This window comes from Pseudomonas sp. UBA5706 (assembly GCF_002419965.1).
Taxonomy (GTDB): Bacteria; Pseudomonadota; Gammaproteobacteria; order Pseudomonadales; family Pseudomonadaceae; genus Aquipseudomonas.
The window spans coordinates 491-57,740 of the sequence record NZ_DIHC01000011.1 but is presented as its reverse complement, the minus strand read 5'-3'; the positions used below and the strand labels follow the sequence as shown (position 1 = coordinate 57,740).

Sequence of the window (57,250 nt, the reverse complement as noted above, 5' to 3'; positions counted from 1 at the left end):
CGCGGCCGTCATCGCGCTGATCAACTCGGTCGGCAACCTGGGCGGCTTCGTCGCTCCAACCGCGTTCGGCTTTCTCGAACAGACCACAGGCTCGATACAGGGTGGCCTGTATGGCCTGGCCATCACTTCGTTGGTGGCCGCCGTGGTGATCTTCTTCGCACGCACTACGCCCAAGGGTGAGTCGCGCAACACCACCGGAAGCGATAGCCGCCGTCCGCCCGTTGAAAAGCCGGTCTCGCTGCGTATCGCCACCGCTTTGAATTCCACTGCCAGCCCCAAACCCTGACTGACCGGGAGAAGTCGTTTGAAAATCACGCGTGTCACCGTCACCCCCATCGCCTTTCGTGATCCGCCCTTGCTCAATGCCAGCGGCATTCATGAGCCCTTTGCCCTGCGTTCGATTATCGAGATTGAAAGCGACAACGGTTATATCGGCCTGGGCGAGAGCTACGGCGATGCCCCGGCGCTGGCCATCCAGCAACAGGTGCAAAGCCAGTTGATCGGGCTGGACCCTTTCAATCTCAACCATTTGCGCCAGGTAGTGAAAGCCACGGTCGCGGCACATAAGCCGGCCAGCATCGCCGGTGCCGAACTGGCGCCTGGCTCGCACGCCAGCAAGGCGGTGAGCAATGCCTATTCGGCGTTTGAAGTGGCGTTTCTCGATTTGCAGGCGCGCTCGATGAACCTGCCGCTGGTGGACCTGCTCGGCGGCGCGGTTCGCGATCAGGTGCCGTTTAGCGCCTATCTGTTCTTCAAATACGCCCAGCACGCCGATTCGCCTTACGCGCCGGACAGCTGGGGCGAGGCATTGAGCGAGCAGCAGATCGTTGCCCAGGCCCGGCGCATGATCGAGGCCTATGGCTTCAAAAGCATCAAGCTCAAGGCCGGCGCACTGGATCCACAGCACGAAGTGTCGTGCATCAAAGCGCTGAAAAAGGCCTTTCCCGGTTATCCGCTGCGTATCGACCCTAACGGCAACTGGTCGCTGGAGACCGCGATTCGCATGGCCGAATTGCTGGGTGACGACCTGCAGTATTACGAAGACCCAACGCCCGGACTTCAAGGTATGTCCGAGCTGCACACACGCACCGGACTGCCACTGGCGACTAACATGGTGGTCACCGATTTCGACGAGTTCCGACGCAGCGTGGCACTGAACAGCGTGCAAATCGTGCTTGCCGATCATCATTATTGGGGCGGCCTGCGTGACACCCAGGCGCTGGCGAAAATGTGTGAAACCTTTGGCCTGGGTGTATCAATGCACTCCAATTCGCATCTGGGCATCAGCTTGATGGCGATGGCTCACGTGGCCGCCGCAGTGCCGAATCTGGATTTCGCCTGCGACACCCACTACCCGTGGCAGGAACCTGATGAAGAGGTCATCAAGGGCGGCAAAGTGCCTATCATTGACGGTTGCGTGAAAATCACTCGCGATCCTGGGCTCGGTCTGGAACTGGACTATGACCAGCTCGGCAAGCTTAACGATCAGTTCCTAAGCTGCGGTATCCGTTCCCGGGATGACGTGAAGCAGATGCGCAAGTACAAGCCGGACTGGAGCGCGCTTAAGCCACGGTATTGAAAGGGCAGGCTGACCACCGTTGCATGAATGCCGCGGATAAACATCAAGGGCCGTCAGAGCCTGCCTGAATGTATCGCTTTGGCGCAGGGCCTTAGCGTCTTCGGATGCTCCACCTCATAGCGAGCGACTGACTGGCCTTTGGGGCAGTACGTCGCCTACCGCCACCTGCAATTGCCACCGCATCTATTACGCCAAGACTGCCCGTCTTTGCAGCACTTGCAGATAAACGCGCCGTTCGTCAGAATTCCTGCACGTTCAACAAGTTAGCCAGTCAATTGCACGCTGGCTGAAAACTTGGAGTCCTATGCGAAGTACAAACTACGACCCACCCAATGCACTTGATCTGATCAATGAGCTTGATCGAGCGACTGAGGAGATGATGGCTCTGCACGTTGGGCAGGTGGGCGGGCAACGTTGGCAAGACGCGTGTGCGCGTCAGCAGCGAGCGTTCCGGGCCTGGCGCGATTACCTGTTTCTAAAGGCGGACGAAAAACCGCCCGTAAGGCGGTTAAGCATTGTGTGACGTCGCTGTTTGGCGCGCATGCGAGCCTGAGCGGTATGAGTGATAAGCTGTGCGCCTTATGTTGAGGAGCGGCTGCCTTGAAAACGTTCATGTTTCTTCGCGACCCTATGTTTTTAATGGGCGCACCTGTCCTGGCCTTTGCCCTCTTTTATGATCAGCCCGTATTGATGGGGCTCGGCATGTCCTTGGTTGCGTGCACGTTGATCGCCAGCTGAATCACCATTCGTCTATCTTGGGGCACTTGCCGCTGTTCTCGACATCCCAATTGCATGTGTGTGGATAACCCGCGCAATGTTGACGGAGAATCGAGATGGAAATGAATCCCGACGCACCAGGTAATATTTCGCAGAAAGGCGTAAGTGGCCAAGCGGACAATGAGACCGGTGTTGCAAACGACTCGGTGCGCAAGGATACCGGGGGCAAACCCATTGATGAGGAATTGGGTTTCGACACCGAGTCGCCGGATGTTTCGGATCCGGCCGTCGATCCTGTCAAACCCGCCCTCACCTGCAACGACCCGGTTCCTTCACGCAAACGCTGAGGCGATACGGATTGGGGCTGCGCAGGCTGCCGCGACGTCCGATAGCTTCGAGAGATTTCAAACCCGGCCACAGTGTCGGGTTTTTTTGCGACCGGTGTTTGGCGATTTATGACGGCCAGCGCTGGCCAACGGACTACAAAGCTTGCGCGTAGCGTCGTTGCAAATTCTTGAACGAATTGAAGACTGATTTGGTCAACCTCATTCAATATCCCCGAATTTTGGTAAGCCCATGAGCAAGACAATCGATAACATCACTGAAACGCTGACCAACGATCTCTACCGCAAGACTCGCCAGCAACTCAACACGTTCATCGATGAAACCAATGCCTTGCTGGCTGCCGGTGATGAATTGCATCAAGACCGCACCAGTCAGGCGCGCGAACGTTTGACGGCATTCTTGAAAGGCGCCGTATTGCGCAGCGCAGAGGCTGTGGTGGATGCGAGCGTCGAACAGCCGCCGTTGGGTCGGGCAATCGGCGATGCCAAGGCTTACGTCAAGAGCCACCCGTGGCTCGCGGTGGGCGCGGCGGCGGGCGTGGGTTTGATCGTCAGCGTATGGCTCAACCGCCGGCAGTCCTGAGGAGAGTATCGTGGTGCGTGGTCGCGGTATCGCAACGATGCGCAGGGGACCGGGAGGGCGGTTTTCGCTGTCTAACGCCTACAAACGGTGCGAAGGAGCGCAGGTGTTTTATCCCAGGTACTGGCTGCTTTACGGTTCGCCAAGCGTTGTGACAGCAGGTGGCCTCGGTGTCTATTTGACGCCGGGCGACGAATTACAGAAATATCTAAGGGGGCCTTGCATGGGTGTGGACGAAGAGGCTGTTCGTCAGTTGGCGCAGTTGATCTGGGAAACCGAAGGCAGGCCAGAAGGGCAGGAAGCCCGGCATTGGGAAATGGCCACCAAGCTTGCCGAGTCCGCCGCGATGGCGCCCGTGCGCACCACTAGCCGCCATCGGATCGACACCCTGTTCCCAAGGCCGGATGACGAATCCGAAGACAAATAGGCCGACGCCGCAATGTCAGGCTTGTTTGGACTTTAACTCGTCGAGCAGTGCGCGTGCGAAGCTTTCCGAAGCGATGAAGTCGAGCGCCTGACGCAGCTTTACCGTTTCATCGGCGCCAAAGGTCTTTTCGAACACGTGCGAGACACGTTTGGAGATCACCCGCGCCTGTGCGTGTTTAAGTTGGCCTGCCCGGGTGAGGGAAACCCTGCGGCTGCGGCGGTCGGCATCGTCGATTCGCAATTCCACCAGGCCATCGCGTATCAAGGGTTTGAGCGTATGGCCCAAGGCCGATAAGTCCATCACCAGTGCCTGAGCCAGCTCGCGCATCTTCGGTTCGCCGCTACGCGCAATCTGCGAAAGCAGGGAGTATTGCGTGGCTTTCAAGCCACATTCAGCGAAGGCTTCGTCGTAAATCTGTCCCAGGCGCCTGGACGCGCGGCGCACCGAGCCGTTGGCGCAGCTGCTGGCCGCTACAGGAACTGAGGAAGACGTCGCGCGTTTCAAATCCTTATTACTCTCGGGTGCCTATAGAGGGCTGATTATGCCTGCCCGCACACGGCGGACAAGGTTTTTTGCCTCCTGGCGAGGGTGACACGGTGACGCATGGGCGAGCGCTGGAGATCCTGGATCAGGCCTCCCCGGCCGCCCGCTGATCGAAACCCCGCTCTGCCCGACGAGCATCCGTTAACGCCCAGTACCACATTCCCAGCCCGCCGAGGGTCAGCGCTGCGGCTGCGTATCCCGTGGCGGGCAGGCCGAAGCCTGCGGAAATCACAATGCCGCCGACCCAGGGTCCGATGGCGTTCGCCAGATTGAATGCGCTCTGCACCAGCGCGCCGGCCAGCGATTGCGCGTGGGGCGCAACGTCCATCAAGCGGGTCTGCAGGATCGCTGCCAGCCCGACACCACAGCCGACAAAGAACACCAATGGAATCAGCAACCACAGATTGCCGGTTGCCGATGGATACAGGGTCAGCACCAGCGCGGTGAAACCCAGCGAAATCCCCGCCGAGCGCAGGGTTGCCCGATCCGCTGCCCATCCGCAGACCAGATTGCCCACCGTGGTGCCCAGGCCAAATACCGCCATGACCACCGGGATCATGAAATCCGAGGTGTGGGTGACCTCGATCAGCGTCGCCGCCAGATACGTGTAAACACAGAACACCCCGCCAAAGCCGATCCCGGCAATGCCCAGTGTCAGCCAGACCTGGCGCGAGCGCAGTGCGCCCAACTCACGCAACGGACTGGCGTCGGCTTGAGCGGGGGAGACCGGCGCCAGCACGCGGATCAGCAGCGCCGTGATAGCGGCCAACAGCGCGACAACCGCCAACCCCCAGCGCCAACCGACCGTCTGACCGATCCAGGTGGCGAACGGTACGCCGACGATGGTGGCGATGGTCAGCCCCAGGAACACCCGCGATACCGCCCGTGCCCGTTGGTTCTTCGGCACCAGTGAGGCAGCCAGCAGCATGGCCACCCCGAAATACGCACCGTGGGGAAAGCCGCTTAGAAAGCGAAAAAACACCAGCCACGGCAGCGAGGGGGCGACGGCGCTCAGGGCATTGGCGATGCCGATAAACGCCGCAAGCCCGACCAGCAGGGCCCGACGCGGCAGCTTCACGCCCAATACCATGATCACCGGCGAGCCCACCACCACCCCCAGTGCGTAGGCGCTGATGGCGTGTCCTGCCAGGGGTTGAGTGCTGTGGAAGTCGTTGGCGATGAACGGCAGCAGCGTCATTGAGGCGAATTCGGTCGTGCCGATGGCAAAGGCACCCATGGCCAGGGCAAAGATCAGCCAGCCCATGTGGAAGTCGTGGCGGGTATCGGAGGAGGTATTCATTTGGGAGTGAGCGCGACGCGTGTGGGGACAAGCGTTCCGTTATACCTGAAACCGGTTTCAGTTCAAGCTGAAACCGGCGTCCCGGTCCGTTGCGTCACTGCTTGGGTTTTGCGTCGGGAAGCGCTGCGCCCTTGGGCCACAGCATCCAGATTTGCCCCTGTTGTTTCATATTGCCCGCCAGTTCGCCTGCGCCGTCGCCGGTGCCCCAGAACATGTCGGCGCGCACCTCGCCCGCGATAGCGCCACCGGTGTCCTGGGCGGCCACAGGACGCACCAGCGGTGACCCATCTGGCCGCGTCGAGGACAGCCACAGCAGGCTGCCCAGCGGGATCACCTTGCGATCGATGGCCACGCTATAGCCTGCGGTCAATGGCACATTCAGCGAGCCTCGCGGGCCTTCGTCGCTGTCCGGTCGCAGGGTGAAGAACACGTAACTGGGGTTGCTGCCCAGCAACGCGTTGACCCGCTCGGGGTGAGCGATGGCCCAGTCGCGAATGCGGCCCATGGACACTTCGTCCTTGGTCAGTTGGCCCTGCTCGACCAGCCAGCGGCCCACTGGCTTGTAGGGGTGGCCGTTCTGGTCGGCATAAGCGATGCGCAACTGGCGACCGCTTTCAAGCTGAACGCGACCGGAGCCCTGAATCTGCAGAAATTGCAGATCGATGGGGTTTTCCAACCAGGCCAGTACCGGGGCGTTGACACCTTTTGCATTGATGGTGGCGGCGTCGTCGTAAGGGCGCAGCACGCGACCGTCGAGCCGGCCGCGCAGGCGCTTGCCTTTGAGTTCCGGGTAAATGCTGTCCAGGTTGACGATGATCAGATCGTCGGGCACGCCGTAGATGGCCACCGGGTGCTGATCGTTGTGTGCCTCGCTGCCTTTATAGACCGGTTCGTAATAGCCAGTGATCAGCCCGTTGGCGCCATGTTCGGAGGAGCGCAGGCTGTAGACTTGCAACTGATTTTTAAGGAAATCGCGAACAGCGGCGGGATCGTGGGGCACTTGCGCCGCTGCGGTGCAGGTGGAGCCCCACACCGGGTCTTTGGCCAGCCGCTTGCACGCCGAGAACCAACTGTCGTAGCCGGCCATCAGGTCGGCATCGTTAACCGCAGGCAGTGCATCCCACTCGACGTTCACATAAGTGGTGGCTTCGGAGGGTTTGGTCTTCGGGGCACCGCCGTCGCAGGCGGTGAGCAGGGCAATCAACGGAGCGAGGCAAAACAGAAAGCGGCGCCAGTGCAGGCTTGGGGTCATCACGCGAGGTGTTCCTGAAAGCAAGTGAAGGCGGCTAGCTTGGTGAAAGGCGAGGGCGGCGTCAAATCCGTGACCGGTTTGTGCACCCGCGAGCGCGGCCGGGCCAGAGGTGGACGCTCCGCTGTGCTGAAAAAAACCGCTCGCTTCGCGGCATCGCGGGCCACCTATTTCAACCGGTCGTCGCACTTTTACGCATTTTATCGCTCTATGCATGGCCGGGACGCCGCGATTCGCGCGGGGTCCAGATCGTTGAAGCTTCTGATAGATGGTTGCAGTGTCCACCTTTTTCTCGATGCGAGGTCGCATGCGGTCTTGGTTTTTGGCCTGCGTGGCTGCGCTCTGTGCGGCAGGCTGTACCCGCCAGGACGGACAGGATGTGGCCACTCAGTTCAGCGAAACCCGCCCCCAGGAGTTCTTCCAGACCAGCGTCGATCGCATGGCTACGCTGGCGATGCACGACAACCTGGAGAGTTTGTACCTGCTGATGGACAAGCTGTACCTGCGCAACCCGGCCGAGTGGCGCAAGTCTGGTTTCATCGATGCGAAGTCTGCCGAGCGCAACGTGCGCAACGCCATCGAGCAGCGCACTGCGCTGGCGCAACTTGGCAATCGACGGGATCTGGCGGCGCTGAGCTATTCGCTGAGTCCGGCGTTTTTGGGGGATCGGGTCGGCGCGTTCATTTACGCCATTGGCAGCATGCTGGTCACCGCCCACGGCGGTCGGCTGGAATTCTTCATGACCGACCAGATCAACCCGAAATTCGTCAGCAACGCCGCGCGCAATATCGAAAAGGCCACCTGGCTGCTAGGCCAGCGGCAGAACGCCAACGGCGAGTTGATGTTGTTTTCCAATGAGATTTCGGAGGAAGGCAGCAACCTGAGCTTTGCCACCGAATTCGGCAAGATCGTCGCGCGCCTGGACCTGCTCACGCAGATGCTCGATGAGCGCTACCGGCGCATTGGGCTCAATTATGCGCAGAGCCTGCTGTTTTTGAATTTCCTGCCGGTGCAGTAATCGCTCCGAAAAGCTAATTTTTTCATCTGCGCCGCTCATGATTCCCGGTATTGAGCCGATAACTCTTCTGGCAATTTGCAAAAAACAACAATAATTCCTCGCCATGGGAGTCAACAATGTTCAGAACAATCCAGGCGCGTTACACCGCAATTTCCTTCGGGCTCATTATTGCGATTGCAATCATTACCGAGCAGGGCATCGAGTATCTGGTTACACCCAAGGTTCGCGCTTCTCAGGAGCAAGTAGTGCTGAGTCACGTGGACCAGATCAGTAGCCGCATTCTGCTGGACCTGGCCCGGGTCGAAGCTCAATCCCGCGCCATCACGCAAACGGTACCATTGCTCGACAGCGACGGGATCGATAAGGCACTTCCAGGGCTTATTGACCAATACGGCGACGCCAGGGTGTTTGGCGGCGGCGTCTGGCCACTGCCGGAAAAACGCAGCCAGGGCCGCAACAAGCACAGCTCTTTTTTCCACCGCGATGGCAGCGGCCAGTTGGTGGTGAGCACCTATTGGAACTCTGACGCCGCGCCCGATTATTGGGACCAGCCTTGGCATCGCGCCGGGCAGAATGCGCCAAAAGGCCGATGCGCCTGGGCCCAGGCTTATCAGGATGAAGCCAGCCCGCAACCGCGCACCAACTGCGCCATGGGCATCTACAAGGACGGAGCGTTATATGGCGTCTCCACCATCGACGTCACCCTGGGCTTTTTCAACGGCCTGATTCAGGAGAAGGAAAAAGAGATACAGGGCCAGGTCATGATCGTCGAACACGACGGCAAGGTGCTGACCAACCAAGCCCACATCGACGGCGACATCATCCTCAAGAACATCTCTGCATTCAGCGGCCAATCAATGTTCGCCAAGGCCGTTGAGGACGGCCTGGCTCAGGTCTCCGGGGATGCCACGTATTCGCGCGAGTATAAGGATCCGCAGTTGGGCAATCTGACCTTCTTCCTGCGGCCGGTGGCGGGCACTCCCTGGTGGGTGGCGACGTCGCTTCCCACGGCAATGCTCACGGCCAGCAGCACGGATGTGCTGAAAACCCTGGGCTGGCTGCAGATTCCCACGGTCATCCTGCTGTTGCTCCTGCTCGGGTATGCCTTCAACCGCCTGATGCGCCGCTTGACCCTGCTGCGTGCCAACATCGATGCCCTGTCTTCGGGTGAAGCCGATCTGACGCGGCGCATCCCGATCAAAGGGCGAGACGAGCTGGATGCCGTGGGCGAATCGGTGAACAAGTTCATCGCCTTCCAGCAGGCCATGATCGTTGAGGTTCGCAGCGGAACCGAGCAGATTTGCGGCGGCCTTGCGCAGTTGCAGGAACAGTCGCGCCATATCAACCAGATCCTCGATCGCCATGCCTCGGAAACCGATCAGGCCGTCACCGCAATCAACGAAATGAGCGCCACGGCCGACAGCGTCGCCGAGAATGCCACGCAGACCGCTAACTTCACGCAATCGGCAAATGATGCCGCGCAATGTTCCCGTGACGTGGTGGAGCAGGCATCGGTCAGTGTGCTGGCGCTGGTGGCCGAAGTTGAAGACGCAACGCAACACGTGCAGGAAATGCAGGTCGACGCCAGGCGCATCACCGATGTACTAAGCGTCATTGGCGGTATCGCCCAGCAAACCAACCTTTTGGCACTCAACGCTGCGATCGAGGCCGCGCGCGCCGGCGAGCAAGGCCGTGGCTTTGCCGTGGTGGCCGACGAGGTACGGGCGCTGGCCGGTCGAACCCAGCAAAGCACCTCGGAAATCAACGATATGCTCGCGCGTCTGGAGGAGGGGGTAAGCACGGCGGTCGGCGCCATGGAAAAAACCAAGGTCAGCTGCCAGTCCACTGCCGATCGCACCTCCCAGGTCAACGAAGGACTCGATGGCATGGCCGGTTCGGTGGCACGCATTCATGACCTGAGCGCGCATATCGCAACCGCGGCCGAGCAGCAGAGCGCGGTGACCGAGGAGATCAATCAGAACATGATTGCGATCCGGCACATGGTTGCCGAACTGGTCGGCTGCGGTCAGCAGACCGACAGCAGTGTCGAGGCGTTGGTGCTGTCCAACCAGCGATTGGTCGCGATGATTGATCGGTTCAAGGTGCACTGAAGCCCGCAGCGAATGCGGAACAAACAAAGGCCGGTGCTTTCAGGGCACCGGCCTTGAGCCTAATAACTCTCGCCGCGAATGTATTTTTCCATCTGTGCGATCAGCCGCGCCTGTTCGGCAATCGCTTCCTTGACCAGATCGCCGATCGACAGCAATCCCACCAACTGGCCGTCGTCCACTACCGGTAAATGGCGCAGGCGGCGATCGGTCATGATGTTCATGCATTGATCCACAGTGTGGTTGGAATCGACGGTCCTGACCTCGTGGGTCATGATCTCGCTGACCGGCGTGCCTACCGACGCTCGTCCTTTGAGTTCCATTTTGCGCACATAGTCCCGCTCGCTGACGATGCCGACCACCTTGCCATCCTGTACGACCGGCACGGCACCGATGTTCTTCTCTGCCATCAGGGTGATCGCTTCGATGACCATCTGCTGCGGCCCGATGGTGTGCGGCGTACGATGTTGCTCGTCTTTCAACTTCAACAGTTCGGCTACTGTAGTCATATTGGCCTCTGCGGCGCGTACTTATCAGCCCGGCCTTGTCAATCGGGCCGTCCATACAGAATCGTAGAGAGTTGGCATTCCGGCAAGCCCTGAAAGCGCCGCGTTCAGGGCGAAAAACGTCATGGGCTGGACGGCGCCTGATCGGCACCGTCGAAGCCATTCCAGGCTAGAGGCTACGGCTTAAGGCGCCCAGGCTCGGTCGTGGCGCCGTGGGTTTGGGCATACCTGCGTGGCCCGTGCGCAGCAGGCCTGGCATCTCGCGGGTTTGCCGCACGAACCCCTGAACCCAGTGCACGAATTGCGTTTGGCCCATCTGCTGCAGCGACGTTTCGGCGCATAGCCGCACCTCGGAACGTTCGTCCAGTGCCAACCAGCAGCCGTGCATGACGCCGGTATCGAAGTTCAGGCGCAGCAGGCGCTCATACATGCCGGGGTCCGGGCGCACAAGCAGCTTGCAGTGCACGACGGCGACATCGCCCGCAGGCGATACTTCGATAATGGCGACTTCGCGGTCCTGGTCGAAGAGGGCACAGACGCCATTTTCCAGGGTCAGCGGGGTGTTCAGTTGCGTGCCCAACGCGGCGATCAATGTGTCAGCGTTCGTCATGAGCCTGTCCTTTGAATGAATGATCCGAATGAGTTGAATGCCGAGTACGGCCTAGCGCGTGCGGAATACCCCGCTCTCGTCGCTGCCCAGATCCCTGGCCGCCTGCCGCGCTGCCTGTTGTCCTGTCTCATCGGCCAGGTCGCCGTCGAGGGTGAATTTCTTCGGCGTGATTTGGTCCAGCCCATAGTCGAAGGTCACCTCACCGCGCAGCCGCTCGATGCTCAGGCTGCTGCCACTTTTGAAACTGACGTAGGGCAACGGCACTCCCAGCGAGTCTTCCTTGGCTGCGGTGCGAAACACGGCGATAGCTTTGATCCGCAGGTTAGTGCCTTTGGAAAGCTGGGCTTTCAACCCGGCGTCGGTCAGGGTGCCGTCGAGCGCACCGTCTTCGATGTCTTTCTTGACCTTGTCATTGACCTCCAGTCTGATTTCCGCGCGGGTGGTGCCCTTGGAGCTTTTCAGCTCGTCGAGCAGTGCCTTGAGCTGCGGATCCTCACTCATCAGTTTGTGGATGCGTTCGGCATTGCCCGGATGAACGTCCTTGCCGAGCATTTCCTTGACCACATCGATGCCCCGTTTGGTGGCGGCGGCCTGATCAATGCGGTTGACGTTGTTGTGCTTGACCGTCATGTCCATGAGTGTCATCAGACTCGAGCCCTGTGCAGCCGCCCGCTGCTGGCGCTGTGTTTGCCAGAGGGAGGTCAATGCCGCGTGCTGGGCGTCGTTTTCAGGAGGCTTGCTGGCGTAGCGGGCATTCAACGCGGTAAGGCGCTCGCTGATGGTCTTGTCGTCGACAGGGTCCTGTTCAAGTTCGGGAAAAGCCGATTTGAGGCTGCTCTCCAGACTTTTCATGTCGCTTGCCTGGACCGGCAGGGCGTCCTTGAAGCGCACGTCGTAGCTTTTGCCGGTCTTGCTGTCGAACGCCAGGCTGGCCATGACGCCGATTGGCGCACCGCCGGCCAGGAACAGATGCTGCGGACGCGAGGTAAAGATCGTGCTGAACATCCGCGCGAAGCTGCCCACCGAACCTTTCTCCAGAAAGCGTGGGCGGTTGTGGCTGTAGATGTCGGTCTTCAGGCCGTCGTTACCGTGGCCCTGCGTGCGTTCGCGCTCGGCGTTGAGCAACGCGAGGTTGGCCAGCAGGCCGACCCCGAAACGCATGAACCCGGCCACCGGTTCAGCGTCGGTTTGCCCGTCGTTGACCCGCGCCTCGATGTTGGCGTTGAACTCCAGATCGAAGTTGTGCTTGCCGCTGGTGCGCACTTCCTGCTCGACCCCGCGGTTCATAAGGTCCATGGGTTTGAGGTGATTTTGATCGGGGCTTTTGCTGCGGTTGAGCGGGGTCAGGAGCAGATTCTCCATGAAGCCTTCCAACTCGTCATCGCGCACGAAAAAGCTTAACGCCGTGTTGTCACTGTATTTGTGTTTGGCATCCAGGCTGCCGCCGAACCAGGCGCCGTTGGTCTGATGATTCTGGTGGCTGTCGCCTGGCGTGGTTTTGGTATCGCTCAAGCCGCCACCAAAGCCCAGGCTTGCGGTGCTGCTGACGGTGCCCTCGCGGTTGATCGACACTTTCAGGCCCCGATCGAAACGGGTGAAGCTCATGCCATAAGTACGATCGGGGTCGATCGCCCCGCGAAAACCCAGAAACGTATCGCCCACGGGGCCGGTGATCCCGCCTGTGATGCCGCCGCCATAGTTGCGATTGATCTTCAGGCTCTCCCGCGGTTCGAGGTCGCGCAGGGCTTTGGTCAGGTTCTGCTTGAGCTCCGTATCGTTGGTGGACCTCAGGCTCTCCAGCGCGTTGCGCTTGAGCGGATGGTTCTCCTTGCGCACATATTTGAGCAGGCTCTTGAGGCCGTCATAGCTGGCCTCCAGCGCCGCGTAGCTGCGAAAGCCTGCGTCGGTGTAGCGTTTGATCGGGTCCTGCGCATAGCCCTCGTTGTGCAACTGCGCCAGGTTGGCAGCCAGCGGAGTGAGCTGATCGCGCGAGCGGTTGGTATCGGCCATTAACGTATCGAGCTGCGCGCTGAGCTGTTTCATTACGTGGGCACTGGCGGCCAATCGCGCGCTCAGCAGCGATTGGGTGTCGCCGCGTTTGCGCGAATCGTCCAGCGCCGTCAGAGGGTTTCGGTGGGCGAGGGTGAAGCCGGCATCCTGGAGCGACTTGATCATCGCCCCCAAGGGAGCATCGTCCCTGGCGCCGGTGTTTCTCAGCACTTGCGCCACCTCTGCCAGCAGGTCGGTTTTGGGCGGCTTGCCGGGTTTATAGGCCAGGTTGACCTGGCCATTCTTGAGTAATGCGCCCTGACTTTCCGCCAGCTCGCGCAGGGTCCTTTGCATGTCAGCGGCAACGGTTTGATGAAACCACTGGAACAAGTCGGTCAGCTCGTTGACGTCCGCGCCTGGCCGTTGTTTCAGTGCCTGCAGGCGGGTTTCCATGGCCGCCGGAATCGCGGCTGGCCGTTCGGCCGCATCGTCACTCAAGCGTTGCAGCGTCTGCACTTCCTGGCGGTAGACCGGTTTGAGCCCCTCCCGACCTTGCCAGGCATGTTGCACGCTGTCTGCCGGAACCTTAAATGCCCCTGTGGACGCCAGGTGCGAGGTGACATAGTTCTGGGTCAGTGAATTCGGCGCGTAATTCTTGACCCTGGCGGTTTCCACGTTATTGCGTCCAAACACGTTGAAACTGGTTTTGATATTGCCGCGGCGGGTAAAGCCGGGCTCACCGTTGGCGAGGTCCTGGAAGTGTTGGTGCGGCACTGTGGCAGGCGCGGCGGCGGTCGGTGTCGCGGTTGCCCAGTTGCCGTCGTTGTCGCGGACGAAGTCCTGATCGAGACGGGCGTCTGCATCATCGGCGGTTGCAGCGGCAATGGACGCCTTAAGCACCAGACGTCCCTGATTGTCGGTGTGCAGACCGGTGGCGGTGGCCCCGTCCGGCAGGTCCGCAGTCTGCCATTGCCGGCGAATGGACGCGCTCTTGGGGTCGGCGTCGGCGCCTTGCATCTGATGAAGAACGCCATTCTTCAGGGCGAACCAGGACTTGCCGTGGCTGGCGATGCCAGTGATGTCGCCATCACCGGGAAGCGCCGGCAGTTTTGCCCGCTCACCGAATTGATCGTGCAGGCGCAACTCACCGCCGCTGAGGGTCATGTAGCGTTGGTCGTTCTGCACCGCGACGTTGTCCACGCTCAGGTGTTCGGCGCCGCGCAGGATCGTGCCCTTGGCTTCGGTGCCACGACCCGGAAGTGCGAGGTCAACGCCTTTGCCCAGGTCGTGAGCAGTCGCTTGTGGAGCGACTTTCAGTTGCTTGAGCTTGCCGTCCTTGTCGATCAGATATGCAAAGCCGTCCCGGGCGGCGATCAGCGCCTTGATCTCCTTTTCACTGGATTTCTTCCACTCGCCGGTGCGCGGGTCCTGGGTCAGCACGTCATCGCCATGCCGTGCGATTCGCCCGCGCGGCAACTGGATTTGCTGGTCGTCGTCGGGCATCAAGGGAGGCAGGCCTTTTTGCCGGTCGAGCACCAACGCCTGGCTTAAGTTCCAGCCCGGTTTGAAACGGTTGTGTTCTGTGTCCCAGGTCGCGCTGTGTTCATTGCCGTGCTTGTCCTTGACCTTTGCGGACAAGCGGTCGGCGTTGTCGGTGAACAAGTTGTCATAGGTATGTGGGCCCAGTGCGGTCTTGAGGACGTCCGAGGTAAGCGCCGTCCCCAGCCTCAGCGGATCGAGGGTGTAAGGACCGTCGCCTTCGGACAGGTCGGCAAACTGTTCCTCCGACAGGTCGATTTCATGCAGTTTGCCTGCTGCGGTTGTCATCAGCAGCCGGTCGTTGTTGAGCGTGATTGAAACGGGCTTGTCGGGGCTATCGACGTTCAACAGCCCATTTTCTCCCTGCAACCGGTGAAGGCCGTGATACCCCAGCCCCGGATGGTTGGGCGTTTCAGGGCGTTCCAGATAGAGCGCCTTGTCCTCGCCCTCGGTCAATGCCACCAGGCTGTCGTTGGAAATCGCTAACGACTGCACTTTGTGTCTGATAGGCAATGGCGTGTCCGGTTCGCTCAGGGCCCGGACCTTGCCCTCAGTGTCGATGGCATACAAATCGCCACCCAGATTGTGCAGGCTCTTGAGGTCACCGGTGAAGGCGTGGGGCGACCACCGATCACCGTCAAAGGCATACAGTTTTTTCTCATGGAGACGAAACGCGTTGCCGTCCCGGTTCTTGTGTACGTCCGTGAGCTGCGTGCGTAATGCATCGTCAGGCGGTGAGAGGTCCAGGTCGGCGCGGTTTTCGGTGCTTTTGAAAACAGACACTGCAAGGTCACTGGCGTGGGCATGCACCTTGCGCTCTTGTGAATCACGCAGCAGAAAGCCTTCACTGTCCGGGCGCGGTTTGAGCGGGAGGTCCTGATAGCGTGTCCCGCCTGCGTTCAGCACCGATTCCAGCAATTTTTCGGTTTGGGACAATTGGCGGGCATCATCGCCCAGGGCGACCTTGCCGTTTGACACGCGCATCGACAGAGCATGGGCTGCAGCGAGTGGACGCAAGGGAATGTCCGGCGGCTCAGGTCGCTCCCTGCGTAAAGCCCGCGGGGTGAGGGCGGTCTTTACTTGCCGGGCGAGCATGCTCACTTTGCCCATGCCGAAGCGCTGGGTGGACTCGGAGGCTGGCGCGGTTCGGCGCAATATCCCTCGACGTTGTGCCGGGCCGTCGGTCGCAGCCGTATCGGGCGCAGTGACGTGCGTGGTGCGGGCGGAGGAGTGGCTGCGAATCTGATCCACGGTAAATCGTCCATGCAGGGATGTGCTCCCTGAGTGGCATCAACGGCCCGGGTGGTTCCCTTGTCGCAACGCTGGCGCGGTCAGTCCGGACGAGGACGACGGGGCCGGGAGATGACCGACTCGATGTTCTTGCGGCCAATCAGCAAAGGGCTACTGGCTTTGCGCGAGGCGGGCATGTCGGCAAGCCATTTGTACATCACCAGGCAATCGACCAGGCCGTGACGAGCGTGGCGGTAGGCCCGTGGCAGACGGCCGACGGTTTCAAAGCCCAGCTTGTTCCACAGCGCCACGGCGACTTCATTGGTCGACACCACGGAGTTGAACTGCATCGCCGAAAACCCGCTGGTTACTGCCAGTTGCTGGGAGTGCTCGCACATCATCCGCGCGACCCCGCGACCCCTGGCCTGGGGGGTGACCATGTAGCCGCAGTTGCTGACATGGCTGCCGGGGCCTGCGGCGTTGGCTTTGAGGTAGTAACTGCCGAGCAGCATGCCGTCTTCTTCGGCGATCAGGGTGTGCAGCGGGTATTCCAGCCACAGGTGCAGGGCTTGCTCGTAGCTCAGGCCGGGATCGAACGCGTAGGTTTCCTGCGCCTGGATCACGGCCTGGAAGGTGGGCCAGAAACCTTCGAAGTCGTCGGTGGTCATGGGGCGTATGTGAATCATCGGAGGTTCCGGGGGGGCGTCGGTAGTCAATAGTACAGGCGGGGTCATGTCTGGACACGTAGTCGGTACCAGCCGGACGTGCCGGTTGTGTCCTTGCAGTCGCTGCAGACGAAAAAGCGTTCTGCTGCAGCGACTCCGTGCGCCGGAAGGTCCGTTGGCAGGTCAGGCAACCACCCGATAACACGGCACGTAGGCCGCGCCACCGGGCAATTTCATCCGGTGCTGCTCGACGAAGGCCTGCAGCAGGCGGTCCAGCGGCTTCATCACTTCGGCGTCGCCATGAATCTGGTACGGGCCGTGCTCTTCGATCAGGCGGATGCCCTTGTCCTTGACGTTGCCGGCGACGATGCCGGAGAACGCGCGGCGCAGGTTCGCGGCCAGTTCGTGAGGCGGCAGGTCACGGCGCAGTTGCAGGCTGGCCATGTTGGCGTGGGTCGGGTCGAACGGACGCTGGAAGCTTTCTTCGATCTTCAGCAGCCAGTTGAAGTGGAAGGCATCAGCGCGTTCACGGCGGAACTGGCGTACGCCGGCCAGGCCTTCGGTCATCTGACGCGCCACTTCAGCCGGGTCGTCAATGATGATCGTGTAGTGCTTGTGCGCTTCTTCGCCCAGGGTTGCGCTGACGAAGGCGTGCAGTTGCTCAAGATACGGCGCGGTGCTCTTCGGACCGGTCAGGATGACCGGGAACGGCAGGCCCTGGTTGTCCGGGTGCATCAAAATACCCAGCAGGTACAGGAACTCCTCGGCCGTGCCGGCGCCACCCGGAAAAATGATAATGCCGTGGCCGACACGGACGAAGGCTTCGAGACGCTTCTCGATGTCCGGCAGGATCACCAACTCGTTGACGATCGGGTTCGGCGCTTCGGCGGCAATGATGCCAGGCTCGGTCAGGCCCAGGTAACGCCCGCCCGTGATGCGCTGCTTGGCATGGGCGATGGTGGCGCCTTTCATCGGACCCTTCATGACACCGGGGCCGCAGCCGGTGCAGATGTCCAGCTTGCGCAGGCCCAGTTCGTGGCCGACTTTCTTGGTGTACTTGTATTCTTCGGTGTTGATCGAATGGCCACCCCAGCACACCACCATCTTCGGTTCTACGCCGGGGCGCAGGGTGCGGGCGTTGCGCAGCAGGTGGAAGACGTAGTCGGTGATGCCTTGGGACGAACTGAGATCGATGCGCTGGCTGTCCAGTTCGCTTTCGGTGTAGACGATGTCGCGCAGGGCGCTGAACAGCATTTCACGGGTGCTGGCAATCATTTCGCCGTCGACGAACGCATCGGCCGGGGCGTTCAGCAGCTCCAGGCGTACACCGCGGTCTTGTTGGTGAATGCGCACTTCGAAGTCCTGATAGGCCTCGAGAATGGTCTTAGCATTGTCGACGTGGGCGCCGGTGTTGAGGATGGCCAGGGCGCACTGGCGAAACAGGGTGTAAATACTGCCCGAGCCTGCGGCACTGAGCTGTTGGACTTCACGTTGCGAGAGCGTCTCCAGGCTACCTTTTGGACTGACCGAAGCGTTGATTACATGTCTTGGAGCCATTCTGGATTCCTTGAAAGCGATGCCGGGCAGACCGTGTCGATGGTCGGCATCAGTACAGTGAACGATGGAGTTGTTCACCCATGGCGGCCATTTTTTACATCGGTCGGTCAGGAAAGCAAACGTTGTGAGTGAAATCTTTGGGCGGCTGTCACTTCAAAGACACCGCGGCCGGCAAGTCCTGCTGTTACGCAGACACGCTGGACCAGTGGCTTTTGGATTTTCTGCTGCGTCCCGGTATGCTGCGTTCGATACCCGACGCCCGCGCCCTTTGGACACGATGTTTTCGACGCCTGATTTACAACTTCGCGATTTTCCTTTGCACCTTGATCGCCATGGAGGGTGTGGGTTTTCTTGCACACAAGTACGTCATGCACGGTTGGGGCTGGTGCCTGCATCGCTCCCATCACCAGGAGCACCTCGGCGCCTTTGAAACCAACGACATCTACCTGTTGGTGCTGGGCCTGGTCGCGGTCGGCCTGATCGTCCTGGGCAACAACGGCCACGATCCGCTGCAGTGGGTCGGCGCCGGTGTCGCGGCGTTCAGCCTGATCTACGTTCTGGTTCATGACGGAATCGTCCACCGCCACTGGCCTGTCAGCCCCACGCCACGCCATCCCTATCTGCGACGCCTTCACCAGGCTCACCTGATGCACCACGCCATCAAGGGCCGACACCACAGCGTGTCGTTTGGCTTCCTGTACGCGCCGCCAGTGTCAACCCTGCACAGACAACTGCGCGAGATGGGCGAAGCCGAGCACTGCGCCAAATGGGAGGCTTCTCGCAGCGATCCTTGCGCTACGTCGGTCAATTTAGAGTTGCAAGACGGCTGAACCGGCCTTGCGCTGTGCCGCGCTTGCCGAACGCTGATGGATATTGGCTCTTTTCAGCACCGTCCAAGTGTCGTAGAACAGTCAGTCCAGACTGGATCTGCACCGCGCAGGCCAGCACGAAACGCATTCTTCAATTGCTTGGGAGACCGACATGACGCAATCGAAATCACATCCTGCCGCAGGCCAGACCATCACTTACAATCGTCCGGACGGCAAGCAGGTCAGCGGGTACCTGGCCAGCCCGGCGAACGCAGAAGGCGCGCCGGGGATCGTGGTCATCCAGGAATGGTGGGGCCTTAACGATCAGATTCGCGGCGTGGCGGACCGGCTGGCCGCAGCGGGCTATCTGGCGCTGGTGCCTGACCTGTATCGCGGCGAGATGACGGTCGAGGAAGAAGAGGCCCATCACCTGATGGACAAGCTCGACTTCGCCGACGCTGCCACGCAGGACATTCGCGGTGCCGTTCAGTACCTCAAGGGGCGCACGCAACGTGTTGGCGTCACGGGCTTCTGCATGGGCGGAGCGCTGACGCTGCTGGCGCTGAACTTCATCCCGGAATTGTCGGCAGGGGTGGTGTTCTACGGCATGCCACCGCTGGAATACCTGGACCCCAAGGCCATCAAGGTGCCGGTTCAGGCGCACTGGGGCACCCAGGATGAGTTCTTCCCGATCGACAACGTCGACAAGCTAGAAGAAAAACTCAGCGAAGGCGGGGTGGACATCGAGTTCCACCGCTATCTGGCGCACCACGCGTTCACCAACGAGACCGCAGTCGGTTACGGGCGCATCGCTGGCACGCAGTACGACCCGGTCTGGGCGCAACTAGCGTGGGACCGCACTTTGACGTTCTTCGGCCGCACGCTGTGGGGTTGATGATGCGGTAGCCGGCCTGACTGGCTTGGCGTGCAGACCCCCGTCGTTTTACGCCGAATGCACCGGGCAAGAATGCCAAGGTGATAAACGCCTTGGCACGGTACATTGCCCAATGCGTCCGATTGAGAAATATTGCGACTCATTATCATTTGACCATGCCTTCACCATGCCTTCCTGCAATGCTTCTTCTCGGTCTTAAGAAGGCCTCGCCGTGCTCTATGGTGCTCATCACGGCTGGTTGGTGAACTGGCTGCACGGCCGCCTGGGTTGTTCCCATCAAGCGGCGGATCTTGCCCGGGACACCTTCATGCGGGTGTTACTGGCGGATCGAAGGCGCCGATGGCCAGTGAGTTGCTCGAATCGCGGCATTTTCTGGTGACCATTGCCAAGCGCGTGATGGTCGATGGTTTTCGTCGAGGGTCGGTAGAAGACGCATATCTGCAGGTGCTGGCCGAACAGCCCGCAGGCTGCGCGGTTTCACCCCAGCAGCGGCGGTTACATCTATTGCGAATCACACGACAAGGACGACCACCGCGTGGAGACCAACCAGCCGATGAACCTGGCGTTTAGCGGTGCGCATAAAAAACCGGTGATACCCACAAAGGCATCACCGCTCAGGCGTCGAGCAGCGCCGTTCAGATTACGCCGCACGCCACGCGATCGCCGCCACCGCCCAAGGGCATCGGCATGTCGGCGTAGTTATCGCCGCCTGCGTGAATCATCAGCGCGTGGCCTTTGATTCGGGAAATCTCCTTCAGGCGCGGGGCTAGCACGGGGTAGCTGGCCTCGCCATTTTCGGTCACGTAGATCGCCGGCAGATCGCCCAGGTGGCCGTCGGCGTAGGGGCCCAGGTGCCTGCCGGTCCTGTCTGGGTCGAAGTGTCCACCCGCAGCCAGCGCCGCGCCTTTGTTGCCGTCCTTGGTGCCAGCGTCGCAGCTACCGTTCTCGTGCACGTGGAAGCCATGCACGCCAGCGGGCAGCGAGGTGAGTTTAGGGGTGAAAAGCAGTCCGTAAGCGGTTTCACTGAGAGTGATCTGGCCAATGGGCTGCGGCTCGCCCTCGGCGCTGACCAGGTTGATCGGGACCTCAAGCGAGGCGGCCTGCACGGTTGCCCAGACAGCATCAAGGGAGAGCGTGCCGAGAAGGCCGAGCAAAAGATAAGGTTTCATGAGCGTTCCATCGAAGTGGTGGGGAGCGAGGTTCAGGGTAGATGAACGCCACGCGCCTTCCGGGGATCTGTGCGGATTGGAGTGTTACAGCATATTTAAGTTAGGAGCGCCTCGTCCGACGTGGCCCTGCTCAACGCAAATGCTGCGGCGCAATGGCGTAAGTCCCGACCACATGGGCCACTGCGTCGGGCAGGCCCTCGGAGTAAAGCGACACCTCGCCAATGGCAAGGGTCTTGCCGACTTTCATCAACTGACACTCGGCGATGATCCGCCGTCCGGCTTCGGGTTTGCGCAGGAAGTTGATGGTCAGGCTGGTGGTGACCGTCAGCGGCACGATACCGATGACGCCCAGTACTGCGACGTACAACGCCACATCGGCCACGGCCATCAGCGTCGGTCCCGACACCGTGCCGCCGGGGCGCAAGTCCGAGTGATCGACCACTTGTGAAAGGGTCGCCCGCTGATCGCCGACCTGCTCGACCACGATCCGGGTTTGCGGAAATTCCTGGGCGATAAACGCCGCGATCTCTTCTTTGCTCGCCATCGTGTGCTCTGCCAGTTGCGATGGGGCAAGACTTGATGAGCCGTCGACGCTTGTCAACGAACTATCATGCTAATGGGCGACGTCAGGCGTATCTGCCAGCGACATCCACCCACCGCTCGCGACAGCGCCGCGTTATCCGCTGGCACCGTTTTTGCCTTTCCATGTAGAAGGCACTTCATGAAAGGAGTGAAACGTCTTGCAGCCGCTCGATCTTCAAGTGATTCAACTGGCTATCGCCTGGCATGCCGTGGGCCTGCCGGTCTGGCTATGCACCGTCATCGCCAGTTTTGGCTCATCGCCGTGCCCGCCTGGAGCGCTACTGGTCGCCAGAGGCGACGGTGCTAGCTGCGGGTCGCTGTCCGGCGGCTGCATCGAAGACGATTTTCTCCAGCGGGTCGTGGCGGGAGGCTTCGCCGAGCCCAATGCCTTGGTGCGCTACGGCGATGGCAGTGACGCGCCGCAAGTGCGCCTGCCCTGTGGCGCAGCGCTGGAGGTGTTGGTCGAGCGCCTTCCAGCCGATGCCCGCACCCTTGAGCACCTGGGTCGGTTGGAGTCGGCGCTGCTGGGCCGAGAGCGGCTGGTGCGCCAGTGGCAATTGCCGTTCGCCCATCCGCAACTGCTCGACGATACCCGGGACGGGCCTCGGGTCGAGCGCTGTGGCGAGCGTTTGCGGGTGCGCTTCGGCGCGGCGCAGCGCTTGATCATCGCCGGAGTTTCCAGCGTGGCGCTGTTCTGCGCGCAGTTCGCGGTGGCGCTGGATTTCGAGGTGATCATCTGAGCCACGGGAAGAGTTTCCGCCGGCTGCGCAATTGGGCAATGTGCGCCTGGAGCCGATCCTGCCGGCGCGTTTCATCGCCGAAGGCGGCTGTCATTCCGGCACCGCGGTCGTGGCGCTGACCCATGACCCTCGTCTGGACGACCTGACCATGATGGAAGCGGTACGCAGCCAGGCTTTTTACATCGGGGTGATGGGCTCGCGGAAAACCAGCGAAAAACGCACGGAACGGTTGCAGCGCATTGCCGGCATGGACACCGCGACCCTCGCACCAATTCATACACCCATCGGCCTGGCACTGGGCAGCAAGACACCTGCGGAGATTGCACTGGCGGCGCTGGCCGATATTGTGCGCGTGAGGAACGGGGTTGAACGCCGGAGCGTTTGAAGCGACGGTCTTGCTGTTTGCGTCTGATTAATCAAAGGCCAAGGCAGTTGCCTTGCGATCACCGGCAAGTGCGCCGCGCATGCGTTGCACGCCAAGTGGGTATAAGGTCCACGCCACCTCGGTGCCGCGCCAACCTGTTTTTTTCACTCGCGCCATGGCGAGAAAATAGCAGGGGCCAGGGCCCACGCAGTACCAGAACAACTCCACCGGCGTATTGCCGGCTCCACTGAGCTGGCAGCTGCGTTTCACCACGCGCATCTGGCTGCCACTTACCGGGCCTTGCGGCGTCGCAAAATACTGTTGCGCCAGACTGCTTTCCAGGTCCCGCTCCCGTTGGTTGCGGGACCGAGCGACCAGGTAAAACACCCCTTCCAGCCCACCAAGGCAGAGGGCGACAGAGATCAGCGTAGACAGGGCGCAAGAGAGCATGTTGTGGTCACGTTACGGGCCGGGGATCAAAACAAAGGGAAACCGCTCGGTTTCCCTTTAGACAAGCTGGCCTGCGTTGAACAGGTTGATCTTACAAGGCTTAAGTCTGGCGTTGCCTATCACTTAAGGCAAGGCGCCATTCATTTCGCGAAGGCGTACTCTCCGCCTTTTTCCACCGCCTTTTGATAAGCCGGGCGCGCCTGAAGTCTCTCGACCCACGCGGCCACGTTCGGGTACGGCTGCAACTTGCCCTGCGTCCTGGCTAACTCGCCAATGAAGCTCATCTGGATGTCCGCGCCGCTGAGCTCATCGCCCAGCAGATAAGGCGTCAGGCCCAGCGCGGTGTTCAGGTAGCCCAGATAGTTGGCCAGCTCTGACTCGATGCGTGGGTGCAGCGGAGCCCCTGCATCACCCAGCCGCCCGACATAAAGATTGAGCATCAACGGCAGCATGGCCGAGCCTTCGGCAAAGTGCAGCCATTGCACGTATTCGTCATAGGTGGCGGTAGCCGGATCCGGCTGCAGACGCCCGTCGCCGTGGCGGCGAATCAGGTAGTCTACGATGGCCCCGGACTCGATCAGCACATGAGGACCGTCTTCGATGACCGGCGACTTGCCCAGCGGATGAATGGCTTTCAGCTCGGGTGGCGCCAGATTGGTTTTGGGGTCGCGTTGATAACGCTTGATCTCATAGGGGGCGCCGAGTTCTTCAAGAAGCCAGAGGATGCGTTGCGAACGTGAGTTATTAAGGTGGTGGACGGTGATCATGTTATCTCCAAGGCCGATAGGGTGTCCTGACACTGACTGCCACATCGCGGTGGAGTGCCGTGAATCGATCTACTGCTGCACGCCGAACATCGCTGTCCAGTAGATGCCTGCATCGCTTTTCGGGTCCACGGCGTAAGCTGCGCCCAATTCATGGAACGCCGGGTTCATGATATTGGCGCAGTGCCCGGGACTGGCCAGCCAGCCTTCGACCACCTTGCGCGTGCTGTCTTGCCCGGCCGCGATGTTCTCGCCGATGGCCTTGCCGATGTAGCCGGCCATTTCCGCGCGGTCACCAGGGGTACCGCCGTTGCGTCCCTTGTGATCGAAATAGTTGGCATTAGCCATCGAGCGTGAATGGCCCTCGGCTGCGCTCGCCAGATTGGCGTTCCAGGTCAGCGGCGAAGCGGCGTCGAATGCCTGGCCACCGCATTGCTGAGGCACACCGCGAGCAGCGTTGACCAGCCCGAGTATTTTCTGGCCCTCGGCGTCGGAATTGCCCAAGCCCCCGGTCAGCAAAGGCCGCGCCAGAACGATGCGCCAGTCGCGATCGTTGCGGCTCACGCCCACGTCGACGAACTGCGGATTGAGCACCACCTGGCAGAAGCTCTCCTGGATCGCCTTCATCGCCGATGGCGCATCCCGCGGCCCCGACAGGCTGATGGCCTGCACCGAGACCATCGGATAGGCGGCGCGCGACAGCATCGGTTGCAGATCGACCGCGCCGCTGGCCGGCAGGTTCAGGCGCGTGTCGGCGTTCAGCGGAGGGAGTTCCTGCGACACCACGTTGGCGCAGGGTTGCGCCTGGCTGCGGTAGCTGTTGATGGACTGGATCAACTGCGCTTCTTCGCTGGCCAGCGCCGCCCCGGTCCATATCAGCAGCCAGGAAACGGCGGCAAGACGAGTGAATAATATGAAGCGCATGAGGATCTCCCTTGAGCTGACTGCGGCCATGATGCGCGATTTTATCGGTATCGAAGTAGTCTGAGCCGAAGAATCCCCGGAGGTTGCAACCCAGTGGCAGGTTTTTGCAATGACAAAAATCAACATTGCGCCTGAAGGGCGGCGGCATCGCCTGTTCAGCGCTGCCGTGCATCAGCATTTTGCGGAAGCGACCATAGCAAGATGGCCTGACGCTTGTTCCGATCGCGATAGAGCTCCATACTCCGGCCCGTTCTCACGTCTCATGAGGTGTTCGTCCGATGCGCAATTGATGCCGCCGTCCTGTTTCGACGGCCCGTTTTCAGGCTCCCTGACGTCAGGGGGAATGTTTCGTGGCATCCTTTGAGTACGTGTATGACGACTGCATACCTGACGCTGCAAAGCGTTTCCCTGGCCTTGCCCGACGGCAGGCTGGTCTTCTCCGATCTCTGCGCGCAATTTGACCAACAGCCCACTGGCCTGGTTGGGCGTAATGGCGTGGGTAAGAGCTTGCTGGCGCGCTTGCTCGCAGGACAGCTTGAGCCCAGTGCCGGACGTTGCCTGCGCGCCGGTGCGGTGTACTACCTGGCTCAGCAGGTTGATCTTCCTCGCGCGTCGACCGTGGCGGGCCTTGCAGGCGCCGCCTCAATGCTCAACGCCTTGCAGCGCATCGAAGCAGGCAGTGTCGATCCTGCCGATTTCGATGCAGTAGGCGAGCGCTGGGACATTCGCCAACGGTTGCAGATGCTGCTGTAAGCTCATGGCCTCGGGCATTTGGCGCTAGACCGACCCGCTACCGAGTTGAGCGGCGGTGAAGCCATGCGCGTGGCCTTATTGGGCGCCTGGCTCGCGGAGCCGGATATGCTGATTCTCGATGAGCCCAGCAACCATCTTGATTACGCGGGTCGCGAGGCGCTGATGGAGCAACTGCGCCTGTGGCCTAAAGGCCTACTGGTCATCAGCCACGACCGTGCGCTGCTGCAGCAAATGTCCCGCATCGTCGAACTCTCATCACTGGGATTGCAGGGTTACGGCGGCAATTTTGCGTTCTACGAGCAGTGCAAGGCGCAGGAGCGCGAGGATGCCGAGCGCTTGGTTGAGCAACGCAAGCACCAGCGCAAACAGGGCGAACGGGCGCTGGCGCAGCAGCGTGAGCGCCAGGAGCGACGGCAGACCCAGGGTAATCGAAACGCACGCCAGGCCAATCAGGCGCCGATCCAGCTGGGCAGGCAAAAGGCGCGCAGCGAGCAGAGCCTGGGCAAGTTGCACGTTCGCCAGAGCGTTGCCCTGGAGGCCTTCACGCAGCAGGTTCGCGAGGCGGCGCAACGGGTTGAACAGGACGTCGACATCACGCTGTATTCACCCGTCACTGAATCTGCTTACCGCCATCGGGTAGCCGACTTGAAAGACCTGCGCCTGCCACACGGGGGGCCTAGCACTGCCACACTCGATCTGCTCATCGGCGCTCGTCAGCGAATCGGGTTGGTCGGCGCAAACGGCGCAGGCAAGTCGACCCTGCTGCAGGTGCTCGCAGGTCAGCTCAGCCCGCAGACGGGCCAGTGTTCGGTGCAGGTGCAAACCGCATTTCTCGATCAACGACAGAGTGACCTTGATCCGAATCAGTCGGTGCTTGAGCAATTGCTGAAGGTCAACCGAATGGTCAGTGAAGGCAAACTGCGCACGCGCCTGGCGCATCTTGGTCTCGATGCTCACAGGCTGACGCAACCATGCGTTGTGCTCAGTGGCGGCGAGCGGCTGAAGGCCGCCCTGGCCTGTGCGCTGTATGCTGATCGGCCCGCCCGGTTGTTGTTGCTGGATGAACCGGGCAACCACCTGGATCTGGTTTCGCTGCAGGCCGTTGAGAGCATGTTGCGTCAGTACGCAGGGGCGCTGGTGGTGGTGTCCCATGACGCCTGTTTCCTTGACCGTCTGGCGTTGACTCATCGCCTGCACGTGAGTGACAGCGGATGGGTGCTGCAGCCCTGGCCGGTTGCTGCTGGCGACAATGACCGATGACAAGCCCCGCGCCTTATGCGCAAATGCCGCCTCAGGTCACGATACTGGACAGGACACCCGATGCAACTGGAATGGCTGGAAGACTTCATCGAACTGGCGCGCACGCGCAGTCTGTCGAGGGCGGCGGAGAATCGTTGTGTGACGCATCCGGCGTTCGGCAGGCGCATTCGAGCGCTGGAGGACTGGGTCGGAGCGCCGTTGGTGGAACGCAAGCAACCCTTGTCGTTGACGCCGGCCGGGCTGCTGTTTCTCGATGCCGCGAGTCAATCGATGGCGCTGCTGCTGGCGGCCCGCGCGCAATTTCAGAACATTGGCATGAACCGGGACGAACCGCTGCGCATCGCCACGGGCCGCACACTGGCCAGCGTGTTTTTTCCTGACTGGTATCAGTCGCTGCACGAGCGGTTCGGCGCGTTCCCCGTGTCGCTGGTCACGGGCGGGGCGCAGGAAGCCATTGCGAAAATGATGGCGGGGGAGGTCGATCTGCAGTTGATTTTTTCCAGCCCCCTGACTCGCATCCTGATCGACAGCGAGCGCTTCGATTCGCGGGTGCTGGCTCAGGAGCAGTTGCTCCCGGTCAGCGCCCCCGACGCGCAAGGGCGGCCGATGTTCTCTATCGACGCGAACAGCGGTGCGTCGAGCATTCCATGGCTGGGGTTCTCGCCGACGCTGTCGCTGCGCGGCGTGCTGGCCCAGCATCTGGCGCGCCTGCCGCAGCGCCTGGCATTGCGCATGATCTATCAGGCCGACTCGTATGAAGCGATTCTGGAAATGGCCAAGCGCGGCAGCGGCCTGGCCTGGCTGCCACAGATGGTGGTCAGCGACGCTTTGGCGTCAGGGCAATTGCTGATCGCCGGTGGGCCCGAAATGCAGATCGGTTTCGATATCTCGCTGCACCGTCTGCGCGCCAATCAGAGCGAGCGCGTGATGCGGATCTGGGAAGGTTTGGCTTGACGGTCGTTCAGCTCTGGGCGACCGCAAACCCGAACCCACGGCAAACGTCAGCCCATTCACCCTAGACCCAGCACATCGAACCCCCAGCAAACGCCGCCTCCACGTGATCCAGCCACGCCCTGACCGCAGGCAGTGCCCCTCGACGCTGGGTATAGGCCGCCTGAAGATTACCCGTAGACATCGACCACTGCGCCAGCAACCGAACCAGACTGCCATCGGCCAGCGCATCACGACAGTTCATCATCGGCAACATGGTGATTCCCAGCCCCGCCAGGGCACCTGCCTTGCGGATGGTGAAATCATCCACGGCCAGCCGTGGATCGAGCAGCACCTCCTGGCGCCGCCCATCTTCATGCACCAGATGGAAATGCACCTTGCGATCAGCCTCGATGGCTCCCAGCACCGGCAGCGCGTTCAGGTCTTCGGGCGTACGGATGTCGTAGTTGGCTATCAAGGCAGGGGAGGCCACCAGCGCCGCGCCAGCCGGCGCCAGATGACGCACGATCAGGCTGGGGTCTTCATCACCGATTTCCCGTACGCGCAGGGCGACATCGATGCCCTCGTTGACCAGGTCGACCCGGCGGTTGACCAGTAACAGGTCCAGCTGTACCTGCGGATACCGAGCGAGAAAGTCGGTGACCACTTTGCTCAGGTTCCAGTGAGTCATGCCCACCGGGCATGAAATACGCAACCGTCCACGGGGCTCGGCCGACAACGTTGCAACCACTTCGTCGGCCATTTCAGCCTCCAGCAGCATCGCCTGACAATGCTGCAGATAGCGCTCGCCCACCGCGGTAAGCGCCAACTTGCGAGTGGTGCGCTGCAGAAGGCTGGCGTTGAGCCGGTTTTCCAGCTCGGCGATTCGTCGCGACAGCCGCGACTTGGGAATGCCCAATGAGCGTCCGGCAGCTGCAAAACCGCCGCACTCGACCACCTTGGCGAAGTAGTAAAGATCATTAAGGTCCTGCATCTTGCACCCGACTGTCCTATACGTAGGACGAACTATCGCACTTTCGGCCACTAATCAGTTATTGATCCAGACGGTAGGATGATTGCCACTTGATCGCCCCCATGGCGATTTTCACTTGGGAACCCCTATGAAACTCTTGCACATCGATTCCAGCATTCTTGGCGATCACTCCGCGTCGCGCCAATTGACCCGCCGCGTCGTTCAGACGTTCACCGCCGCACAGCCGGGCACTGAGGTGGTTTACCGCGATCTGGCCAACGATGCTCTGGGCCACTTCTCCGGTGCCACACTGGCTGCCGCAAGCACCCCGGCTGAAGCGCGTGATGCGGCTCAGCAACTGGAAGTGCAAACCAACGAAGCAACCCTGGAAGAATTCCTGGCGGCGGACGTGGTGGTCATCGGTGCGCCGATGTATAACTTCACCATCCCCAGCCAGCTCAAAGCCTGGATCGATCGCATCACGGTGGCCGGCCGTACGTTCCGCTATACCGAAACCGGGCCGCAGGGCCTTTGCCAAGGCAAGAAAGTCATCATTGTTTCCACCGCCGGCGGCCTGCATGCGGGGCAACCGACCAGCGCTGGTCACGATGACCTGCTTAAAGTGCTGTTCGGCTTTCTCGGTGTCACTGACCTGCAGTTCGTTTCTGCCCATGGCCTGGCTTATGGCGAAGAGCCTCGGGCCACTACCCTGAGCGCTGCACAGAAGCACATCGACGACTCCCTGTTCGCATAATCATGCGCGACACGCGGTAGCCTGGCGGCGCCCGCAGGTTCGATCACCCAAGCCCCGCCACCTCAGGCCCCGAGCCGAGGGAGGCCGGGGCTTTCATCGTTTTGGCCGCCTTAAACACCGGCGTTCAGCGGGGCGATAGGCTTTGCGGTTTCTTTGCGCGTAGCCTTGGCTCACTGGCGGTAACATCGCAGCGAATTCGGCGGCCTTAGCCTTGAAGATCCGCCTGCGATCTCGGAGTTTTCGAGCTTGGCCCGCCTTGTGCACTAATGATCTAACAACCTCCCTGAATGTTATCGACTTTCGTCGGTCACATAGCGACAGGTATGGGTTTACAAGGACTTCAAACCCCACAGGTTTGATTAATAGGGCATGGATTGGAACGGTGAGGGGCATTGCGATGATGCGTCTTTGTGCACTGATAGTGTTTAGCCTGTTCGGCGGCTTGGTTTCGGTGCAAGCCAGCGAACTCGCGAGCTGGAGCGTAGGCTTTCACGAGCTGACCTTCCTCGACCCGCTGGATTCGCAGCCCATGCACGCCTACGCCTTTTATCCGTCCACCGACCCGGACAACGTCACGCGCGTGCAGGGCTATCCCATTGAGGCGACCGAAGACGCTGCGATTGCCATGGGGCGTTTTCCGCTGCTGATGCTCTCTCACGGCAATACCGGGACGCCGCTGGCCCAGCACGACCTGATGACCTCGCTGGCACGCAAAGGCTTTATCGTCGTCGCAGTGTTTCACCCCGGTGATAACTACCTGGACCACAGCCGACTGGGCAGCCTGAGTAATCTCTACGGCAGGCCCCTGCAGATTTCGGAGGCGATTAGTGCCGCATTGCTCGATCCGATGCTGTCTCCTTATATCAGCGCGCGGCGGGTCGGGGTTATCGGTTACTCCGCAGGCGGCGAGACTGCCCTGATCCTGGCGGGCGCGCAGCCGGATCTGAACCGCCTGCGTCAGTATTGCCTGGAGCGTCCTCAGGACCGCGATGCCTGCAAGACCCAGGGCGAGCTGTTGGCTGACCGGGATGACTTGCATGCGCAGGCCGATTCTCGCGTGGGTGCATTGATGTTGATGGCGCCATTGGGCTTGATGTTCGGTCGCCAAACCCTGGCGGATGTTCATGTGCCCGTGCTGCTGTACAGCGGCGATGGTGATGAATTGCTGGCCATTGACAAGAACGCCGAAGCGCTGGCGCGCAAGCTGCCTGACGTGGCGAACTTCAAACTGCTGGCCGGTGCGGGGCATTTCGTGTTCATGGCGCCCTGTGATGACGAGCAGCGCGCCCGGCAGCCCGGGCTTTGCACCGATGCCATGGGTGTGGACCGTGAAGACATCCATCGCAGTCTTAGCAGCGAGGCTGTCGAGTTCTTCGGCGCGGCACTGGGGTCACCCTTGAATACCGCAGGCATGCAGACCGCAGTGCATCAGCAAGGACCATAACGCTGCTGCGCCGGGCGGTCATCCGAAAGGTGCAGTAGCGGCTCGGCTACTCATGATCAGGCCCAAAACCGCAGCCATCCTCGGTGTGCAGGCAGACTGCGCGGATTATCGAAGGCACTGGACGGCGAGAAAAAAAGCAGCTTCAGAGGCTGCCTACTTGCTCGCCCTGATCACCTTTCCTTGACGCTCGGCAATTTTCCTCGCCTGCCCATCGCGCTGCTTGCCCGTGCGCGCTTCGCTGATCAGCGCAGGGATCAACGGGCCCTCAGGCAGGTTTTTCCAGAAACGGGCGGGCAAATGGCCCTGCATGACCTTTGGATTAAGGCGCGCCGGGTTGAAGATGTGGCTGTAATAGGTCAACCACAGCTCACCATGGGGATCGTCAGCATTACGCGCCAGCGCCTGCCAGGCTTGCGGGCACTGGCGTTTGTGAATCAGTTGCTGACCGTCGTAGAACACACCGTCCTTGGGCGTTGCGATCATCCAGCGGTGTCGACCCAGTCGGCCGATGAAATGCTCGCTGGCACTGCGCAGGATGTCGTGGGCCGGTTCGTGCCAGGCGACGTACTCGGGCAGAGACTGCGTTTCCAGAAGCGCTGCCTTAACCGCCAGATCCTTGGGGTTGGGGCTGACGGGCAGGGCGATGAAGCGCAGAAACGCATGCAGGTGATGAGCTTCGCGGCTGACCTGCTTAAGACGCCGATGCAACTCGCTGCCCAGCTTGTCCCCAGCCAGCATGGCGGTGCGGTCCCCGTGGCTGACTCGCCACAGCACCTCATATAGCAGGCTCCACCTTTGTTCCCCGCAATACTGGGCAGCGCTCTGCAGAAGCTCCAGCAACTCCATTGGCACCCGCGCCTGAAATGGCCCCAGATGCTCGGGATAGTGGTGATCGCTGACGAACAGGTCGGCGTCCTCGCGCACGCTCCAGCTCACCTGATCCGGATTAATCTGATGACTGAGCAGCCAGCGCGCTTGCTGGCGCCAGGTGTCGAACAGATCAGCGCAATCGAGAATAATCATGCCCACAACGCCATCTGTTGTGGTTGGGGACGGTCGCGCAATTGCTCGCGCAACATCACGCTGGAGCTTTCGGCCTGCCGTGGATGGTAATCACTGGTGATGATGAAGGGTTTGGCCTTGGCCAGTACGCAGCGCAGCCGGGTCAGGTCCTCGTAGCGGATCCGGCGCTGACGCCGCAGTTCGACCAGCCGCTTGGTGGTGCGAATGCCAATGCCGGGGATGCGTGCGATCATCGCCGGTTCAGCACAGTTCAGGTCCAGCGGAAAGACGTCGCGATGTTCAAGTGCCCACGCCAGCTTGGGATCGATATCCAATGCCAGATGACCCGGTCCGGCCAGCAACTCGTTGGCGCTGTAACCGTAGCCACGTAGCAGGAAGTCAGCTTGATACAGGCGGTGCTCGCGCATCAGCGGCGGGGCAGCCAGCGGCACGCTTTTCGGACTGTTGGGAATTGGGCTGAAGGCCGAGTAGTACACGCGCTTGAGGCGAAAATCGCCATACAACGATTCGGCAGTGTGCAACAGCGTGCTGTCGTCAGTGTCATCGGCGCCGACGATCATCTGCGTGCTTTGCCCAGCGGGCGTGAAGCGCGGGGCTCTCGGTTCGTTGAGAACGGTCTGCTGACCGGTGTAAATGGTCTGCATCGCCTGCTTGATCGAGCCCATTTCCTTCTCGGGCGCCAATGTCTGCAGCCCCAACTGGGTGGGCAGCTCAATGTTGACGCTCAGTCGATCGGCGTAGCGACCGGCTTCTTCGATAAGTGCGGGGTCAGCTTCGGGGATGGTCTTAAGATGAATGTATCCGCGGAACTCATGCTCTTCACGTAGCAGCCTGGCCACTCTGACCAGTTGTTCCATGGTGTAGTCTGCCGAGCGAATAATGCCCGAGCTGAGAAACAGCCCGCTGACGCAATTGCGCCGATAGAAGTCCAGGGTCAGGGTGACCACTTCTTCGGGGGTAAAGCGCGCCCGCGGTACGTCGCTGGAGCGACGGTTGACGCAGTACTGGCAGTCATAAAGGCAGAAGTTGGTGAGCAGTATTTTCAGCAGCGAGACGCAGCGTCCGTCCGGGGTGTAGCTGTGGCAGATGCCCATGCCGGTGCTGGAGCCAATGCCGGATTTGCCTTCGGAACTGCGCTTGGGCGCGGCACTGCTGGCGCAGGAAGCGTCGTACTTGGCGGCATCAGCGAGGATGCTCAGCTTGTCGATCAGCTGCATGAAATTTCTCTATACTGTTTTTATGTACAGTATCGAGTTCGCGGGATGCGAGCAAGGGCCAATCGGATCGGCGGGCGTGCCTGGCTAGTGTCGTTTGACCGGATGGATCAACGTTGGGGTGTGCTACTACAGATTCGGTGTTTCACCCAGCGTCGGCGCACCTGCCTGGAGATCGTTCCTACGCTGTATAACGCGGTGGGGCTGCGGCGGGCATGTCATCTGGCAGGGTGTAGTTGATCGTTCCCACGCTCTGCGTGGGAGTGCATTAGTATTTCAAGGGCGCCAGCGCCGGCAAGCCGTATTGGCCGGACCTGCAAATGCAATCAGCTGATCCGCTGAACCAGTTGCTTGAGCTCGCCAAAATCCTTCACCGGGTGAAAGTTGGCGTGGTCGACGAATTCGGAAAAATCCGTATCGCCGTACCCGGCCACTTGTGCCCCGGCGCCCAGACCGGCCTGCACCCCGGGGATGCTGTCTTCGACCAGCAGGCATTCTTCGGGCTTTAACCCCAACAGATCTGCGGCGTGCTCAATCAGAATGGGCGACGGTTTCCAGGCCTCCACTTCATAGGCGCTGACGATCAGGCCGTGAAACACGTCGAGCAGGCCTACAGTGCTAAGGCAGGTTTCGATCTTGCTGCGCGGGCCGTTGGAGGCTACGCATTTGGGCAGCGCAAGGCTGCGAACGAACTCCACGGCGCCGGGCATTTCTTCGAGTTCGGCTTGCAGAAGGGGCAGGGTACGCGCCCTGAAGTTATTGACGATTTCAAGGCTGGGCAACCACGGGTAATCGCGGCACAGGCCCTGCATGCACAGCGCGAACTGCACGCCGCGAAAGCGCTCCAGCACTTCGTCGACGCTCAACGTCACGCGATGCTCTTGGAGTATGTCGCGCAAAAGCCCTGCAGCCAGCCTTTCGCTGTCTACCAGGGTTCCGTCGCAGTCAAAGATGACGCCGGCAATGTTCAAACAGGATTCTCCCGTGTTCATGTTCGGGGCGGTTGGACCGGCATTATCCGCAAAAGTTGGCAGCGCAGGATGAAGACTGACCTACGGTCACGGGTGGGCGGCGCGGCTGCAGTTGAGAAAGATCGTTGTAGCCGCTCGGCCTGCCAGCGGCGAGGCGTTGGAAATCGCTCCCACTGGCAAGCCCGATGGCTAGCGCACGGACTACAGCGAAACCGGGGTGACCAGCGCGCCATTGTCAAAGAATCCGCTGACGTTGGCGAACACAAGATCGGCCATGGCCTGGCGCGTTTCGTACGTACCGCTGCCGATGTGCGGAGTCAGTACTACGGTGTCCAGATTCAGCAGTTCTGCCGGAACGTTGGGCTCGTCTTCGAACACATCCAGGCCGGCGCCGGCGATGCGCGACTCCAGCAGCGCAGCGACCAGTGCCTGTTCATCGACCACCGAGCCGCGAGCGACGTTGATCAGGTACGACTTCGGTCCGAGGGCATCGAGTACATCAGCGTTGATCAACTGCTGAGTCTCGGGCCCGCCGGGTACGATGACGATCAAATAGTCCGATGCCTTGGCCAGTTCGAGCAGGTCGGCGTAGTGCGTATAGGAAACGTCCGGGTACGGTTGGCCACGACGAAAGTACGCGATGTTCATGTCGAACGCGGCGGCGCGTTTGGCGATGGTCTTGCCAATCTTGCCCAGGCCGACGATGCCGCAGGTCTTGCCGCACAAATCATTACCCAGCGGTAGTTTGCCGCTGGCCCACTTTCCAGCACGCACGAAACGCTCGGCTTCGCTGATGCGTCGCGACACGCACAGCATCAGCGCCATCGCGGTTTCGGCGACCGCGTTGTTCAGCACATCCGGGGTGTTGCTCAGCTGGATGCCGCGTTTGGCCAGGTAGTTGGTGTCGATCGCGTCGTAGCCGACGCCGAAGCTGTTGACCACCTGCAGGTTCGGTAGTTTGTCGAGCAGCGCGTTATCGGTGCCGTAAACGCCGCTGGTGACCACGCCGCGAACGTTATCGCCATGCTCGCTGGCCCAGGCATCGATGTTCTGGATCTCCCAACGATTGTGCACGGTGAAGTCGCGGTTGAGATTCTGGGTCAGCGCAGCATGCACAGGGCCCCAGACTAGAACATCGGCTTTCTTCTCGCTCATTGTTTTCCTCCTTGCGGCGCGCTCCCTGGGCTGGGACCGCGTCCTGATTGCGGCTACGAATACGTTGCAGCCTTTCCTGTTTACCACAGGATGAATCGGGAGAGGAACAAGGCGCCGATCTTCAAGGGAGGGAGGCTGCGAGCGTCGCTGTTGAGGCCTCCACTGCTTTGGCGTCCAGCGCCGCGGCTAGCGTTTTTGACGTACGCCAGCATCGCGCAGGGGGATCGCTAGGGGCGGCTGCCCGCGAGTGGGGGCAAGAAGTCGTCGGTGCAGATCACCTGCGCGTAGGCGAACGCCAGCGCTGCCATGAACGCAGCCTGCACGTGCGCTGCAGGAACCGTGGTGCCTTCGAACGTCAGGTCGCGGGTCGCGCAGGCATCGTGAATCACCCTGACGGTGTAGCCCAGGTCCACCGCAGCACGTGTCGTGGCATCGATGCACATGTGGCTCATGGAGCCGATCAGCACCAGATGTTCGACGCCGTGCTGGTCGAGTAATTGCTTGAGTCCGGTATCGCGAAAGGCGTTGGCGAAGTGCTTGAGCACCACTGGCTCCTGGCCTTGGTGGGTGAACCGGGGGTGAAACTTCGCGCCTTCGGAGCCCGGAGCAAAGAATGGAGCGTCGGCGCGGGTGGACTCATGGCGGACATGGATGATCGGATCGCCTGCGTCGCGGGTCGCCTGGATTACCCGGACAGCGTTGTCGGCCGCTGCGTCGGCGCCGCTCAGAGCCCATTTGCCGCCAGGAAAGTAGTCGTTCTGGATATCGATTACGATGAGCGCTGATTCAGGCATGTCTGCCTCCTCGGTCAGGGTGTGCAGGAAGTGGATGCAGTATCGACTCTGCGGACAGACATGGGGATTGGCTGCACCGACATTAAGCGAGGGAAAACTGACAATGAATGCTCAACGGCCAGTTGCCGAGATTGGCCTGCTGATCTATCCCGGTGCGCAGAGCGCTGCGGTTCACGGCCTGACCGATCTGTTCGAGGTCGCCAATCACATGGCCGACGAGCAAGCGTCAGTGCGGTTACCACGTTTGGCAGTCAGTCACTGGCACGTGGACAACGGTAGTGAGCCGCAGCGAACCTACCAAAGTGTTGCCGGTGAGCCTCACGCAGCGCTGGCCGCCGTGGTAATTCCGCCTTCGTTGAAGGGGCTTCCGGGGACCGAGACGATGGAGGGGCTGTCGCGCTGGGTGCTGGCGCAACACGCCGCTGGCGCGACCATCGGCACCGTGTGCCTGGGCGCCTTCGTGCTCGCGCAGACCGGCCTGCTCAACGGTCGTGCGGCCACCACCCATTGGACGCGGGCCAAGCCCCTGGCTGAGCGTTTCCCCACGATCAGGGTTAACGCCGATCAACCGATTATCGACGACGGCGACATCATTACCACTGCAGGCTTGATGGCCTGGTCGGCCTTGGGGTTGCGGCTGGTTGAACGGTTGCTAGGGCCGAGCATTGCGGCCCGCACCGCGCGTTTTCTCGTCATCGAACACAGCGAAAGTGCCCAACGGTGCGGCCGCAACTTCGCGCCGATCCTCGCTCACGGCGACGTGGCCGTGCTGAGGGTTCAGCACTGGTTGCAAAGTATCGGTGCGGTGGACGTTTCGATCGCGCGGATGGCGCTGCGTGCGGGGCTCGAAGAGCGTACCTTCCTGCGACGCTTCCGGGCGGCGACAGGGCTCAAGCCCACCGAGTACTGTCAGCATCTGCGCGTGGGCAAGGCTCGGGAAATGCTCGAACTCACCCATAGCACCATCGACCACATTGCCTGGACGGTGGGCTATCGGGATCCTGCATCGTTTCGCCTCACATTCAGGAAAATTACCGGCCTGGCGCTCAGCGAATACCGTCACACATTCGGGTTCGCTGGGTCCGCGATGCCGCCCTGTGATTAAAGAGGGGAGTCAGTTGTCGAGGGACGTTGTCCATATCGGCACCCTACCGTCCGAAGACCGAGATTCCATGCCCGCGAAAGGACTCACCCGTCACGCCCATGCCGCGTTCAGCCTGATGCTGCTGGCATTTCTGGCCGGTTGCAGCTCGCAGCGCAGTCAGACGCCCGCACCGCGTCCAGAGTCGGTACGCGCCGAAATTGTCCGCCTGCTGCCCGCGTCGGTCGCTGATCGCCAAGGCTGGGCATCGGACATCTACACCGCCTTCGATACGCAGAAAATCGATCCCACGGTGGAAAACCTGTGTTCGGTGCTGGCGGTGGCCGAGCAGGAATCCAATTATCAGGTCGACCCCGCAGTGCCCGGCATGGGCAGGATCGCCCAGGACGAGATCGACCGGCGGGCGAGCAAGGCGCACATTCCCAATCTGCTGGTACGCAGCGCGCTGGACATTCGCTCGCCCAGCGGCAAGACCTACAACGAGCGATTGAACGCGGCGCACACCGAGAAGGATCTGAGCGCGATCTTCGATGACTTCATCGGCATGGTGCCGCTGGGCCGCACGCTGTTCGGCAATTTCAACCCGGTGCACACCGCAGGGCCGATGCAGGTCAGTATCGAATTCGCTGAACAACAGGCACGGAACTATCCGTATCCGATCGAGGATTCCATTCGCCATGAGGTGTTCTCGCGCCGCGGCGGGGTCTACTTCGGTATCGTCCATTTGCTGGGTTACCCGGTCAGCTACGATAAACCGATCTACCGTTTCGCCGATTTCAATGCCGGTTGGTACGCCAGTCGTAACGCGGCCTTTCAGAGCGCTGTGGCGCGCCTCTCCGGCAAGCGCCTGGCACTTGATGGCGACCTGATCAATTACGGTTTTGGCCCGTCACTGGGCCAGACCGAACTGGCGGTACGCAGCCTGCATACGCAACTGGGGATGCGCAATACCACCCTGCGCAGCGCCCTGGAAAAAGGCCAAACGCTCCAATTCGAGGACACTGATCTCTACAAGCAGGTGTTCGCGTTGGCCGACACCGCCGCGGGCAGGCCGCTGCCTCGCGCCATCCTGCCGGGCATCGTGCTGGAAAGCCCGAAGATCACCCGCAAACTGACCACCGCCTGGTTCGCGCAGCGGGTTGAGGAACGCCGGGTACGCTGCATGGCGCGGGCGTCGGGCAACTTGAAATGATCCCCCAGTGCAATGATTCCGACCGCTGGTCATGTTTAGGGCACGCTTGGACGGCCAACATTTCGAAATGACAATCGCCCCACGTTCCAGGGCTTGCAGAGAAGAGGTGCTTATGTCAGTTGATCCTACCGAGCCAATCACCCGCCCGGAAACATTGCCCACTGCCGATCAGGATCTCGATCCAGATGAGGGCGACATTGAAGATGCCCAGGACCAAGCGCAGGAAAATACGGCCCACGAGCAGCGTCCACCGGATTGGGATGAGCCGGGGGCCCAGCGGTCTGAGCGTCCTGAGGACTGGAACGAACCTCCTGCCTCGGACGATGTACTGCAACCGAATGAGCCGACGCCACTGTCTGATGATTTGCGTTGAGCTATTGATCGCTCATTGAGTCACGGCCGGAACTGGGCGCAACGCCGGTTCCGGCTTTTAATCAGACCACTTTCAGGGAGTTTTTGGTTTTGAAGCGTGAAACGGTAGCCCCCAACATCATTACCAGCAGCCTGCCGATTGCCGATGTCGATAGTGCAGAGTCGATCCTGTTTGGGACGCCCAAGGAACGCCTGGATTTCTACCGTAAGGAAATTCAGTACGAGACCGCCATTCTTTCCAATCGCACCAACGCCTACCTGTCAGCGCAGTCGTTCCTGGTGATCGCGTTTGCGTCGTCCATGGCCAACCTCAATCCTGAATGGGGCAAGCTCTTTACGCTGGTGGTGCCGCCGTTTCTAACGTTGTTAGGGCTTATCAGTTCGATGCATGCCTGGCCGGGGATTCGCGCGGCCTATGAAATTATCGATCATTGGCATTTCAAGCAGAGCCAGTTGTTGCACAGCCAACCAGCGATGGGACTGGCCTACGACGACTCGCCTTTGTTCAGCGAGCATGAGTCGAGTGAGAAGGGCTACCGCAAATCCTTGATGTTCTCGATGCGCACACCTTGGTTGTTCAGTGGCTTCTGGTTTTTGTTGGGCACGTTTTCGATCTACGCGCAAACGAGCGGTTCGATTTTTTAGCGACAGGTTTTGGCGAGACTTATTCGCACACCCGCATTTGTGACTGAGTCTGGCTCTGGAAAGGGACGACGTTGCGGTGCGCGGCCTGGCGAGCGCGAGGCTGACCTCAATGATCCAAACATATCTCCACGAAAGCCCACTGGCGGCCTTTGCTGGCCGCGCCGCGTGCCGACGGCCACGTCTTCGAAATTGCCATCACAGGCAAGCCGGACTACAGCTGCAGGGCCGCGTAAACTCAGAGACTTGCGCCTTCAGCCCCCGGTCATGTTCATGAAACGCACCACCTGCACGTCATCGTTGATCTCGAAATTGTGCTTGTAAGGCTTGAGCTTCATGGCTTCGATGATGGCTTTTTCCAGCTTTTCTGGCTGGCCGGGGTTGGCACGCAGGGTAGCCTTCAGGTCGGCGGAGTGTTCGTTGCCCAGGCACAGCAACAGACGTCCTTCCACGGTCACGCGCACCCGGTTGCAGGTCGCGCAGAAGTTGTGACTATGCGGTGAGATGAAGCCGACGCGGATGTGCGGTGCTTCGGCAAGGCGCCAGTAGCGGGAGGGGCCTTGCGTCGATTCGGTAGAGTTGATCAGGGTGTAGCGTTCGGCGATGCGCTCGCGCACTTGATCACTGGAAAAAAACGATTCGGCGCGGCTGTGTTCGCTGATCAGACCCAGCGGCATTTCTTCGATGAAGGTTATGTCCAGGCTCCGGTCGATGGCAAAGGCCACCAGGTCGTTGATCTCGTGATCGTTACGCCCTTGCATCACTACGCAGTTGAGTTTGGTGTGGGTGAAACCGGCAGCGTTGGCGGCGTCAATGCCGGCAATGACCTTACTCAGGTCGCCGGTGCGAGTCAGTTCCTTGAACCGCTGAGGATCAAGGCTGTCGAGGCTGATGTTCAGGCGTTTCAGGCCGGCATCGAACAGCGGCGCGGCGAGCTTTTCCAACTGCGAGCCGTTGGTGGTCATGCACAGTTCACGCAAGCCGGGCAGGGCGGCGATGTTCTTGCACAGACCCACGATTCCAGCCCGGACCAAGGGCTCGCCACCGGTCAGGCGGATCTTTTTCGTGCCCAGGGCCACGAAGCGTTCGGCGATCTGCTGAATTTCTTCAAGGGAAAGGATCTGCTGGCGCGGCAGAAAGGTCATGTCTTCGGCCATGCAATACACGCAGCGGAAGTCGCAGCGATCGGTCACCGACATACGCACGTAATCGACTTTGCGTGAATACCCGTCTATCAGAACTCGATCGGACATTATTTCCTCAACAGCGTGCTGCGTGGCAGAAGCGGTTTGCGTGCCTGTTGGTTAGAGCAGCAGGCGACGCAATCGTTAAATCTTTTGGCCCACCGGTTGCTCAAGCGTCGCAGCGGCTTCAGCGGCACCCGTAGGGTGCGCGGCCTTCGAATAGGACACGTAATACGCCAGCCCGACGAAAATTGCACCACCCACCGCGTTACCGAGGAAGACGGGGAAAAAGTTTTCGATGAAATCGACCCAAGTCAGCGCGTCCGCGAAGATCGCCGCCGGGATAATGAACATGTTCGCCACCACGTGCTGGAAGCCGATCGCCACGAACGCCATGATCGGGAACCACATGCCGAGGATTTTGCCGGTGACGTCCTTGCTCGCATAAGACAGCCACACCGCCAGGCACACCAGCCAGTTACAGCCAATCCCCGAAATGAACGCCTGACCGAAGTCAGCACTGGCCTTTGCCTTGGCAATGGCCAGGGTCTTGGCCAGGAAAGCGCCTTCGGTCAGTCCCAGCAGGTGGCCAAAGAAGTAGGCGATGAACAGGGAACCGACCAGGTTGGCAAGCGTTACCAGCAGCCAGTTACGGGCGACCGCACCTGCGCGAATGCGCTTGGCGAACATCGCCGCCGGCAGGGTCATCATGTTGCCGGTCAGCAGTTCGCCACCCGCCAGGATGGTCAGGATCAGGCCGATGGGAAACACCGCCGCACCTATCAGATTGCCCAGCGAGGCCCAAGGCCCTGGGATCATGGTGCTTACGTGGATGTCCAGCAGGAAACCCAGAGCGATGAAAGCACCGGCCAAAAAACCCAGCACGAGAATCGACAGGGTGGGCAAATGCGATTTCTTCACGCCTGCGTCGACGGTGATTTCAGCGATCTGTTGGGGCGTATTGATGGACATGTGTTCAGGGACTCGTACGCAAGGGCCGGCGCCGCGCTGACAAACCGCGTGCCACGCAGATGTTGAGGTGATATTCAAGCGTCCGGTCTTGATGCGCAAACGTGTCTCTGGACACGAAGCCAATCCATTTGAAGTCTGTTGCGGCCGAGGACTTGCGACTTTTGGCCGCACCTGCTCAGTTGATGAGCAAGCTACCGATCATGCGCGAGAGCGTCCAATCGCTTGTTCCGATGAATTGATCGACAAGATCTATCGGTTCGGTTCACTCATCGCGGCGCATGCTGCGTTCATATCGCTCCAGCAGCGGTTGAATGCTGATGCCATGCAGCAGAATACTCAGGGCCACAACCGACAGCGTCAGGCCGATGATGGTATGCACCGCCTCCATGGGCACGCCATGGGACAGCGCGTAGCACAGGTAATACAGGGTGCCGATACCACGGATGCCGAACCAGCCCACCAAGGCCTTTTGGGGACGGGTCAATAACCGGCCGCTGATCAACAGCCACACACTCAAGGGGCGGATCACGCAGAACAACGCCAAGCCCAGGCCTACGGCGCGCCAGTCCCAATAGAAGGCCAGCGCAGCGCCAAGCAGGGTGATCAGCAACACCTCCATGGCACGCTCCACCAGGCTGCCGAAGGCCAACATATCGCCCATCATCACCCCTGCGGCCAGTTGTGAATCGCTGAGTTCTTCATGGCTGGTGACCGTTGCGGCCTTGGGATCGCTGTCCATGTGGCCCAGTACCGGTTTGGCAACGTGCTCTGCGGGGATGTCCGATTGCGTGGTGCGGACCTCGGCCTGGCGCAGTCCCAGTCCCGCCGCAAACACCGCCAGAAAGCCGAACGCGCCGATGCCTTCAGCGCTGACGTAGGCGATGGCGATCAAGGCCAGCGCCAGGAAGTCGTTGGGTGAGCTGGTGCTGTCGGCATTTTTAATGCGCAGGTAGATCATGAGATGGCCGACGCCGCGTCCCAGTCCATAGCCGAGCAATAAACCCACGGGTACTCCCCACAGAATATTCCTCAGCAGCCAACCCTGGACCCAACTGAAGTCCGCTGAGCCGTGGCTGAGAAACATGAGGGCGAAAATCACGAAGGGGAACGCTGTCCCATCGTTAAGTCCAGCCTCCCCAGACAGGCCGAACCTGACGCGATCGAAATCCTGGGCATTGGTGACTTGCACCAGGCCAGCCAGCACCGGGTCGGTGGGGGACAGCATGGCGCCGAGCAGCAATGACATGGGCCAGGACAGGCCGAACAGGTAATGCGTGGCCACGCAGACGCCGACGATGGTGGCAAGCATCACCGGCACAGCCAGCAGGTAAGCCGAGTGCCAGACCGAGCGATGCAACTGAAGCCGCAATTTGATGCCGGTATTGAACAGGGAAAAGAGCACCGCAACTTCGGTCAGGCGTTCCAGCCAGTGACGTCCCTCGCGGATATCGATCTGCACCAGATCCAGGCCCCAAGGCCCCATGCAGGCGCCGAACGCCAGGCACACCGCTGAAGTGGTAACCGGCATCCAGCGCAGGTAAGAAGACGTCAGTGCCAGCAGCATCAGCAGAACACCGAGCACGGTCATGCAAAGAATGAAACTCATCCGGCCTCGTCATCACGTAAGTAGTTGGGGGAACGTTCGTTATGTGACTGTGCGAGCGGGGGATAGTTGACAGAATGTTTCAATGAGCCACGCAGTACGCCCCTGTTCCCCTGTTCCCCTGTTCCCCTGTTCCCCTGTTCCCTCGATCGCTGCCGTCGTGCCTCCGGCGTCTCCTACGGGGACGGGGACGGGGTCGTCGGTTGAGAATGAGGTATGCAGCTTGAAAATATGGTCCTGTGGGAGCGGCTGAAGCTGTGCGACAGCCGCGAAGGCGGTGGGTCAGGCACCCAAGACAGGGCCTGGAGTAGCGCTTTCGTTGCCATCGTAACCTCCGGTGTCTCCTACAGGTTCGGGATCCTTGGCCGGCGTCTGCCAGTGGCGCTTCGTCACGTCGGCGTTCGATTTAAACGCTTGGGCTGCGGTAGCTGCCGGCTTACTGGCCACCCAGGCCCGCAACGCTCCACCTTGCTACGGGCAACCCAACGTCTGGCTCCTGACCTGGGCAACATCAATGTCTAGCGCTCGATGGTTCGGCTCCAGCGCGCGTTCCATTCCGGGCGAGCCTGATTGACTTGATCCCAATCGATGGTCACTGCGGTTTCCAGGTACTTGTTCATCGCTTGCACCTGGCTACGGGTATTATCGCTGGTGGGGGTTTTCGGATTGGACGGGATCTGGTCGCCCAACTCCAGCGCCGGGGCCTGTGCTTGTGGGGTCAGCAGGAATTCAGCCAGCTTTTGCGCCAGTTCCGGCTGATCGTTATTGGCGATCGTGCATTCGGCGACGTTCAGGACCACTGCGCCCTCCTTGGGCGGCGCGTACTCCACCGGGATGCCCTTAAGTTTCAACGCAGTGACCTGAGTCGGGGTGAGCGGGAACAGTGCTGCTTCACCGGTCTGTACCATCTCGGAGATCTTCGCCGAGCTTGCGATGTATTCCAGCACGTTGGGCCCGACGGTTTTCGGCCAAGCCTTGAAGCCAGGCTCGACATTAGTCTCGCTGCCTCCCTGCAAGCGATTGAACATCAGAAAACCGTGCAGGCCGAAGGTCGATGAGGCCAGCGACTGGAACACCAGTTTGTCCTTATAGCGAGGGTCGGTCATGTCCGCCCACGAGGTCGGCGCATTCCAGCCGTTCTCCTGGAACATTTTCGTGTTGTAGGCCAGCCCGGTGACGCCCAGGCTCACGGCCACTGCCTCATCCTTGATCTTGCCCTTGGCCGGAATGTCCGCCAGGGTCGCGCTCGGTTGCAGCTTGCCGCACAGGCCCATGGAGATCGCCCGGTACATGATGCCGTCGTCGAGGAACATCACGTGCATCTGCGGGTTGTCCTTGCTGGCCTGGACCTTGGCGAGAATGTCCGAAGAGGTGCCCGGCACAATGACCACTTTCACGTTGTTGGCCTTCTCGAACGCAGGCAACACCTGGTCGGCGTACAGGCGCTCCATGGTCCCGCCGTTCATGCCCAGGTACAGCGTCGGTTCGGCCTGCGCAGGCGTCGATGCCAGCAGCGCGGCGAGCGGCAGACAGGACAGACCGGTCAGGGCGAAACGTTTGACGTTTTTCGTGTGCTTCATGGCTGCGATCTTCCTCAGAGCTAGGGGACAACGTTACCCACGCCGTCGGGCGCGGCGGGGGCGGGCGATACGAATTGAGGCAAGCGTTGAGACGAGGATTGGAAGCGCCTGATCGAGAACGCATCGAGCGCAACCTGCGAGGTGCCGCTGCAGACGATCTGCGCCAGTGCCTCACCGGCAGCGGGGCCGATCTGAAAGCCGGAGCCGGCAAAACCGAACCCATGCAGCAGCCCCGGCTGTGTTGAACTGGGGCCCAGCACCGGTTCGCGGTCGGGCAGGTAACCTTCCGTGCCGCTCCAGGTGCGAATCGCTTGGGCACCCGCCAATCGCGGGTACAGCTCAGCGGCATTGCGCAGGATGTCCAGAATCGCCACCTGGCCCGGCCGTGCCCGGTTCGAGTCGAGGGGAAAGCCTTGTCCGCCGCCGAGCACGCAGTTCCCTCGCGCGACCTGACGCGCATAGATGCCGCCGCCTTCGACCCCGGTGCTGACGTCCATGAACATCGGCAGCGGCTCGGTGACCAGCATCGCCGGGTGGCCCGTGCGCAAGGGCACTGCTTCGCCAAACTGCTCGGCCAGCGCTGCCGCCCAGGCCCCGGTGCAGTTCAGCAGCCACGGTGCGCGCCAACGCTGGCCGCTGCCGGTGCGCACCTCGAATGCGTGACCGTCGTGGCTGACGTCGGTTACCTGCGCCTGTTCGAACACTTGCGCCCCCGCGCGACGCGCTGCAACGGCAAAGGCCGGTGACACAAGACGCGGGTTGGCGTGGCCGTCATCTGCACACAGCGAGGCGCCTACCGCCACGTCGCCCGCCCACGGAAACCGCGCGCGTAACTGCGCACGGTCGAGTAGATGTAGCGTGAGCCCAAAGCCCCGGCTGGCCTGTTCGTAGGCTACCAGCGCGGCCATGTCCGCGTCGCTGCGGGCCAGTTTCAGGTGCCCGGAACGCAGGTATTCGCCGTGGGTACCAATCAGGCCGGGCAAGTCATTCCAGAGGCCGTGGGCGCGTTGCGAAAGCGCTAACTGCGACAGCGGTCGGCCTTGGCGACGCACGCCGCCATAATTGACGCCGCTGGAGTGCGAGCCGAAAAAATCCCGTTCCAGCAGCGCCACCCGCTGGCCGGTTTTGGCCAGAAACAGCGCCGCTGATGCGCCGACGATGCCGCCGCCAATGATCACTGCATCCACTTCTACGGGCTGGCTCATCGTTCAGCGTCCACACCGAAAGGCAGCGGCTTGATAGGGGCCTGGCCGCGCAGCCTGCCGACGCTCGCGATGTCACGCCCCGACGCCTGAGCGACGATCTCGGCAGCCGCCAGCCCGCACATGCGCCCCTGGCAGCGCCCCATGCCGACCCGGCACATGGCCTTGACCCGGTTGAGTTCCCAGTGGCCTTCGGCAACGGTCTGGCGAATGTCACCTGCGCTGACTTCCTCGCAACGGCAGATGGTCATCGCATCCGGTGCCCTGGTCGCCCAGTCCTCGGGAAACGGGAAGGCGATTTCCAGTCCGCGGCGGAACCGCTGGATCGCGTCCAACTTGCGCTGCAAGTGGCCAACGCGTGTTTCGTCGATGTGTTGGCCGCAGTCGCCCAGCAGGGTCAGCGCCGCCAGTTCTCCGGCCATTTCGGCAGCATCCGCGCCCATGATGCCGGCGCCGTCACCGGCCAGATAAACGCCCTCGACGCTGCTTCGCCCACGATCATCGCGCACTGGGAGCCAAGCGCGGTTGAGCGGGCTCCAGGTGAACCGGCAGCCGAGCAGATCAGCCAATTGCGTTTCACTGCGCAAGGCATGGGCGAACGCCACGGCATCGCAATCAAGCGAGTGCATGTGCTCGCCCTCGCGCCACTGCACGCCGCTCACGCGCTGCTGGCCCGAGATGGCGCGCAACTCGGCACGCTGATGCACGGGGATGCCATGTGCAGTGAGCCAGGCCCGGTAGTAAAGGCCCTTGGCCAGGGTCGCCGGTTGGCCCAGCAGCGCGGGCAAGGCACGGGTCTGGGCAGACAGCGGTGCGCTGTCGAGCACCGCCAGCACCTTGGCACCTGCCCTGGCGTATTGGTAGGCGACCAGGTAGAGCAAAGGTCCACTGCCTGCGAACACCACCCGCTCGGCAATTGCGCAACCCTGAAACTTCAAGGCAATCTGCGCAGCCCCCAGACTGTAAACGCCGGGCAGGGTCCAGCCAGGTACGGGAAGAATCCGGTCGGTAGCACCGGTGGCGACGATCAGCTGCTTGTACCGCACTTGCGCAGCGACGCCATGGGCCAGTGTGTCGAGCGCGTGCTGTTCTGCGTTCCACACCAGCGTTTCGGGGCGGTAATCGATGTCGCCTCCGAGGCCATCAAGCGTTGCATGCACGGCTTGGGCTTTCGCGGCTTCGAAGCCATACACCGCCTTGGCCGGGCGTTTGAAGTTTGCAGGCTGGCGGCGATAGATTTGCCCGCCACCGCGTGCGCTCTCGTCTATTAGGCATGGCTGCTCACCGTAGGCCACCAGGGTCTGTGCCGCGCGGATGCCGGCCGGTCCGGCGCCGACGATCACGATATCGGTGGTGCTCATGCGCTACGCCCCGGCTCGCGGCTGACGCACAGGCCGCCTTCGAGCAGCGTCGTGCAGGCACGCACCCGGCGGCCGTCGCCCAGTTTGACCCAGCAGTCCTGACATGCACCCATCAGGCAGAAGCCGGCCCTGAGTTCTGCGCTGAAATCGCTGCCGCGCAGGTGATCGGCACAGGTCAACACGGCGGTCAGCAGCGTGTCGCCTCGCAGGCCGCTGGCGGGCTGACCGTCGAGGGTAAACGTCAAGACCTCGCGGTCGTGTTCGGCCACTCGTTTCAGCAACGCCATGGTGCATTCTCTCTAAGGCAAAAACGGTTGTGAGCCATCGATTCCGGTCTCATCAGTGACGCCCCACCAGCACGCGATCCAGGCCGTACACGCGGTCGAGAATGATCATGGTCGCGGCGGTCAGGGCGATCACCAGCGCCGACACTGCGGCCATCATCGGGTCGATGGATTCGGTGGCGTAGACATACATGCGCACCGGCAGGGTCTGGGTCGACGGTGAGGTGACGAAGATCGACAGGGTGACTTCGTCGAAGCTGTTGATGAACGCCAGCAGCCAGCCACCGGCCACGCCGGGCAGGATCATCGGCAAGGTGATCTGCCGGAACAGCGTGAAACGACTGGCACCCAGTGACTCCGCCGCCTGCTCGGCGCTGCGGTCGGTGCCGATGGCGGCGGCGATCACCAGACGCAACACATAAGGCGTGATCACCACCACGTGGGCGAACATCAACCAGACAAAACTGCCATTGACCCCCATCAAGGCGAACAGGCGCAGCATTGCCACGCCCAACACCAGATGCGGAATGATGATCGGCGACAGGAACAGGCCGTTGAGAACGTTGCGCCCGGGGAACCGATAGCGGGTGATCGCCAGTGCTGCGGGCACGGCGATCAGCGTCGCCAGGGTGGCCGCTACCACCGCCAGAATCAGGCTGTTGTAGAACGACTGGATGAAATCGGCGCGCTGGAATACCGCTTCAAACCAGCGCAGGGAAAACCCGTGCCACGGCAGGCTCAGGGTGTTTTCCGGGGTGAACGCCACCAGGCACACCACGGCCAGCGGCGCCAGCATGAACACCACTACTAGAGCGTGGAAGGACAGGGCCAAAGGACCATTCTTCGCCATCGATCATTCCCCCAGGGATTTTTTATAGCGGCCTTCGACCAGCCGGTTCCAGGACAGCATCACCAGCAGGTTGATCAACAGCAGCGCCACGGCAATGGCTGCGCCCATGGGCCAGTTGAGTTCCGATAGGTACTGGTCGTAGACCGTGGTGGCGACCATTTTCAGGCGACGTCCGCCGAGCAGGCCGGGAATGGCAAAGGAGCTGGCCGACAACCCGAATACGATCAATGTGCCGGACAGCACGCCAGGCATGGCCTGCGGCAGCACCACCAGGCGCATGACCCTGGCCTGGCTCGCGCCTAGCGAGAGCGCGGCCTGTTCGGCCGAGGCATCCAGCTTCTGCAACGAGGTCCACACCGGGATGATCATGAACGGCAGCATCACGTGGACCAGCGCCAGAACCACCGCGAACGGGGTATAGAGCAGCTTCACCGGATGCCCGCCCATGGCCTGGATGGTCTGATTGACCAGCCCGTCGGCGCCCAGCAACAGGCTCCAGCCAAAGGCCCGAACCACCACCGAGATCAGCAGAGGGGTGAGGATCAGAATCAGAAAAATCGAACGCCAAGGTGCGCCCATGCGGCTGAGGATGTACGCCTCGGGCACCCCGATCACGACACAGAGCAAGGTCACCAGCGCGCTGATCACGAAGGTGCGAAAGAATATCTCGTAGAAGTACGAATCGGTGACCAGGTTCAGGTACTGGGCCAAGGTCCAACTGCCACTTTTGACGCCCAGCCCGTAGTCGAACACGTTGAATGACAGCACCAGCGTCAGCAGCAACGGCACCACCAGCAGGCCGACGAACAACACCAGCGCCGGGGAAGACAACAGGTAACCGCGGCCCGTATCGCGCAGCACACTCACTGCACTCATGCCGACACCTCATCAACAGCGAGGATTCGCAGCAACTCCGCCGGCCAGTCCAGCCCCACGACGGTGCCTTCGTTCATCGGTGCCTGGCCATTGTTGCGGCGCACCACCGTCAGCTCGCCAATCGCCGTATCGATGCGATACAGCCACTGACTGCCGAGAAAGTAGCGCGTGATGATGCGACCCTGCAGACGGCCTGCGCCGGCAGTGATCAGGTCTATCTTTTCCGGGCGCAGGCTCAGGGTCAGTTCGCCGTCGCCGGGCTGCTGGCGAACCTGGGCAGCCCCCGTGTGATCGCGGTCGCCGCGCAGCAGATTGGCCTTGCCGACGAAACCGGAAATGAACCGAGTGCGCGGGTGTTCGTAGAGTCTGTACGGCTCGTCGATCTGGGTGATGCGACCGGCCTGCATGACCACCACGCGATCACTGATCGACAGCGCTTCGGCCTGATCGTGAGTGACCATCAAGGTAGTGATGCCGACCTCGCGCTGAATGCGCCGAATCTCGAACTGCATCTCTTCACGCAGATTGGCATCGAGGTTGGACAGCGGCTCATCGAGCAACAGCACTGGCGGTTCGATCACCAGCGCCCGGGCCAGTGCTACACGCTGACGCTGGCCACCGGAAAGCTCACGGGGGTAGCGGTCGGCGTGTTGATCCAGGCGCACCAGTTGCAGCACGCGCGCCACCCGACGCTGGATTTCGTCTGCTCGCACCTTGCGCATCTTCAGGCCGAAGGCGACGTTGTCGCGCACACTCATGTGCGGGAACAGCGCGTAGGACTGGAAGACTACGCCCAGGCCGCGGCTGGCGGGTTTGGCATGGGTGATGTCGCGACCGTCGAGCAGGATCTGTCCCGCGGTGACATCGACGAATCCAGCGATCATTTGCAGGGTGGTGGTCTTGCCGCAGCCGGAGGGGCCAAGCAGGGAAACGAACTCGCCTTTTTCCACCGACAAGTCAGTAGCGACCACCGCGTCGACGGTGCCGTAACGTTTGCACAGTGCCCGAAGCTGAAGAAAAGCCATGGCTGCATTCCACCTTTTTTTTGTGCTTGCCTTAAGGCATGCGTTTTTTATGGGCAGATGCGAAGAGAGGCGGCGTACCGGGGCTGACCGGCAAGCTCAGTGGACGCTGGCGCTCGATCTAAGTCGGCTGCCGCTGTTATTCAAATCGCCCTGTGGACTGATCCTATGCCTGCAAATAGGATGCGCTCAACGAAGAATTTCATTGAGCGAGTAATATTTTCACTTCTATTCGTTCAGTGGATTTAGTGAGGGATAAAGTGATGATTAATTCCATTGATCGGAATAAAACAATTAAAGAGACAGGCGTCGGCGCAGTCTCGCGTTTGTTTGCCGTATTGCGATGCCTGGGCGACTGTCCCGAAGGGGGTGAGCGCGTGACGCAACTGGCGCAGCAGATCGGGTTGTCACAGCCAACCACCCACCGCTTGTTACGCAGCCTGATGGACGAGGGCATGGTCGAGCAGGATGCGCGCAGCAAGCGCTATCGCCTGAGTCTGGAATTCTTTGCGCTGGCCGCCAGGGCCGGGCAAAGCGGCAACTTGCGCGATGTGGTGCGACCCAGCCTGCTGCGCCTTTCTGCATCGCTGGGCGACTCGCTGTTTCTGCTGGCGCGCAGCGGCTTCGACGCGGTGTGTCTGGATCGCAGCGAGGGGCCGTATCCGATCAGGACCTTTACGGGCGACATCGGCGGCAGCGTGGCCTTGGGCGTGGGGCAGGGCAGCCTGGCGATCCTGGCGTTTCTGCCCGAGGAAGAGCGAGACGCCGTCATCGGCTACAACCTGCCGCGCCTGCGGGATTTTCACCTGTACGACGAAGTGATGCTGCGTTCGGAAATCGAAAGCGTGCGCCGTCTGGGGTATGCGTCGCGCAATACCGGGGTTTTGGAGGGCATGGCTGGCCTGGCAGTGCCGATTCTGGACCGCTAAGGCAGGGCGGTGGCGGCGTTGAGCGTGGCGACCCTCAGCAACCGCCTGAACGCCGAGCGGATGCCCACGGTGGTCGAGTTGCTCAAGCGCGAGGCAGCGGCTATCGGACAGAAGGTCAACCCATTCGACCCGGTGCTGCGCCGACCTTCGCAGGTGTTCGGGCAGAAGCCCTAGCGCAGCGGTGGTGGAGGGCGGGTAATACGACAACGAGCTGCGCAATCTGTGGCCGGTGGCAGCGATCTCTAGGCCGCTGCTGCCGGCAAACCGTGCGGCGCCAGCCATTTAATTGACCTGCCGTTTCGACGCGACCTTGACGCTTTTCGACCACCGGTCGGAACGCGCATCCGGCGCTTAAAGAAGCCCCGGGCGAGGTCGAATCAAGCTGTATAAGCCCGACGTTTTTAAACGACGGCACAGGGAAGTGGCAAGCAGGCAACGTTCGGCGAACGTCAACCGACCTCCCGAAGACCGCAGTCCTCCCTATAAAGGTTTCTCCTATGTCCAAATCCTTGAGATTGCAGATTCTGGCGCTGCTCAGCGGCAGCCTGGTGCTGGTGCTGGTGATCGCACTGGCCTGTTTCCAGTTTCTCTCCAGCAATATTCACGCCTATCGCGGCCTATTGGAGGGTCCGCTGCAGGCCTCCCAATTGGTCGATCGGGCTAACCTGCAATTCAAGACCCAGGTGCAGGAGTGGAAGAACGTCCTGCTGCGCGGTAAACGAGCAGCCGATCGCGACACGTTCTGGGGTCAGTTCGAGGACCAGGAACGGCAGGTGCAGGACACGCTGGGCCGTTTGAGCGCCCTCCCTGGCCTGGATCCAGCCATCAAATCCCAGGTGGACAAGCTGCGTGACGATCACCGCTTGATGGGTGTCGCCTACCGTAAGGGCCGTGATGCCTTCGTGGCAGGCGGGGCGGACCCGGTCGCTGGCGATGAGGCCGTCATGGGCGTTGACCGCGCCAGCAGCGATCAGATGAGCGACCTGGTGGTCAGCCTGCGCAAGATCAGTGATCAGCGCTCGCAGGTTATCAGCAGTACCGCCGACCGCACCATTCTTGTCGGCACCCTTGTCATGTTGGTATCAGCGTTGCTGGTGGGGGTTCTCGCGCTGTGGATGATCAACCGTAACATCGTCGGGCCGATCAGCCTGTTGATCGAGTACGTGGCGCAACTGAGCCAGGGCCGTTTCAGCGATCGGGTCACTGTCACGCGGCAGGATGAGTTGGGGCGTCTGGCGTTGGCGGCGAATACCTTGCGTGATTTCCTTGCCGACACCTTCACCCGGCTCAAACGCAGCACCACCGATCTGGACAGCGCCGGTGGCGAGCTGCGGGCCATTGCCACGTTGATGGCCCAGGGCACACACGAGCAGTTCGAGCGCACCGATCAGGTGGCCACGGCCATGACCGAGATGTCGGCCACCGCCCAGGAAGTTGCTCGTCACGCAGCCCAGGCCGCCCACGCTGCCGATGAGGCCGACCGCAGCTCGCAGGAGGGTGGCAAGGTCATGACCGCGACCATTACCGCCATCACGCAAATGCGTAATGAAATCAGTAACACCGCCGACGTGATTCGTCGCCTGGAAAGCGACAGTGGGCGGATCGGCAAGGTGCTGGAAGTGATTCGCGGCATTGCCGAGCAGACCAACCTGCTGGCGTTGAACGCGGCGATCGAAGCTGCGCGCGCGGGGGACGCCGGTCGTGGTTTCGCCGTAGTGGCCGATGAAGTACGCACCCTGGCCCAGCGCACTGCGGCGTCGACAGCGGAAATCAACCAGATCATCAGCTCGGTGCAGACCGGCGCCATCGATGCAGCCCATGCCATCGAGAGCGGTCAGGCCCGCAGCCAGGAGAGCGTCGATCAGGTGGCGCTGGCCGGATCTTCCCTGACGCGCATTACCTCGGCAGTCGAGGCGATTCGCGACATGAACCGGCAGATCGCCACGGCGGCGGAGGAGCAGACCTCTGTGGCCGAAGACATCTCGCGCAACCTCACCGAAATCACTGCAATCGCCACCACCAACCAGAACAACGTGCAGCGCACGCAGACGGCCAGTGAAGACCTGCACGGGTTGTCCATGGGGCTGAACGACGTGATTTCGCGCCTTAGCGCGTAAAGCGGTTGGCAGTGGCGCGCCAATGCGTTGGTGCAGCACTGCGGCTTGCCGCCGGCGGCGAGATCACTCCCGTCACCGCTGGCAAGGCGTGCTGCTGTCAGATCGTGGTGGCTAGCCCCGCTGTCGGAACACCAGTGCCTTGAGCCCGCCGCCGGGCTCGACGTCGGCAAACTCCGACGGGTTGTCCAACCGCTGTTCGAAGCGCAACCCAGGCGCCTCCCGCGTCACGCCCTCGATCAGAAACTCCGCGCCCAAGGCCGGGTCATTCATGCACGCCAGCACCGTACCTTCGCCGCTGAGCAGCTCCGGCAGTTTGCGCAGCACGCGCTGGTAATCCTTGGTCAGCAAGAAACTGCCTTTTTGAAACGACGGCGGGTCGATGATCACCAGATCGTACGGCCCACCGCTTTTTACCTTGCCCCACGACTTGAACAGTTCGTGGCCCAGGAAACCGACCTTGCTCAGGTCATGGCCGTTGAGGCGATGGTTGTCACGGCCCCGGCTCAACGCTGCGCGGGACATGTCCAGGTTGACCACGGACGTTGCGCCTCCTGCAATCGCCGCCACCGAGAAACCGCAGGTGTAGGCGAACAGGTTCAGCACCCGCTTGCCGTCCGCGTGGGCGCGCACCCAGTCACGGCCATAGCGCATGTCGAGGAACAGCCCGGTGTTCTGCTTCTTGCCAAAATCCACGAGGTAGCGCAGGCCGCCTTCGGTCAGCGTCCACTCCTGCGGCATTTGCCCGAGCAGCGTTTCAGTGTGACTGTCGGGCAGGTAGCGATGTTGCAGCAGCAGAGTGTGGGCCTGAGAACGCTTCCAGACCTGATCGTGAACGAGGTCGAACAGCAGCCGTTTCAGCGCCTCAAGCTCCTCTGGGGCAGGCGCTTTGAACAACGACACCAGTACCACGCCTTGCATCCAGTCGACGGTCAGTTGCTCAAGCCCCGGCCAGCGTCGTCCGCGCCCATGAAACAGGCGGCGGGTTTCTTCGGGGGCCGGGGCAAGTGCGGCCAGCAGGTGCTGCATGAGGGTGTTCAGCGCGTCGGAGTTCATCGGGTGGTGGCGGGTCGGCAGTCAGAAAGGGGCGGCATTCTAAACCCAATCAGGGCCTTAGCGTCTGCAACGCTTCGAGCACCTGACGCAGCGCCTTGCCCAACGGCTTGTCCTGGCGCAGCACAATCCCCAGCGTGCGGCTCAGTGAAGGCGTCAGCGGCTCGATCCGCAACCCGCGACGGTGATGCGCGGCGGCCACCGACATGGCCGGGACAATGCTGTAACCCAGTCCGGCGGCGACCATTTCCTTGATCGCTTCAACGCTGCCCAGTTCCATGACCGGTTTGACGCGCAGGCCGGCCTGAAGGAACCACTCATCGATCAACAATCGGGTGCTGCTGCCCGCCTCAAACACCACCAGCGGCATAGGTTCCAGTGCCTTGGCGGTCAGCGGCGACAAGCTCTGCGGCTGATCTACGCTGAAGATCGCCACGAATTCGTCTTCCAGCAGCCCGCTCACCGACAGACTGCGCCCCGAGGCAGGCAGCGTGACCAGGGCCAGATCCAGGCGGTTTGCTTGGACCGCTCGCACGATGGCATCGGTGTTGCCGGTGCTGACCCGCACGTCCAGCGCCGGAAATTGACGACGCAGGTCACCCAGCAGGGGCGGCAGCAGATGGATACAAGCCGTCGCGCCCGTGCCGATAGCGACCTGCCCGGCAATGCCCTCGGCGTGGCTGGACAACTCAAGCAGGGCGTCTTCAACCACAGCGTCGATGCGAGCAATGTGTGCGAGCAAGGTACTCCCGGCTGACGTAGGCTTTAAGCGCTTGCCGACACGTTCGATAAGGCGCAGGTTCAGGCGCTCTTCCAGTTGACGAATGTGCAGGCTGACAGCTGGTTGAGTCAGGCTGACGCGTGTGGCTGCAGCAGAAAAACTGCCGAGCTCCATGACTTGGGCGAACGTGTGCAAATGGTTAAGGTTGAGCCGTTTCATGCCAAAGTTTTGCTCATGCTGAGGATGATGAATCATAGCTTTGTTTTGGTCTGCCTGGGCTTCATCATGCTCCCCAGCGGTTCATATCAATCACCGAGACCCCGTTCAATGTCCCATGACCTGATCCTGCGCGACGCCAGCGAAGCCGACATGCCCGCCGTACAGGCGATCTATGCCCATCACGTGATCCACGGCACCGCCAGCTTTGAAGTGCAGGCGCCAACCGTCGAACAGATGCTGCGACGACAGGCCGATGTGCGTGCCAATGGCTTGCCTTACCTAGTGGCCGAGCGCGATGGCGAGGTGGTCGGCTATGGCTACGCAACCCTGTATCGGCCGCGTCCGGCCTATCGCTTCACTGTCGAGGATTCGGTGTATGTGCGTGACGGTATGGCCGGGATGGGCATTGGCCAGGCGTTGCTGGCGCTGATCATCCAGCGCTGCGTCGACGGTGGGCAGCGGCAGATGGTCGCAATCATTGGCAACAGCGAGAATGTTGCCTCGATCCGGCTCCATGAGCGCTTGGGGTTCGGCAAGGTGGGTGTGCTCCAGTCCGTGGGTTTCAAGCATGGCCGTTGGCTTGACACCGTGATCATGCAGCGCGCGTTGGGCGAGGGCGACGGTAACCTTCCGGGATGACGCCGCGCTGCAAGTCTGGCGATCGTTGCACGGCCGGCGTCATCGGCATACCGGGCAGATTGGCGACCCAATGCCCGCCACGGTGACGTCGCCCTGGGGGCGCAGGTGCGGTCAATCAGCGCACCCGCTGGCGTTGGGGGTACTCGAAGCGTTATACCCGCCGAGAGATTGACCGGGCCAGGTCAACGGTCCGGTCTTCATTGAAGTTCGTTCGATGCCACACGGTTCCACTGTTGCGCATCCGACAATTCTCTTTATCGACCCGATATTTGAATCCGAAGCCACGCAGGAATAAGCTTCGCGCCAATTGATACGCCCAAGCCATGTTTGGCCGGCGGTTTTCACACATCTTCAATCAGGAACTGCCATGTCCAGTCTGTTTCCCGCCGCTCGTCCACGTCGCCTGCGCAGCAATGCGAACTTCCGCGCGCTGTTCCAGGAAACCGAATTCACGCTGAACGACCTGGTGCTGCCGATTTTCGTCGAAGAAGAAGTCGACGATTTTGTGCCGATCAACAGCATGCCGGGGGTTAGCCGTATCCCCGAGTCGAAATTGGCGCAGGAAGTCGAGCGCTACGCCCGTGCGGGAATCAAGTCGGTGATGACCTTCGGCGTCTCCCACCACCTCGACGCCAGTGGCAGTGACACCTGGCAGGAAAACGGCCTGGTCTCGCGTATTTCGCGCACCATCAAGGATGCGGTGCCGGACATGATCGTGATGTCCGACACCTGCTTCTGTGAATACACCGATCATGGCCACTGCGGCGTGATGCACGGTGCCCACGTTGACAACGATGCGACCATTGAGAACCTTGGCAAGCAAGCGGTGATGGCCGCCCGTGCCGGGGCCGACGTGATCGCACCGTCGGCGGCAATGGACGGTCAGGTTAGGGCCATTCGCGCGGCGCTGGACGCCGCCGGTTTCACCCAGACGCCGATCATGGCGTACTCCACCAAATTTGCCTCCTCGCTCTACGGCCCGTTCCGCGAAGCGGGCGGCTCGGCGCTCAAGGGCGACCGCAAGACCTACCAGATGAACCCGATGAACCGCCGCGAAGCCCTGCGTGAATCGCTGATGGATGAGGCTGAAGGCGCCGACGCGTTGATGGTCAAGCCAGCGGGCGCCTATCTGGACATCATTCGCGACATCCGCGAGGCCTCGACCCTGCCGCTGGCGGCGTATCAGGTCAGCGGCGAGTACGCGATGATCAAGTTCGGCGCACAGGCCGGGGCCATTGACGAAGCCCGGGTGGTGCGTGAAAGCCTCGGCGCGATCAAGCGCGCGGGCGCGGATCTGATCTTCACCTACTTTGCGATGGAGTTGGCGCTGGCCGGAATTTGATCCGGATTGTGTGATCCCCCGCGTCCCGGTCGACGCGGTCAGGGCGCTTGATTCTGGCCGCA

51 protein-coding genes and 5 pseudogenes (1 of these 56 only partly in view) are annotated in these 57,250 nt (G+C 61.3%); 25 read left to right on the top strand and 31 right to left on the bottom strand.

The window, feature by feature from the left end; translation table 11 throughout:
* From B3I26_RS05920 to B3I26_RS05895, 6 genes and pseudogenes are all read left to right on the top strand, one after another.
* A protein-coding gene (locus B3I26_RS05920; RefSeq protein ID WP_296256465.1) for an MFS transporter crosses the window boundary here: on the top strand, positions 1–286 show its final stretch. Its footprint begins 1,025 nt before the window's first position; 286 of the gene's 1,311 nt are visible here — the last part of the coding sequence; the start codon falls outside the window, past its left edge; its stop codon occupies positions 284–286.
* Positions 287–304: 18 nt separating this feature from the next.
* Complete coding sequence (locus tag B3I26_RS05915) at positions 305–1,579, top strand: glucarate dehydratase family protein (protein WP_296256074.1); 1,275 nt, start codon at positions 305–307, stop codon at positions 1,577–1,579.
* 600 nt (positions 1,580–2,179) lie between these two features.
* Positions 2,180–2,317 carry a hypothetical protein gene (locus B3I26_RS05910; RefSeq protein ID WP_296256073.1) on the top strand — a complete coding sequence of 46 codons (138 nt, stop codon included), beginning with the start codon at positions 2,180–2,182 and terminating at the stop codon, positions 2,315–2,317.
* Between the two features lie 95 nt (positions 2,318–2,412).
* Positions 2,413–2,643, top strand: coding sequence for a DUF6021 family protein (locus tag B3I26_RS05905; protein WP_296256071.1), 231 nt, complete (start codon positions 2,413–2,415; stop codon positions 2,641–2,643).
* A 229-nt stretch (positions 2,644–2,872) separates the two neighbouring features.
* Complete coding sequence (locus B3I26_RS05900; RefSeq protein ID WP_296256070.1) at positions 2,873–3,223, top strand: DUF883 family protein; 351 nt, start codon at positions 2,873–2,875, stop codon at positions 3,221–3,223.
* Between the two features lie 220 nt (positions 3,224–3,443).
* Positions 3,444–3,575 (top strand): annotated as a pseudogene (locus tag B3I26_RS05895) (DUF2934 domain-containing protein); the annotation flags it as partial.
* 87 nt (positions 3,576–3,662) lie between these two features.
* Here B3I26_RS05895 and B3I26_RS05890 read toward each other — a convergent pair.
* From B3I26_RS05890 to B3I26_RS05880, 3 genes are all read right to left on the bottom strand, one after another.
* Complete coding sequence (locus tag B3I26_RS05890; RefSeq protein WP_296256068.1) at positions 3,663–4,151, bottom strand: MarR family winged helix-turn-helix transcriptional regulator; 489 nt, start codon at positions 4,149–4,151, stop codon at positions 3,663–3,665.
* A 124-nt stretch (positions 4,152–4,275) separates the two neighbouring features.
* The gene (locus B3I26_RS05885) at positions 4,276–5,490 is read right to left on the bottom strand and encodes an MFS transporter (protein WP_296256066.1); all 1,215 of its coding nucleotides are present in this window, start codon (positions 5,488–5,490) and stop codon (positions 4,276–4,278) included.
* A gap of 94 nt (positions 5,491–5,584) precedes the next feature.
* Complete coding sequence (locus tag B3I26_RS05880) at positions 5,585–6,742, bottom strand: murein transglycosylase A (RefSeq protein WP_296256463.1); 1,158 nt, start codon at positions 6,740–6,742, stop codon at positions 5,585–5,587.
* 304 nt (positions 6,743–7,046) lie between these two features.
* Here B3I26_RS05880 and B3I26_RS05875 point away from each other — a divergent pair, with 304 nt between their 5' ends.
* The 3 genes and pseudogenes from B3I26_RS05875 to B3I26_RS28835 all read left to right on the top strand — a co-directional run bounded on the left by B3I26_RS05875 (position 7,047) and on the right by B3I26_RS28835 (position 9,868).
* On the top strand, positions 7,047–7,757 hold the full coding sequence (locus tag B3I26_RS05875; protein WP_296256064.1) for a hypothetical protein: 711 nt from the start codon (positions 7,047–7,049) through the stop codon (positions 7,755–7,757).
* Positions 7,758–7,873: 116 nt separating this feature from the next.
* Positions 7,874–8,995, top strand: a pseudogene (locus B3I26_RS28840) (cache domain-containing protein); the annotation flags it as partial.
* Positions 8,996–9,022: 27 nt separating this feature from the next.
* Entirely contained in the window at positions 9,023–9,868 is an 846-nt protein-coding gene (locus B3I26_RS28835) for a methyl-accepting chemotaxis protein (protein ID WP_414707592.1), read from the top strand.
* 59 nt (positions 9,869–9,927) lie between these two features.
* Here the strand turns inward: B3I26_RS28835 and B3I26_RS05865 are convergent, their stop codons facing one another.
* From B3I26_RS05865 to ppnN, 5 genes are all read right to left on the bottom strand, one after another.
* Positions 9,928–10,374, bottom strand: coding sequence for a CBS domain-containing protein (locus B3I26_RS05865; RefSeq protein WP_296256061.1), 447 nt, complete (start codon positions 10,372–10,374; stop codon positions 9,928–9,930).
* Positions 10,375–10,540: 166 nt separating this feature from the next.
* Positions 10,541–10,981, bottom strand: a complete 441-nt coding sequence (locus B3I26_RS05860; protein ID WP_296256059.1) for a type III secretion system chaperone — start codon at positions 10,979–10,981, stop codon at positions 10,541–10,543.
* Positions 10,982–11,032: 51 nt separating this feature from the next.
* Entirely contained in the window at positions 11,033–15,760 is a 4,728-nt protein-coding gene (locus tag B3I26_RS05855; protein WP_296256058.1) for an AvrE-family type 3 secretion system effector, read from the bottom strand.
* Between the two features lie 80 nt (positions 15,761–15,840).
* Positions 15,841–16,425, bottom strand: coding sequence for a GNAT family N-acetyltransferase (locus B3I26_RS05850; RefSeq protein ID WP_296256056.1), 585 nt, complete (start codon positions 16,423–16,425; stop codon positions 15,841–15,843).
* A gap of 162 nt (positions 16,426–16,587) precedes the next feature.
* Positions 16,588–17,961 carry a nucleotide 5'-monophosphate nucleosidase PpnN gene (gene ppnN / locus B3I26_RS05845; protein WP_296256054.1) on the bottom strand — a complete coding sequence of 458 codons (1,374 nt, stop codon included), beginning with the start codon at positions 17,959–17,961 and terminating at the stop codon, positions 16,588–16,590.
* 290 nt (positions 17,962–18,251) lie between these two features.
* On the opposite strand from ppnN, the gene B3I26_RS05840 reads away from it, so the two are divergent.
* The 3 genes from B3I26_RS05840 (at position 18,252) to B3I26_RS05830 (ending at position 20,044) form a co-directional block, all read left to right on the top strand.
* Entirely contained in the window at positions 18,252–18,791 is a 540-nt protein-coding gene (locus B3I26_RS05840; RefSeq protein WP_296256461.1) for a sterol desaturase family protein, read from the top strand.
* Positions 18,792–18,942: 151 nt separating this feature from the next.
* Positions 18,943–19,665 (top strand): dienelactone hydrolase family protein, encoded by a 723-nt coding sequence (locus B3I26_RS05835; RefSeq protein ID WP_296256053.1) that lies wholly within the window; start codon positions 18,943–18,945, stop codon positions 19,663–19,665.
* Between the two features lie 211 nt (positions 19,666–19,876).
* Positions 19,877–20,044: a sigma factor gene (locus B3I26_RS05830; RefSeq protein WP_349681485.1), complete on the top strand. Its 168-nt coding sequence runs from the start codon at positions 19,877–19,879 to the stop codon at positions 20,042–20,044.
* A 256-nt stretch (positions 20,045–20,300) separates the two neighbouring features.
* Here B3I26_RS05830 and sodC read toward each other — a convergent pair whose 3' ends face one another.
* Positions 20,301–20,834, bottom strand: a complete 534-nt coding sequence (gene sodC, locus B3I26_RS05825) for a superoxide dismutase [Cu-Zn] SodC (RefSeq protein WP_296256050.1) — start codon at positions 20,832–20,834, stop codon at positions 20,301–20,303.
* 130 nt (positions 20,835–20,964) lie between these two features.
* Positions 20,965–21,378 (bottom strand): PaaI family thioesterase, encoded by a 414-nt coding sequence (locus tag B3I26_RS05820; RefSeq protein WP_296256048.1) that lies wholly within the window; start codon positions 21,376–21,378, stop codon positions 20,965–20,967.
* A 196-nt stretch (positions 21,379–21,574) separates the two neighbouring features.
* Between B3I26_RS05820 and B3I26_RS05815 the strand changes: the two are divergent.
* Positions 21,575–22,541, top strand: a pseudogene (locus B3I26_RS05815) (XdhC family protein).
* 27 nt (positions 22,542–22,568) lie between these two features.
* Here B3I26_RS05815 and B3I26_RS05810 read toward each other — a convergent pair.
* From B3I26_RS05810 to B3I26_RS05800, 3 genes are all read right to left on the bottom strand, one after another.
* Positions 22,569–22,970, bottom strand: a complete 402-nt coding sequence (locus B3I26_RS05810) for a hypothetical protein (protein WP_296256047.1) — start codon at positions 22,968–22,970, stop codon at positions 22,569–22,571.
* 140 nt (positions 22,971–23,110) lie between these two features.
* On the bottom strand, positions 23,111–23,737 hold the full coding sequence (locus B3I26_RS05805; RefSeq protein ID WP_296256045.1) for a glutathione S-transferase family protein: 627 nt from the start codon (positions 23,735–23,737) through the stop codon (positions 23,111–23,113).
* A gap of 69 nt (positions 23,738–23,806) precedes the next feature.
* A complete protein-coding gene (locus tag B3I26_RS05800; RefSeq protein ID WP_296256043.1) occupies positions 23,807–24,658 on the bottom strand; it encodes a CAP domain-containing protein in 852 nt (283 codons plus the stop codon).
* Positions 24,659–25,030: 372 nt separating this feature from the next.
* Here B3I26_RS05800 and B3I26_RS05795 point away from each other — a divergent pair.
* A pseudogene (locus B3I26_RS05795) lies at positions 25,031–26,671 on the top strand (ABC-F family ATP-binding cassette domain-containing protein).
* Positions 26,672–26,731: 60 nt separating this feature from the next.
* The gene (locus B3I26_RS05790; RefSeq protein WP_296256041.1) at positions 26,732–27,625 is read left to right on the top strand and encodes a LysR family transcriptional regulator; all 894 of its coding nucleotides are present in this window, start codon (positions 26,732–26,734) and stop codon (positions 27,623–27,625) included.
* A gap of 61 nt (positions 27,626–27,686) precedes the next feature.
* Here the strand turns inward: B3I26_RS05790 and B3I26_RS05785 are convergent, their stop codons facing one another.
* Complete coding sequence (locus B3I26_RS05785) at positions 27,687–28,595, bottom strand: LysR substrate-binding domain-containing protein (protein WP_296256039.1); 909 nt, start codon at positions 28,593–28,595, stop codon at positions 27,687–27,689.
* A 127-nt stretch (positions 28,596–28,722) separates the two neighbouring features.
* Here B3I26_RS05785 and B3I26_RS05780 point away from each other — a divergent pair, with 127 nt between their 5' ends.
* Complete coding sequence (locus tag B3I26_RS05780) at positions 28,723–29,328, top strand: FMN-dependent NADH-azoreductase (protein ID WP_296256037.1); 606 nt, start codon at positions 28,723–28,725, stop codon at positions 29,326–29,328.
* A gap of 397 nt (positions 29,329–29,725) precedes the next feature.
* Positions 29,726–30,772 carry an alpha/beta hydrolase family protein gene (locus B3I26_RS05775; protein WP_296256036.1) on the top strand — a complete coding sequence of 349 codons (1,047 nt, stop codon included), beginning with the start codon at positions 29,726–29,728 and terminating at the stop codon, positions 30,770–30,772.
* 153 nt (positions 30,773–30,925) lie between these two features.
* Here B3I26_RS05775 and B3I26_RS05770 read toward each other — a convergent pair whose 3' ends face one another.
* The 5 genes from B3I26_RS05770 to B3I26_RS05750 form a co-directional block, all read right to left on the bottom strand.
* Positions 30,926–31,795: a TIGR03915 family putative DNA repair protein gene (locus B3I26_RS05770; RefSeq protein ID WP_296256033.1), complete on the bottom strand. Its 870-nt coding sequence runs from the start codon at positions 31,793–31,795 to the stop codon at positions 30,926–30,928.
* Entirely contained in the window at positions 31,792–33,012 is a 1,221-nt protein-coding gene (locus B3I26_RS05765) for a putative DNA modification/repair radical SAM protein (RefSeq protein ID WP_296256031.1), read from the bottom strand. The genes B3I26_RS05770 and B3I26_RS05765 overlap by 4 nt, the downstream gene beginning before the upstream one ends.
* A 323-nt stretch (positions 33,013–33,335) precedes the next feature.
* Positions 33,336–33,980, bottom strand: coding sequence for an HAD family hydrolase (locus tag B3I26_RS05760; protein WP_296256029.1), 645 nt, complete (start codon positions 33,978–33,980; stop codon positions 33,336–33,338).
* Positions 33,981–34,181: 201 nt separating this feature from the next.
* Positions 34,182–35,135, bottom strand: coding sequence for a 2-hydroxyacid dehydrogenase (locus tag B3I26_RS05755; protein WP_296256026.1), 954 nt, complete (start codon positions 35,133–35,135; stop codon positions 34,182–34,184).
* 227 nt (positions 35,136–35,362) lie between these two features.
* Positions 35,363–35,929 carry a cysteine hydrolase family protein gene (locus B3I26_RS05750; RefSeq protein ID WP_296256024.1) on the bottom strand — a complete coding sequence of 189 codons (567 nt, stop codon included), beginning with the start codon at positions 35,927–35,929 and terminating at the stop codon, positions 35,363–35,365.
* A 103-nt stretch (positions 35,930–36,032) separates the two neighbouring features.
* Between B3I26_RS05750 and B3I26_RS05745 the strand changes: the two genes are divergently transcribed.
* From B3I26_RS05745 to B3I26_RS05730, 4 genes are all read left to right on the top strand, one after another.
* A complete protein-coding gene (locus B3I26_RS05745; protein ID WP_296256022.1) occupies positions 36,033–37,034 on the top strand; it encodes a GlxA family transcriptional regulator in 1,002 nt (333 codons plus the stop codon).
* Between the two features lie 67 nt (positions 37,035–37,101).
* Positions 37,102–38,223, top strand: a complete 1,122-nt coding sequence (locus tag B3I26_RS05740; RefSeq protein ID WP_409522001.1) for a DUF1615 domain-containing protein — start codon at positions 37,102–37,104, stop codon at positions 38,221–38,223.
* A gap of 112 nt (positions 38,224–38,335) precedes the next feature.
* Entirely contained in the window at positions 38,336–38,596 is a 261-nt protein-coding gene (locus tag B3I26_RS05735; RefSeq protein WP_296256021.1) for a hypothetical protein, read from the top strand.
* A gap of 116 nt (positions 38,597–38,712) precedes the next feature.
* Positions 38,713–39,240, top strand: coding sequence for a hypothetical protein (locus tag B3I26_RS05730; protein ID WP_296256457.1), 528 nt, complete (start codon positions 38,713–38,715; stop codon positions 39,238–39,240).
* 251 nt (positions 39,241–39,491) lie between these two features.
* Here B3I26_RS05730 and moaA read toward each other — a convergent pair whose 3' ends face one another.
* The 10 genes from moaA to B3I26_RS05680 form a co-directional block, all read right to left on the bottom strand.
* Positions 39,492–40,490: a GTP 3',8-cyclase MoaA gene (gene moaA, locus B3I26_RS05725; protein ID WP_296256018.1), complete on the bottom strand. Its 999-nt coding sequence runs from the start codon at positions 40,488–40,490 to the stop codon at positions 39,492–39,494.
* A gap of 75 nt (positions 40,491–40,565) precedes the next feature.
* Positions 40,566–41,393: a formate/nitrite transporter family protein gene (locus B3I26_RS05720; protein WP_296256017.1), complete on the bottom strand. Its 828-nt coding sequence runs from the start codon at positions 41,391–41,393 to the stop codon at positions 40,566–40,568.
* A 262-nt stretch (positions 41,394–41,655) separates the two neighbouring features.
* Entirely contained in the window at positions 41,656–42,999 is a 1,344-nt protein-coding gene (locus B3I26_RS05715; RefSeq protein ID WP_296256016.1) for a cation:proton antiporter, read from the bottom strand.
* Between the two features lie 515 nt (positions 43,000–43,514).
* Positions 43,515–44,576 (bottom strand): ABC transporter substrate-binding protein, encoded by a 1,062-nt coding sequence (locus tag B3I26_RS05710; RefSeq protein ID WP_296256014.1) that lies wholly within the window; start codon positions 44,574–44,576, stop codon positions 43,515–43,517.
* A 20-nt stretch (positions 44,577–44,596) separates the two neighbouring features.
* Positions 44,597–45,781 (bottom strand): NAD(P)/FAD-dependent oxidoreductase, encoded by a 1,185-nt coding sequence (locus B3I26_RS05705; protein WP_296256013.1) that lies wholly within the window; start codon positions 45,779–45,781, stop codon positions 44,597–44,599.
* Positions 45,778–47,139 (bottom strand): NAD(P)/FAD-dependent oxidoreductase, encoded by a 1,362-nt coding sequence (locus B3I26_RS05700; protein WP_296256011.1) that lies wholly within the window; start codon positions 47,137–47,139, stop codon positions 45,778–45,780. Before B3I26_RS05700 ends, B3I26_RS05705 begins: the two co-directional genes overlap by 4 nt.
* Positions 47,136–47,426: a (2Fe-2S)-binding protein gene (locus B3I26_RS05695; protein WP_296256009.1), complete on the bottom strand. Its 291-nt coding sequence runs from the start codon at positions 47,424–47,426 to the stop codon at positions 47,136–47,138. The genes B3I26_RS05700 and B3I26_RS05695 overlap by 4 nt, the downstream gene beginning before the upstream one ends.
* A 52-nt stretch (positions 47,427–47,478) precedes the next feature.
* Positions 47,479–48,273 carry an ABC transporter permease gene (locus B3I26_RS05690; RefSeq protein WP_296256008.1) on the bottom strand — a complete coding sequence of 265 codons (795 nt, stop codon included), beginning with the start codon at positions 48,271–48,273 and terminating at the stop codon, positions 47,479–47,481.
* Between the two features lie 3 nt (positions 48,274–48,276).
* On the bottom strand, positions 48,277–49,149 hold the full coding sequence (locus tag B3I26_RS05685) for an ABC transporter permease (protein WP_296256006.1): 873 nt from the start codon (positions 49,147–49,149) through the stop codon (positions 48,277–48,279).
* On the bottom strand, positions 49,146–50,174 hold the full coding sequence (locus tag B3I26_RS05680; protein ID WP_296256004.1) for an ABC transporter ATP-binding protein: 1,029 nt from the start codon (positions 50,172–50,174) through the stop codon (positions 49,146–49,148). The genes B3I26_RS05685 and B3I26_RS05680 overlap by 4 nt, the downstream gene beginning before the upstream one ends.
* Positions 50,175–50,434: 260 nt before the next feature.
* On the opposite strand from B3I26_RS05680, the pseudogene B3I26_RS05675 reads away from it, so the two are divergent.
* Together B3I26_RS05675 and B3I26_RS05670 are read left to right on the top strand one after the other, a co-directional pair.
* Positions 50,435–51,274: pseudogene (locus B3I26_RS05675) on the top strand (IclR family transcriptional regulator).
* Positions 51,275–51,597: 323 nt separating this feature from the next.
* Entirely contained in the window at positions 51,598–53,217 is a 1,620-nt protein-coding gene (locus B3I26_RS05670; RefSeq protein ID WP_296256003.1) for a methyl-accepting chemotaxis protein, read from the top strand.
* Between the two features lie 111 nt (positions 53,218–53,328).
* On the opposite strand, the gene B3I26_RS05665 is transcribed toward B3I26_RS05670, so the two are convergent.
* Positions 53,329–54,270, bottom strand: coding sequence for a class I SAM-dependent methyltransferase (locus B3I26_RS05665; RefSeq protein ID WP_296256001.1), 942 nt, complete (start codon positions 54,268–54,270; stop codon positions 53,329–53,331).
* A 49-nt stretch (positions 54,271–54,319) separates the two neighbouring features.
* Positions 54,320–55,207: a LysR family transcriptional regulator gene (locus tag B3I26_RS05660; protein WP_296255999.1), complete on the bottom strand. Its 888-nt coding sequence runs from the start codon at positions 55,205–55,207 to the stop codon at positions 54,320–54,322.
* Between the two features lie 108 nt (positions 55,208–55,315).
* Here B3I26_RS05660 and B3I26_RS05655 point away from each other — a divergent pair, with 108 nt between their 5' ends.
* Both B3I26_RS05655 and hemB read left to right on the top strand, forming a co-directional pair.
* Positions 55,316–55,846 (top strand): GNAT family N-acetyltransferase, encoded by a 531-nt coding sequence (locus B3I26_RS05655; RefSeq protein ID WP_296255998.1) that lies wholly within the window; start codon positions 55,316–55,318, stop codon positions 55,844–55,846.
* A gap of 367 nt (positions 55,847–56,213) precedes the next feature.
* On the top strand, positions 56,214–57,188 hold the full coding sequence (hemB, locus tag B3I26_RS05650) for a porphobilinogen synthase (protein ID WP_296255997.1): 975 nt from the start codon (positions 56,214–56,216) through the stop codon (positions 57,186–57,188).
* Positions 57,189–57,250: the final 62 nt, after the last annotated feature.

Bases quoted from the DNA above. Each gene is read 5' to 3' on its own strand.
- moaA (WP_296256018.1), bottom strand. From the start codon at position 40,490: ATGTCCGATCGAGTTCTGATAGACGGGTATTCACGCAAAGTCGATTAC.
- B3I26_RS05655 (WP_296255998.1), top strand. From the start codon at position 55,316: ATGTCCCATGACCTGATCCTGCGCGACGCCAGCGAAGCCGACATGCCC.
- B3I26_RS05865 (WP_296256061.1), bottom strand. From the start codon at position 10,374: ATGACTACAGTAGCCGAACTGTTGAAGTTGAAAGACGAGCAACATCGT.
- B3I26_RS05680 (WP_296256004.1), bottom strand. From the start codon at position 50,174: ATGGCTTTTCTTCAGCTTCGGGCACTGTGCAAACGTTACGGCACCGTC.
- B3I26_RS05900 (WP_296256070.1), top strand. From the start codon at position 2,873: ATGAGCAAGACAATCGATAACATCACTGAAACGCTGACCAACGATCTC.
- B3I26_RS05790 (WP_296256041.1), top strand. From the start codon at position 26,732: ATGCAACTGGAATGGCTGGAAGACTTCATCGAACTGGCGCGCACGCGC.
- B3I26_RS05880 (WP_296256463.1), bottom strand. From the start codon at position 6,742: ATGACCCCAAGCCTGCACTGGCGCCGCTTTCTGTTTTGCCTCGCTCCG.
- hemB (WP_296255997.1), top strand. From the start codon at position 56,214: ATGTCCAGTCTGTTTCCCGCCGCTCGTCCACGTCGCCTGCGCAGCAAT.
- B3I26_RS05755 (WP_296256026.1), bottom strand. From the start codon at position 35,135: ATGAGCGAGAAGAAAGCCGATGTTCTAGTCTGGGGCCCTGTGCATGCT.
- B3I26_RS05695 (WP_296256009.1), bottom strand. From the start codon at position 47,426: ATGGCGTTGCTGAAACGAGTGGCCGAACACGACCGCGAGGTCTTGACG.
- B3I26_RS05705 (WP_296256013.1), bottom strand. From the start codon at position 45,781: ATGAGCCAGCCCGTAGAAGTGGATGCAGTGATCATTGGCGGCGGCATC.
- ppnN (WP_296256054.1), bottom strand. From the start codon at position 17,961: ATGGCTCCAAGACATGTAATCAACGCTTCGGTCAGTCCAAAAGGTAGC.
- B3I26_RS05700 (WP_296256011.1), bottom strand. From the start codon at position 47,139: ATGAGCACCACCGATATCGTGATCGTCGGCGCCGGACCGGCCGGCATC.
- B3I26_RS05710 (WP_296256014.1), bottom strand. From the start codon at position 44,576: ATGAAGCACACGAAAAACGTCAAACGTTTCGCCCTGACCGGTCTGTCC.
- B3I26_RS05805 (WP_296256045.1), bottom strand. From the start codon at position 23,737: ATGATCACCGTCCACCACCTTAATAACTCACGTTCGCAACGCATCCTC.
- B3I26_RS05820 (WP_296256048.1), bottom strand. From the start codon at position 21,378: ATGGCGAGCAAAGAAGAGATCGCGGCGTTTATCGCCCAGGAATTTCCG.
- B3I26_RS28835 (WP_414707592.1), top strand. From the start codon at position 9,023: ATGATCGTTGAGGTTCGCAGCGGAACCGAGCAGATTTGCGGCGGCCTT.
- B3I26_RS05765 (WP_296256031.1), bottom strand. From the start codon at position 33,012: ATGCAGCTGATCGACAAGCTGAGCATCCTCGCTGATGCCGCCAAGTAC.
- B3I26_RS05740 (WP_409522001.1), top strand. From the start codon at position 37,102: ATGCCCGCGAAAGGACTCACCCGTCACGCCCATGCCGCGTTCAGCCTG.
- B3I26_RS05850 (WP_296256056.1), bottom strand. From the start codon at position 16,425: ATGATTCACATACGCCCCATGACCACCGACGACTTCGAAGGTTTCTGG.
- B3I26_RS05690 (WP_296256008.1), bottom strand. From the start codon at position 48,273: ATGGCGAAGAATGGTCCTTTGGCCCTGTCCTTCCACGCTCTAGTAGTG.
- B3I26_RS05770 (WP_296256033.1), bottom strand. From the start codon at position 31,795: ATGATTATTCTCGATTGCGCTGATCTGTTCGACACCTGGCGCCAGCAA.
- B3I26_RS05835 (WP_296256053.1), top strand. From the start codon at position 18,943: ATGACGCAATCGAAATCACATCCTGCCGCAGGCCAGACCATCACTTAC.
- B3I26_RS05860 (WP_296256059.1), bottom strand. From the start codon at position 10,981: ATGACGAACGCTGACACATTGATCGCCGCGTTGGGCACGCAACTGAAC.
- B3I26_RS05780 (WP_296256037.1), top strand. From the start codon at position 28,723: ATGAAACTCTTGCACATCGATTCCAGCATTCTTGGCGATCACTCCGCG.
- B3I26_RS05885 (WP_296256066.1), bottom strand. From the start codon at position 5,490: ATGAATACCTCCTCCGATACCCGCCACGACTTCCACATGGGCTGGCTG.
- B3I26_RS05905 (WP_296256071.1), top strand. From the start codon at position 2,413: ATGGAAATGAATCCCGACGCACCAGGTAATATTTCGCAGAAAGGCGTA.
- B3I26_RS05800 (WP_296256043.1), bottom strand. From the start codon at position 24,658: ATGCGCTTCATATTATTCACTCGTCTTGCCGCCGTTTCCTGGCTGCTG.
- B3I26_RS05810 (WP_296256047.1), bottom strand. From the start codon at position 22,970: ATGCTCTCTTGCGCCCTGTCTACGCTGATCTCTGTCGCCCTCTGCCTT.
- B3I26_RS05670 (WP_296256003.1), top strand. From the start codon at position 51,598: ATGTCCAAATCCTTGAGATTGCAGATTCTGGCGCTGCTCAGCGGCAGC.
- B3I26_RS05660 (WP_296255999.1), bottom strand. From the start codon at position 55,207: ATGAAACGGCTCAACCTTAACCATTTGCACACGTTCGCCCAAGTCATG.
- B3I26_RS05685 (WP_296256006.1), bottom strand. From the start codon at position 49,149: ATGAGTGCAGTGAGTGTGCTGCGCGATACGGGCCGCGGTTACCTGTTG.
- B3I26_RS05875 (WP_296256064.1), top strand. From the start codon at position 7,047: ATGCGGTCTTGGTTTTTGGCCTGCGTGGCTGCGCTCTGTGCGGCAGGC.
- B3I26_RS05785 (WP_296256039.1), bottom strand. From the start codon at position 28,595: ATGCAGGACCTTAATGATCTTTACTACTTCGCCAAGGTGGTCGAGTGC.
- B3I26_RS05745 (WP_296256022.1), top strand. From the start codon at position 36,033: ATGAATGCTCAACGGCCAGTTGCCGAGATTGGCCTGCTGATCTATCCC.
- B3I26_RS05715 (WP_296256016.1), bottom strand. From the start codon at position 42,999: ATGAGTTTCATTCTTTGCATGACCGTGCTCGGTGTTCTGCTGATGCTG.
- B3I26_RS05750 (WP_296256024.1), bottom strand. From the start codon at position 35,929: ATGCCTGAATCAGCGCTCATCGTAATCGATATCCAGAACGACTACTTT.
- B3I26_RS05720 (WP_296256017.1), bottom strand. From the start codon at position 41,393: ATGTCCATCAATACGCCCCAACAGATCGCTGAAATCACCGTCGACGCA.
- B3I26_RS05665 (WP_296256001.1), bottom strand. From the start codon at position 54,270: ATGAACTCCGACGCGCTGAACACCCTCATGCAGCACCTGCTGGCCGCA.
- B3I26_RS05735 (WP_296256021.1), top strand. From the start codon at position 38,336: ATGTCAGTTGATCCTACCGAGCCAATCACCCGCCCGGAAACATTGCCC.
- B3I26_RS05775 (WP_296256036.1), top strand. From the start codon at position 29,726: ATGATGCGTCTTTGTGCACTGATAGTGTTTAGCCTGTTCGGCGGCTTG.
- sodC (WP_296256050.1), bottom strand. From the start codon at position 20,834: ATGAAACCTTATCTTTTGCTCGGCCTTCTCGGCACGCTCTCCCTTGAT.